Origin of the sequence: Pseudomonas sp. TWP3-1, from assembly GCF_049896625.1 — a bacterium.
Lineage (GTDB): Bacteria > Pseudomonadota > Gammaproteobacteria > Pseudomonadales > Pseudomonadaceae > Aquipseudomonas.
Genome location: NZ_JAFCUQ010000007.1, coordinates 225611 through 268006, shown reverse-complemented (window position 1 = coordinate 268006; position 42396 = coordinate 225611). Strand labels below are relative to the sequence as shown.

General features: G+C 58.9%; 42 protein-coding genes and 1 pseudogene (1 of these 43 running past the window's edge). 21 read left to right on the top strand and 22 right to left on the bottom strand.

What is annotated here, in order from left to right; genetic code table 11:
• From ACP7BN_RS12740 to ACP7BN_RS12725, 4 genes are all read left to right on the top strand, one after another.
• Positions 1-954, top strand: a 954-nt coding sequence (locus tag ACP7BN_RS12740; RefSeq protein WP_426204509.1) for a bacteriophage T4 gp5 trimerisation domain-containing protein, incomplete at its 5' end; no start/stop codon positions are given.
• A 17-nt stretch (positions 955-971) separates the two neighbouring features.
• Positions 972-3158 carry a phospholipase D-like domain-containing protein gene (locus tag ACP7BN_RS12735; RefSeq protein ID WP_426204507.1) on the top strand — a complete coding sequence of 729 codons (2187 nt, stop codon included), beginning with the start codon at positions 972-974 and terminating at the stop codon, positions 3156-3158.
• A 55-nt stretch (positions 3159-3213) separates the two neighbouring features.
• Positions 3214-4050, top strand: coding sequence for a tetratricopeptide repeat protein (locus ACP7BN_RS12730; protein ID WP_426204506.1), 837 nt, complete (start codon positions 3214-3216; stop codon positions 4048-4050).
• 124 nt (positions 4051-4174) lie between these two features.
• Positions 4175-4399, top strand: a complete 225-nt coding sequence (locus ACP7BN_RS12725) for a hypothetical protein (RefSeq protein ID WP_426204504.1) — start codon at positions 4175-4177, stop codon at positions 4397-4399.
• A gap of 157 nt (positions 4400-4556) precedes the next feature.
• On the opposite strand, the gene paoC is transcribed toward ACP7BN_RS12725, so the two are convergent.
• Genes paoC through paoA form a run of 3 tightly spaced genes read right to left on the bottom strand, consistent with a single transcriptional unit; the run spans position 4557 to position 8346 of the window.
• Entirely contained in the window at positions 4557-6755 is a 2199-nt protein-coding gene (paoC, locus tag ACP7BN_RS12720; RefSeq protein ID WP_426204502.1) for an aldehyde oxidoreductase molybdenum-binding subunit PaoC, read from the bottom strand.
• Positions 6752-7708: an FAD binding domain-containing protein gene (locus ACP7BN_RS12715; RefSeq protein WP_426204501.1), complete on the bottom strand. Its 957-nt coding sequence runs from the start codon at positions 7706-7708 to the stop codon at positions 6752-6754. The genes paoC and ACP7BN_RS12715 overlap by 4 nt, the downstream gene beginning before the upstream one ends.
• Positions 7705-8346 carry an aldehyde dehydrogenase iron-sulfur subunit PaoA gene (paoA, locus tag ACP7BN_RS12710; RefSeq protein ID WP_426204499.1) on the bottom strand — a complete coding sequence of 214 codons (642 nt, stop codon included), beginning with the start codon at positions 8344-8346 and terminating at the stop codon, positions 7705-7707. The genes ACP7BN_RS12715 and paoA overlap by 4 nt, the downstream gene beginning before the upstream one ends.
• 375 nt (positions 8347-8721) lie before the next feature.
• Between paoA and ACP7BN_RS12705 the strand changes: the two genes are divergently transcribed.
• Complete coding sequence (locus tag ACP7BN_RS12705; protein WP_426204497.1) at positions 8722-8937, top strand: hypothetical protein; 216 nt, start codon at positions 8722-8724, stop codon at positions 8935-8937.
• A gap of 43 nt (positions 8938-8980) precedes the next feature.
• Here ACP7BN_RS12705 and ACP7BN_RS12700 read toward each other — a convergent pair whose 3' ends face one another.
• Positions 8981-9253: a hypothetical protein gene (locus ACP7BN_RS12700; RefSeq protein WP_426204495.1), complete on the bottom strand. Its 273-nt coding sequence runs from the start codon at positions 9251-9253 to the stop codon at positions 8981-8983.
• 330 nt (positions 9254-9583) lie between these two features.
• On the opposite strand from ACP7BN_RS12700, the gene ACP7BN_RS12695 reads away from it, so the two are divergent.
• On the top strand, positions 9584-10648 hold the full coding sequence (locus ACP7BN_RS12695) for a hypothetical protein (RefSeq protein WP_426204493.1): 1065 nt from the start codon (positions 9584-9586) through the stop codon (positions 10646-10648).
• A gap of 67 nt (positions 10649-10715) precedes the next feature.
• On the opposite strand, the gene ACP7BN_RS12690 is transcribed toward ACP7BN_RS12695, so the two are convergent.
• Complete coding sequence (locus tag ACP7BN_RS12690; protein ID WP_426204492.1) at positions 10716-10910, bottom strand: hypothetical protein; 195 nt, start codon at positions 10908-10910, stop codon at positions 10716-10718.
• A gap of 109 nt (positions 10911-11019) precedes the next feature.
• On the opposite strand from ACP7BN_RS12690, the gene thpR reads away from it, so the two are divergent.
• Complete coding sequence (gene thpR / locus ACP7BN_RS12685) at positions 11020-11544, top strand: RNA 2',3'-cyclic phosphodiesterase (protein ID WP_426204490.1); 525 nt, start codon at positions 11020-11022, stop codon at positions 11542-11544.
• A gap of 284 nt (positions 11545-11828) precedes the next feature.
• Here thpR and ACP7BN_RS12680 read toward each other — a convergent pair whose 3' ends face one another.
• From ACP7BN_RS12680 to ACP7BN_RS12660, 5 genes are all read right to left on the bottom strand, one after another.
• Positions 11829-12926 carry a polyamine ABC transporter substrate-binding protein gene (locus tag ACP7BN_RS12680; RefSeq protein WP_426204488.1) on the bottom strand — a complete coding sequence of 366 codons (1098 nt, stop codon included), beginning with the start codon at positions 12924-12926 and terminating at the stop codon, positions 11829-11831.
• Positions 12927-13108: 182 nt separating this feature from the next.
• A complete protein-coding gene (locus ACP7BN_RS12675; RefSeq protein WP_426204486.1) occupies positions 13109-13984 on the bottom strand; it encodes an ABC transporter permease subunit in 876 nt (291 codons plus the stop codon).
• The gene (locus ACP7BN_RS12670; RefSeq protein WP_426204485.1) at positions 13981-14895 is read right to left on the bottom strand and encodes an ABC transporter permease subunit; all 915 of its coding nucleotides are present in this window, start codon (positions 14893-14895) and stop codon (positions 13981-13983) included. Before ACP7BN_RS12670 ends, ACP7BN_RS12675 begins: the two co-directional genes overlap by 4 nt.
• The gene (gene potA, locus ACP7BN_RS12665; protein WP_426204483.1) at positions 14892-16034 is read right to left on the bottom strand and encodes a polyamine ABC transporter ATP-binding protein; all 1143 of its coding nucleotides are present in this window, start codon (positions 16032-16034) and stop codon (positions 14892-14894) included. The genes ACP7BN_RS12670 and potA overlap by 4 nt, the downstream gene beginning before the upstream one ends.
• Positions 16035-16401: 367 nt before the next feature.
• Entirely contained in the window at positions 16402-17163 is a 762-nt protein-coding gene (locus tag ACP7BN_RS12660; RefSeq protein ID WP_426204482.1) for a gamma-glutamyl-gamma-aminobutyrate hydrolase family protein, read from the bottom strand.
• Between the two features lie 282 nt (positions 17164-17445).
• Here ACP7BN_RS12660 and ACP7BN_RS12655 point away from each other — a divergent pair, with 282 nt between their 5' ends.
• From ACP7BN_RS12655 to ACP7BN_RS12635, 5 genes are all read left to right on the top strand, one after another.
• On the top strand, positions 17446-18822 hold the full coding sequence (locus ACP7BN_RS12655) for a glutamine synthetase family protein (protein WP_420649450.1): 1377 nt from the start codon (positions 17446-17448) through the stop codon (positions 18820-18822).
• 283 nt (positions 18823-19105) lie between these two features.
• Positions 19106-20596, top strand: a complete 1491-nt coding sequence (locus tag ACP7BN_RS12650) for an aldehyde dehydrogenase (RefSeq protein ID WP_426204480.1) — start codon at positions 19106-19108, stop codon at positions 20594-20596.
• Positions 20597-20646: 50 nt separating this feature from the next.
• Positions 20647-21930 (top strand): NAD(P)/FAD-dependent oxidoreductase, encoded by a 1284-nt coding sequence (locus ACP7BN_RS12645; RefSeq protein WP_426204478.1) that lies wholly within the window; start codon positions 20647-20649, stop codon positions 21928-21930.
• A 360-nt stretch (positions 21931-22290) separates the two neighbouring features.
• Entirely contained in the window at positions 22291-22839 is a 549-nt protein-coding gene (locus ACP7BN_RS12640) for a cupin domain-containing protein (protein WP_042558757.1), read from the top strand.
• Between the two features lie 306 nt (positions 22840-23145).
• A complete protein-coding gene (locus ACP7BN_RS12635; protein ID WP_426204476.1) occupies positions 23146-24072 on the top strand; it encodes a hypothetical protein in 927 nt (308 codons plus the stop codon).
• 77 nt (positions 24073-24149) lie between these two features.
• Here the strand turns inward: ACP7BN_RS12635 and ACP7BN_RS12630 are convergent, their stop codons facing one another.
• Positions 24150-24437: a fructose-bisphosphate aldolase gene (locus tag ACP7BN_RS12630; RefSeq protein WP_426204475.1), complete on the bottom strand. Its 288-nt coding sequence runs from the start codon at positions 24435-24437 to the stop codon at positions 24150-24152.
• A 477-nt stretch (positions 24438-24914) separates the two neighbouring features.
• Entirely contained in the window at positions 24915-25346 is a 432-nt protein-coding gene (locus ACP7BN_RS12625; RefSeq protein ID WP_426204473.1) for a hypothetical protein, read from the bottom strand.
• A 163-nt stretch (positions 25347-25509) separates the two neighbouring features.
• Here ACP7BN_RS12625 and ACP7BN_RS12620 point away from each other — a divergent pair, with 163 nt between their 5' ends.
• Positions 25510-25899, top strand: a complete 390-nt coding sequence (locus ACP7BN_RS12620; protein WP_426204525.1) for a hypothetical protein — start codon at positions 25510-25512, stop codon at positions 25897-25899.
• Positions 25900-25913: 14 nt separating this feature from the next.
• Positions 25914-26336: an HD domain-containing protein gene (locus tag ACP7BN_RS12615; RefSeq protein ID WP_426204471.1), complete on the top strand. Its 423-nt coding sequence runs from the start codon at positions 25914-25916 to the stop codon at positions 26334-26336.
• Positions 26337-26359: 23 nt separating this feature from the next.
• On the opposite strand, the gene ACP7BN_RS12610 is transcribed toward ACP7BN_RS12615, so the two are convergent.
• Positions 26360-26959, bottom strand: coding sequence for a hypothetical protein (locus tag ACP7BN_RS12610; protein ID WP_426204470.1), 600 nt, complete (start codon positions 26957-26959; stop codon positions 26360-26362).
• A gap of 160 nt (positions 26960-27119) precedes the next feature.
• Between ACP7BN_RS12610 and ACP7BN_RS12605 the strand changes: the two genes are divergently transcribed.
• Positions 27120-27569, top strand: coding sequence for a hypothetical protein (locus ACP7BN_RS12605; protein WP_426204468.1), 450 nt, complete (start codon positions 27120-27122; stop codon positions 27567-27569).
• Here the strand turns inward: ACP7BN_RS12605 and ACP7BN_RS12600 are convergent.
• The 3 genes from ACP7BN_RS12600 to ACP7BN_RS12590 are packed head-to-tail and all read right to left on the bottom strand — an operon-like array spanning position 27554 to position 31219.
• Positions 27554-28579 (bottom strand): DUF2955 domain-containing protein, encoded by a 1026-nt coding sequence (locus tag ACP7BN_RS12600; RefSeq protein WP_426204466.1) that lies wholly within the window; start codon positions 28577-28579, stop codon positions 27554-27556. The two genes, ACP7BN_RS12605 and ACP7BN_RS12600, sit on opposite strands and share 16 nt — an antisense overlap.
• Positions 28569-29672, bottom strand: a complete 1104-nt coding sequence (locus ACP7BN_RS12595) for an HlyD family secretion protein (RefSeq protein ID WP_426204464.1) — start codon at positions 29670-29672, stop codon at positions 28569-28571. The genes ACP7BN_RS12600 and ACP7BN_RS12595 overlap by 11 nt, the downstream gene beginning before the upstream one ends.
• Positions 29669-31219 (bottom strand): TolC family protein, encoded by a 1551-nt coding sequence (locus tag ACP7BN_RS12590; protein WP_426204462.1) that lies wholly within the window; start codon positions 31217-31219, stop codon positions 29669-29671. The genes ACP7BN_RS12595 and ACP7BN_RS12590 overlap by 4 nt, the downstream gene beginning before the upstream one ends.
• A 132-nt stretch (positions 31220-31351) precedes the next feature.
• Between ACP7BN_RS12590 and ACP7BN_RS12585 the strand changes: the two genes are divergently transcribed.
• On the top strand, positions 31352-31867 hold the full coding sequence (locus ACP7BN_RS12585; RefSeq protein ID WP_420649437.1) for a transporter suffix domain-containing protein: 516 nt from the start codon (positions 31352-31354) through the stop codon (positions 31865-31867).
• Between the two features lie 7 nt (positions 31868-31874).
• Positions 31875-32102 (top strand): hypothetical protein, encoded by a 228-nt coding sequence (locus ACP7BN_RS12580; RefSeq protein ID WP_426204460.1) that lies wholly within the window; start codon positions 31875-31877, stop codon positions 32100-32102.
• 142 nt (positions 32103-32244) lie between these two features.
• On the opposite strand, the gene ACP7BN_RS12575 is transcribed toward ACP7BN_RS12580, so the two are convergent.
• From ACP7BN_RS12575 to ACP7BN_RS12565, 3 genes and pseudogenes are all read right to left on the bottom strand, one after another.
• The gene (locus ACP7BN_RS12575) at positions 32245-33528 is read right to left on the bottom strand and encodes an NAD(P)/FAD-dependent oxidoreductase (RefSeq protein ID WP_426204459.1); all 1284 of its coding nucleotides are present in this window, start codon (positions 33526-33528) and stop codon (positions 32245-32247) included.
• A 145-nt stretch (positions 33529-33673) separates the two neighbouring features.
• Positions 33674-35038, bottom strand: coding sequence for a glutamine synthetase family protein (locus ACP7BN_RS12570; RefSeq protein WP_426204457.1), 1365 nt, complete (start codon positions 35036-35038; stop codon positions 33674-33676).
• 374 nt (positions 35039-35412) lie between these two features.
• Positions 35413-36227 (bottom strand): annotated as a pseudogene (locus ACP7BN_RS12565) (MipA/OmpV family protein).
• Between the two features lie 252 nt (positions 36228-36479).
• On the opposite strand from ACP7BN_RS12565, the gene ACP7BN_RS12560 reads away from it, so the two are divergent.
• Complete coding sequence (locus ACP7BN_RS12560) at positions 36480-37865, top strand: hypothetical protein (RefSeq protein ID WP_426204455.1); 1386 nt, start codon at positions 36480-36482, stop codon at positions 37863-37865.
• A 60-nt stretch (positions 37866-37925) separates the two neighbouring features.
• Here ACP7BN_RS12560 and ACP7BN_RS12555 read toward each other — a convergent pair whose 3' ends face one another.
• Complete coding sequence (locus ACP7BN_RS12555) at positions 37926-38543, bottom strand: DNA-3-methyladenine glycosylase family protein (RefSeq protein ID WP_426204453.1); 618 nt, start codon at positions 38541-38543, stop codon at positions 37926-37928.
• Entirely contained in the window at positions 38543-39625 is a 1083-nt protein-coding gene (locus ACP7BN_RS12550; protein WP_426204451.1) for a bifunctional transcriptional activator/DNA repair enzyme AdaA, read from the bottom strand. Before ACP7BN_RS12550 ends, ACP7BN_RS12555 begins: the two co-directional genes overlap by 1 nt.
• A gap of 106 nt (positions 39626-39731) precedes the next feature.
• On the opposite strand from ACP7BN_RS12550, the gene ACP7BN_RS12545 reads away from it, so the two are divergent.
• Complete coding sequence (locus ACP7BN_RS12545; RefSeq protein WP_426204449.1) at positions 39732-40145, top strand: VOC family protein; 414 nt, start codon at positions 39732-39734, stop codon at positions 40143-40145.
• Here the strand turns inward: ACP7BN_RS12545 and ACP7BN_RS12540 are convergent.
• Positions 40142-40762 (bottom strand): LysE family translocator, encoded by a 621-nt coding sequence (locus ACP7BN_RS12540; protein WP_426204448.1) that lies wholly within the window; start codon positions 40760-40762, stop codon positions 40142-40144. The two genes, ACP7BN_RS12545 and ACP7BN_RS12540, sit on opposite strands and share 4 nt — an antisense overlap.
• Positions 40763-41017: 255 nt before the next feature.
• On the opposite strand from ACP7BN_RS12540, the gene ACP7BN_RS12535 reads away from it, so the two are divergent.
• Together ACP7BN_RS12535 and ACP7BN_RS12530 are read left to right on the top strand one after the other, a co-directional pair.
• A complete protein-coding gene (locus ACP7BN_RS12535) occupies positions 41018-41632 on the top strand; it encodes a biliverdin-producing heme oxygenase (RefSeq protein WP_420649427.1) in 615 nt (204 codons plus the stop codon).
• Positions 41629-42396 carry the beginning of an ATP-binding protein gene (locus tag ACP7BN_RS12530; protein WP_426204445.1) on the top strand. 1470 nt of this gene lie beyond the right edge of the window, so the window shows 768 of its 2238 coding nt (coding positions 1-768); it begins with the start codon at positions 41629-41631; its stop codon lies off the right edge, out of view. Before ACP7BN_RS12535 ends, ACP7BN_RS12530 begins: the two co-directional genes overlap by 4 nt.

The following is a 42396-nucleotide window of genomic DNA, read 5'->3' as shown; positions in this document are numbered from 1 at the left end:
CCAGCGAACAAAACCCGCAGCGTCTTCAAAACCCTCAGCTCACCGGGTGGCGGCGGCTACAACGAACTGCGCATCGAAGACAAAAAAGGCGCCGAACAAATCTACATCCACGCCCAGCGCGACTGGGACGAAAACATTGAACACGATCAGAAAATCCGCGTCGGTAACGAACGCCACGACACGGTGATCAAGAACACTTACACCGAACTCAAAGCTGAAGAACACCGCACCACGATTTCCGACCGCAAGATCGAAGCACGCTCGGATGACCACCTCACGGTTGGGCAGAACCAGCATGTGAAGCTTGGGACGGCGCAACTGACCAGCGCTGGCAAAGAGATACATCTCAAGGCCGGACAGAATATGGTTATCGAAGCAGGTACGGAACTTACCGTGAAAGCCGGCGATAGGTTCATCAAGCTTGATGCGGGTGGCATCACTGTCGTGGGGCCGGTCATCAAGTTGAATGCCGGAGGTGCGGCGGGTGTCGGGACCGGGAATGCCGCGCTCCTGCCGCTGGTGCCGCTGCCCGCTGCTTCAGACAAGGCCGGTGAGGTACCGGAGCGTGGCGAGTCGCAACCGGCGCCGGAAGTTATCCATAAACTCAGCGCAACCATCAGTGCTGTACCCGGTCATCCCGGTTACGAAGATGAGCCCTATACGCTTTTCGCCGATGGCGCCGTGATTCAGCAAGGTCTTACGGGCGACGACGGTAAAATCAGATTTGATCACGTCCCCGGCACCCAGGTTTATGCAGTTGAACTGGTGAATGGCCATCGCTTCGAGATTGAACCCAAAGAGGAAAGCAGCCAATCAGCGGCACAGAACCAACAACTGGCACGTCAGGGTTACCGCGACTATCACGCGCACGTCGATCAGCTCGAAGCGATGAGCTCGACGGATGACTACCGTGCCGTTAAGTTGAACCCCGCCAGCAAGCCGAAGAGCCATTGAGTGCAGGAAGCAATCGAATGACGACGGATTACAGCAAAGAAGTTATCCAATTGACGCCTAAAGAACACAAGTCCACTTCCTTGACCATGGACTGGTTCGCGAGGAAAGCGCTCTACCCACCACGTGCCGGCATACATGTCACCCCTCTGATCAATGGTGATAAGGCGTTTGGCGCTGTATACGACGCCATTCAGGCCGCGACCAGGAGTGTCGAAATCATCAGTTGGGGATTCGACCCGGCGATGCGTTTCAAACCCGACAGCGATCGCATCGGTGAGTTGCTCGATGTGCGAGGTCGCCATGGGGTCAAGACTCGTGTACTGATCTGGAAAAACCCGCTGGCCAATTTTGTTGAGAACACCATCATTGGCGATGGTCTGGCTGGCTCGGGCGGAACTGCTGCGGGGTCTGGCATGGCTAAAGGGAGCGCAACTTCTGATAGCGCCGTGCAGGCTCGCCAACAACTGGAGTATCGCCGCACCGTTAACCAGCATGAACTGGCCAAACTGCGCGCTGGTCAACTGCCTGCTTACGGTACGGGTTATCGCTATCAGCAACGCGAACGTGAGTTGCAGAGCGCGCTTGCCGACATCGAATCACAACTGAACGGGCAAGGGGGCTACAACAAACTCAAAGGCTCGGGCGCGCCCAAATATTCCCCGCAGGATGAGGAATATACGCGGGAGTGGTTCAGCCGCGTCCACGATGGGCAGATGCAGAACGTCGAGTTTCGCACCCGAGACTTTTCCACTGAAATACCCCTGAATGCCGCCATCCGCGGGCCGCAGATGCGTAATGAAAAAGGACGTTTGGCGACCCTTTATCGATTGATGGAAGGGGAGGCACCCGATACCAATTTTGCGCATATGTTGCTCTTGACCCTGTTTGGCAGCCACCACCAGAAAATGGTGTTGGTGGACTATGAAGACACTGCGAACGCGGTGGGTTTCGTCATGGGTCACAATATGCATCGCAACTACTGGGATACCAGCGCGCATCTGTATGACGACAAAGCCGCACGGCGCAGTCCGGGCTTCGGTCCATGGCAGGATTTGTCGATGAAAGTCCAAGGTCCTGCACTGCATGATCTGAACCACAACTTCAGCACCGCGTGGGATAGGGAAACCTTTTGGGTCAAAAAGTGGTTTGTCGATGGCCTGCGCGATCAGCGCCAAGCCATCAAACCGGACAATTTCAGGGCCGCCGGTTCAACCATGGCGCAAATCTGTCGTACGCAACCGCAAGAAGGTGCCGAGACCTCCATTCTGGAGCTGTACCACAAAGCTTTAGGCAACGTGCGTAACTACGCTTATTTTGAAAATCAGTATTTCCGCTACCCGCCATTCGCCAAGCAGTTGCGTGAATTGGCGGCTGCTTATATCGCAAAGGGCAGAGACAAGGACTTGTACCTGTTTGTGGTCACCAACAACCCGAACGACAAGGGTTTTTCCAGTACCACCTATGCCACTTTGCAGGAACTGGGTCAGGAGCAACTGATGCCACAGGCCCAGCGCAGCCTGGTGGAAGATATGTTGCGAAAACGCAGCCAGCTGGCGTATCTGGAAACAAACCCGCACAACGATCCCTACGTACAGCGGGGTCAGCTAAATCGAGCCGAAGTACTTAAACGCGAGATTACCGAGCTGGAAAAGAAGGGTGTCACGCCTGAGGTTGAACAGCGTATGGGCGGTCTCAAACCAACAGATATTCCTGAGCTCGGAAAACCGAAACAGGCAGAGGAAGACGATCAAAAACCCTACACCTTGAAAGACATACCCGGCCTCAAGGTCGTCATCGCGACTCTGACTGCTTGTACTCCAGAACCCGGAGGCACGTTAGCCGAGGGAGAGCAGGCTTTTTTCAGGGACATCTACGTGCACTCAAAATTGCTGGTGGTGGACGATGTATTCAGTTTGCTCAGCTCTGCGAATATCAACACGCGCAGCCTGCATACCGACTCTGAGTTGGGCCTGGCTGCACCGGATGCCGAGTTGGCCAAGCATTGGCGGGAGGAGTTGTGGAAGTTGCATGTCGGTGAGTCGATTAACGATGACAAGGGGCGCTGTAATGCGTCAGCTAATTTCAAAAATTGGAACGAAGTGATGGATGAAAACTGGAAAAGAAAGAGCCAAAACAAGCCTTTGATCGAGCACTTAACTCGTTTTTGGGATGTGGAGACGCCTTATGCCAAGGCCATTGATTAAAGCCATCTCACTTTGTGCCCTCATTTTTTCACTTTTGTTGAGCGGAGCTCCGGCCATGGCTTATCCAACCTTTACCTGTGCCTACGAAAAAGACCACAACCCGCCGCTGGATACGGAAGCCGAGCGTTGGTTTCAACAGGCCCGCGCGTTGGAGAAGGTGCGAGGCGTCAAAGACTGGATAACCATCGTCGGACTCTACGAAAAAGCTATTGCCAAAGATCATTGGAAGGCGATGCACAACCTGGCGGCGCTCTACCGCACGGGTTGGCCTGGACAACCTGGTGTTGAGCAAGACACCAGCAAGATGCTGGATCTTTATGAACGCATGGTTAAACTCAAAGTTCCGCTAGGTTATTACAACTGGGCCGTGGTTGCCGAAAACGGACGAGGAGTTTTGAAGTCGGACCGGATGGCCAGCTCTTATCTGTTCCAGGCAGCGCAATTGGGCAATCCGTTGGCTCAGGTGCGCATCGGAAATTACTTTGCATTCCAATTACCTAAAGACAAACAAGATGAACTAATGGCTGAGCCCTATTTTCGATGTGCCGGTGCTCAGGATTCACCAGAGGCTATTATAGAGACGGCAGCATTCTATAAGATTTCTAAAGAAAACATGCCTCTCGCATTATTCTATTATCAACGCGCCGCATCGCTAGGTAGTTCTTCAGGATTAAATAATCTAAAAGGGGCCTTTGAACCTACCCCCCGACCAATTTATAACTTTGGATATCAGCCAGATCCTAAGCTACACGAACTGTATTCCGGTCTATGGGAGCAGCTAGAGGCTAACCCGGCGTTGCGTTTCCCTAACCTGATGAAAGATCATCCGCTCCCCGCTCATCCCAAACAAGGCTTTGACGCTGAGCATCCGGATCGCAGACCGGAAATATGAGTGAGGGATCAGTGCCGACCGTGGTGATTTGATTAGGTGCACTACAGATTGAATGACCTCGTTTGAGTACGCAGTACACGATTTAAGCAATGCGTAACTACTAAATTAATTCAGGATGAGCACGATGCGTAAATTTTTGGGAATATTATCGGCTGTGGTTTTCGCCGTTTCGATATTCAGTGCCTTGCTGTGGATGGGCGGAATTGCAGGCGCTGTAACCGGAGGAGGGAGGAATACCGTTGATGTTGACTTTCTGCTTGGGGCAGCACAAGTGTTGTTTGTCTTGAGTCTGATGCTCGCAGTGGTGGCTTTTTGCTGGCCGAAAGTAGCACAGTTAAATAATGAATAACTTTAAGTCCAAAAGACCAGTTTATAACTTTGGATAACAGCCAGATCCTAAGCATCATGACCTATCTTCCGGTCTATGGAAAAAAAACGTCGGCGCAGGTCCGACGTTTCGGGAGGGTTAGGCTTAAAGGCTTTTGACCTTTTACGCGAATGCCAGATCAGATCATCTCCGGCAACGCCGCCAACACCTTATCCAGCGTAATCGGATACTCCCGCACCCGTGCCCCGGTCGCGTTGTAAATCGCATTCGCCACCGCCGCACTCACTCCGCAAATCCCCAACTCTCCAACGCCTTTAGCCTTCATCGGCGAAGAAATCGGATCTGTCTCATCGAGGAAAATCACCTCCTGATGCGGAATGTCGGCATGCACCGGCACTTCATATCCGGCCAAGTCATGGTTGACGAAAAACCCCAGCCGCTTGTCCACCGCCAGCTCTTCCATGAGTGCCGCGCCAACGCCCATGGTCATTGCGCCGATCACCTGGCTGCGTGCCGCTTTCGGGTTGAGAATCCGCCCGGCCGCGCACACTGCCAACATGCGTCGCACGCGGACTTCACCTGTGGCGGCGTCGACGGCGACTTCGACGAAGTGCGCGCCGAAGGTCGATTGCTGATATTTGTCGGCAAGCTCGCTGAATTCGATGCTGTCCTCAACGGTTATCGCGCCGCTTTCGGCCGCGTTGCGCAGCGGTAAAGCCTTGCCCCCGGCACGCACTTGGCTATTGGCAAAAACCACTTCGCCGTCGGTCATCCCCAACTTGCTGGCCACCGCTTCGCGCAGTTTCACGCACGCCGCGTAGACCCCGGCGGTCGAGCAATTGGCGCCGAACTGACCGCCCGATCCTGCCGATACAGGGAAGTTCGAATCCCCCAGACGCACCACCACATCGTCGATGCCCACACCCATCATTTCGGCGGCAGTCTGGGCGATGATTGTGTAGCTGCCGGTGCCGATATCGGTCATGTCGGTTTCAACGGTGATCTTGCCATCGCGCTCCAATCGCACCCGTGCGCCGGATTTGACCAGCAGGTTATTGCGTATCGCCGCCGCCACGCCCATGCCGATCAGCCAGCGACCCTCGCGGCGGGTGCCAGGTTGTGCGTTACGCTTGTCCCAGCCGAAATGCTCGGCGCCGGTTTGCAGGCATTTGATCAGTTGCCGCTGCGAGAACGGCCGCTCGGTTTTCACCGGATCGACCTGCGTGTCGTTGAGGATGCGGAACTCGACCGGATCGAGTTTGAGCTTCTCGGCCATCTCGTCCATGGCGATTTCCAGCACCATCAAGCCAGGTGTTTCGCCGGGTGCGCGCATTGCATTGCCCTCGGGCAAATCCAGTGGCGCAAGGCGCATGGTGACCAGTCGATTTTGCGCTGCATAGAGCAACTGGCTCGGCTGCGCGGCGACCTCGACTTTGCCCTCGGCGAGATTGCCCGACCAGCCTTCGTGGGCGATGGCGGTGAGTTTGCCGTCCGCCGTCGCGCCCATGCGAATCCGCTGAATCGTGGCGGGGCGGTGGGTGGTGTTGTTGGCGATCTGCGGACGGGCGAGGGCGACTTTGACCGGACGCCCGGCCAGCCGTGCGCCGAGGGCCGCGAGAATCGAGTCGGCACGGATAAACAGTTTGCCGCCGAAGCCGCCACCGATGTACGGCGAAATCAGCCGCACCTTTTCCTTGGGCAGGCCCAGCGTTTCGGCGACGTCATCGACGCTCCAGCCGATCATCTGGTTTGAAGTCCACAGCGTCAGTTGATCGCCTTCCCACGCGGCCAATGTTGCGTGCGGCTCCATCATCGCGTGGGACTGATCCGGCGTGGTGTAAGTCTGATCGAATTGCACCGGCGCGGCAGCGAAAGCACCGGCAAAATCGCCATGGCTGACATCGGGTAAGTCTTCTTTCGGCTCGACGCCCTGATCGCGCACGCTGGCCAGATCAAACTCGCCTTTGGCAGTCTGGTAATCGACTTTCACCAATTGCGCGGCGGCTCGCGCCTGTTCGAAAGTCTCGGCGACTACAAGCGCCACGGCCTGGTGATAGTGCTGCACTTCAGGCCCGGCCAGCAGGTGCGCCGCATTGTATTTGCCCTTGCCGAGTTTGCCGGCATTCGCGGCGGTGACGATGGCCAGTACTCCTGGCGCAGCCTTGGCGTCGTCGAGATTGATATGGGTAATGCGCCCCTTCGCGATGGCTGAACCGACCATGAAACCGTAGGCCTGATTGGCCACCGCGTCGTGTTGTTCATAGGCGTAAGGCGCCTGACCGCACGTCTTCAGCTTGCCTTCGATGCGGTCGGTGGGCTTGCCGATGACTCTCAACTGGTCAATCGGATTGGTGGTGGCGGGCGTGTCGAATTTCATGCTTCGTCCCTCGCTTGGGCCAGCACCGAGGCGAGCGTGCGTTCGACCAGGGTCACTTTGAATTGGTTGTCGTCAGTCGGCGTGGCGCCTTCGAGCAGCTTCGCGCTGACCGCTTTGGCGCCTTGCGGCACCAGTGCCTCGGCGGCTTCCACACGCCAAGGTTTGGGGGCGATGCCACCGACGGCGATACGCGCGCTGCCATCCTTCTGCAAGATCACGCCGACCGACACCAGTGCAAAAGCGTACGACGCCCGGTCCCGCACCTTGTGATAGACGTGGGTGCCGCCCAGTGGCGCGGGCAGGGTGACTGCGGTGATCATCTCGCCCGGCGTCAGGCTGGTTTCGATGTTCGGCGTATTGCCCGGCAACAGATGAAAATCAGCGATGGCGATGCTGCGTGTGCTGCCATCCGCTTTGACCGTTTCAATCTGAGCATCCAGCGCGCGCATGGCAATCGCCATATCGCTCGGGTGCGTGGCGATGCACGCGTCGCTGACACCGATGATCCCCAACTGCCGAGTGACGCCGCCAATCGCCGAGCAGCCGCTGCCGGGATTGCGTTTGTTGCAAGCCTGGTTCGTGTCGTAGAAATACGGGCAGCGCGTGCGTTGCAGCAGGTTGCCGGCGGTGGTCGCCATGTTGCGTAACTGACCGGAAGCGCCGGCGAGCAGGGCGCGGGACAGCAGTGCGTAGTCTTTTCTGACGCGCGCATCGGCCGCCAGATCGGTATTGCGCACCAGCGCGCCGATGCGTAAGCCGCCCTCGGGCGTGGCTTCGATTTGATCGAGTCCCAGGTGATTAACGTCGATCAGATGCAGCGGCGTTTCGATGTCGAGCTTCATCAGGTCCAGCAGATTGGTGCCGCCGGCAATGAACTTTGCGCCCTCAAATTGCGCGGCTTGCGCAGCAGCGGCAGCAGGGGAGTCGGCGCGGCTGTAATTGAACGGTCTCATGCCGGCACCTCCGCGACTTCGCTGATCGCTTCGATGATGTTCGAGTACGCACCGCAACGGCAGATATTGCCGCTCATGCGTTCCTGAAATTCACTGGCGATCAATTGCGGCGAGTCGGTCAGACTCGGGCTGACGTGGCTCGGTATGCCGTCACGAATTTCCTGCAATACGGCCACCGCCGAGCAGATCTGCCCCGGCGTGCAATAGCCGCACTGGTAACCGTCGTGCTTGATGAACGCGGCCTGCATCGGATGCAATTTGTCAGGCATGCCGAGGCCTTCGATGGTGGTGATCTCCGAGCCTTGGTGCATCACCGCCAGGCTCAGGCAGGAATTGATCCGTCGGCCATCGGCGATCACCGTGCACGCACCGCACTGGCCGTGGTCGCAGCCTTTCTTGGTGCCGGTCAGGTGCAGGTGTTCGCGCAGTGCGTCGAGCAGGGTGGTGCGATTATCGACCTCCAGCGCCTGCGCCTTGCCGTTGACTTGCAGGCTGACTTTGCTCATGGACGGTTGCTCCAGATTGGCGGCGTAGGCTTTGAGGCTGATGAACGGCGGCATGGCGAACGCCGTCGCGGTGACGGCGCCGATAATCAGAAATTGTCGTCGGGATAGGGTTAACGGCTCACGGTTGTCCATTGCTGCAATTCCTCTCAATCAGGGCGGCAGGGTTCACAGGACCCGCTCAGGCGTGCCGGCATGCATGCCAGTCTCGTTCTAGGAGTGACCGCCGGAGAGAGGAAAAGGTTTTTGCGGATTTGAGCTATAGAGTTATGCGGTTTGTTCATGAATCAGTTTGAGATGTGGCCTCTGCGGCAATTGGCGCGACGGCCATTTGCGTAACGGCGAGTATTCGTTTGCACAATCGATTGGAAGTGACGAACGGCTATCGGCGGTCAGTGAATCATCGGTCTTTTACCCGGTCGTATCTGCGGCTGTGCGCACTCCGTCTCCAGGGCGGGGGCAGCGCTGGCCGTTTCCGTCGTCAAGACTTTGGTTTTAGGGATGTTCTGAATGAAGCGCGCAACCACTTTGCTGCTGACCGTTTCCGCTGCCGTGCTGCTGGGCGGCTGTGTAGCCGACTTTGATGATGACCATCGCCATGGTCGCCACTACGACCGAGATCATGGCCGCTATCAGGATCAGGATCGCCGCGACAGTCGCTGGGATGACCGCGATGACGACCGCCGCGACGGGCGTCGTTATCGCCGTGACCGCGATGATGACTGATTGAACGAGGAGGGCGTTGCCGCAATGGCAACGCCCTCAGGCTTTAAAAGTGAGCGCTCGCCCGGACGCGGGAACGCGCAGGCTTCGCAGCCTCTAGATCCAGCAAATGGGTGGCGAGAATGTCGCTCAGAAAGCGGAACTGATCGTTGATGCCGACCACTTCGTTACTGAAGTGATTGCTCGCGGCGGGCATCAGCAGGTCTTCGAAATCTTCGTTGAACAGCAATGCTGCGGTTTTGCGCGACACGACTTGCTGGTCGTAGTAGTTGCTGCCAAATACCGGAAAGCTCACGGCGAGGGTGACGGTAGTGATCATGATGTGAAGGCCTCGTTGTGTGTCTCGGATGAGCTGCATCCTGCGCCAGCGGGTTTGAGCGCGGAAGGCAATCGTCGCGATGGTGAATATCGACGCCAGTGATGGTCGGGATTTGTGTTGGATTCGCGGGCCTCATCGCTGGCAAGTCGAATCGTCGCACCGCAGCTCCCACAGGGATTTGTGTTGAACCCATAATTTGGCAACACCACTGAACCCTGTGGGAGCTGGCTTGCCAGCGATGAGGCCGGCACATCCGGCATCACTCTGAACTGACCCACCTATACTCAAATCATCACCTCCAAACCCGAGCCACCAAAGGAAACCGCCACCGTGAACCTGCGTGCGCTGATCGTCGCCGCAATGTTTTTGCTGGCTGGCTGCGCGACCACCGCGCGGGCCCCAGTAACCGCGCCAGCAGTGTTCGTTTCGCCCGCCACCTGGCAGCAGATCGACCGTGAAATCGTCAGCGCCTCCCAGCAAGCCACCGAGCAGGTCAAGCTGTTCGCCCGGGGTTCGATGGAACATTGGCGCACTCGGGTCTATCAGCAAACTGAAGAAAATTTCATCCCGTGGTTCAGCAGCTACTGGACCCAGGAATGGTTGTCGGTGAAAGTCAGCTGGTACACCATCAGCGCCAGCGGCGAGCAAGATGCCTCGGAGAAGCGACTGGCCGCCTATCTGCTTGAGAAGTATCAGGAAAAGGTCTTGGCGCCAGTGGCGGTGGAAATCGATCCGGATGCGATCCTCAGCCAGGCGACGGGGTATTACGCGCAGTTGATGGCGCAGCAGATGCCGCTCATCGCCCAGCGTCACCGTGTGCCGGTCGCGCAACTCAATGGACGCTTACAGAAAGTCCCGGCCATCGCGCTGGGGCCGCCTGCTGCGCGCAATGCCTCGCTGTATCAGATTGTCAGCACTGAACCGCTGAATACCTTGCCGGCCTACGCCGCGCTGATCGACAAGATTCACACCGATGGCGGTTCCAAAGGCGTTGGCTCGACTGAGTCTGCGATGGCCCCGGTGGCCAAACGCGCAAGCAAGCGCATCGAGGCCGAGATGGCCCCGCGCGGTGCCGCCAGTGCGGTGGCGGCAGCAGCGGGGAAACTCGCCGGTGCGTTGATCTCGGTGGGCGTGATCGGCATTCGCGCGATCATCCAGGCCAGCGATCGCCCGGACAGCGAAGCGCTGATCCGCAGCAGCCTGGGCAATACCTTCGACAAGGCCTGGTTGAAACTGGTGCAGAACCCGACCACCGGTGTCATGGCCGGCACGCTGCACATCGCCGGGCAGGTGGAAGGCAATCTTGGCGGGAGGGATGAGCCGTCGGTCGGGCTGGGCAGCAATCGTGTCGAATGGCGGCCGCCGGAGACGACTACCCAGCAGGTCGATCCCTAAACCCGCAACATCTTCATCGACTGACCCACCGCCATCGCCAGCAGGCTGGCTCCTACAGGTTTTGTGGTCACTCTGCCGACGGGGTGATCCGGCAGCTTTTACGCTGGCGGATTTCTTCGTCCGTCGGCCGCTCCTGCACGAATTCGAAACGCGGCTCGCCCTCGCTGTAGTGCACCAGCCAGCCCCATTCCAGCTCCTGTTCATCCTGCCCGGGATGCGGCGGTCGCGCCCACCACGGTTCTTTGCTGAGGATCTCGCGCATCACGGCCTCCGGTTGCTTGGCAATCCATCAACTATAACCCTCGTGTCACGGGTCGCCAGAAATGGCCGTGTAGAATTCGCCAGACATGACGAGTGAAGGAGAGAGCGCCATGACCGATGACACAGGGAAAAGGCTGTTTTTTGCATTGGACTGTCCGCCAGCGCAGCGCAAAGCCATTGCGCAGTGGCGTAGCGAGTTGGGCCTGCGCACCGGCAAACCAGTGCCAGCGGATAACTTTCATCTGACGTTGCTGTTTCTCGGTGACGTGCCATTGGCGCAGGTTGCCGGCGTTTGCGACGCTGCATCCAAGGTGAGTACGCCGGGCGAAGCGCTGAAGATTTCGCTGGATCGCTTGCAGGTCTGGCACCGCGCGGGCGTGTTGGCGCTGGCGCCCGAACAGGCACCGCCGGGGTTGCTGCGTTTGGTGTATGCGCTGGAGCAGGCGATGTTGCCGTTTGGTTTTGAAGAGGCGAATCGCGAGTATCGCCCGCATCTGACGCTGGCTCGCGACTTTCGCGCGCAAGAGCCGGAATCTGCCACGCCGCCGGAGTTTTTTCTGCACGCTGAACGCTTTGCCCTGTTCGAATCGCACAAGGGCCGCTATCGCACACTGGCGGATTGGCCGCTGATCTGAAGCCACAAAAAAAGGCGCCCGAGGGCGCCTGAATTCACCTGAGCCGAGGGAGCCAGGTGAGGCCGTTCATATGCAGGGTGCAGCGGTGGTAAGGCGCTGCGTGAACGGGAAAACTAGAAAATTTTGAATTACCTAAAACCCTGTGGGAGCGGCGGTTCGACGATTCGACTTGCCCGCGATGAGGTCATCACCTTCAACATAGTTGGTGACTGACTCACCGCCATCGCTGGCAAGCCAGCTCCCACAGGTTTATCGGTGTCGTCACAATGTTCAATCAGCCGGGGTTACTTACCGAGTTTTACGCGGGTCCAGCCACGCGTCATGATCCGCTGCGTGGCAATCGGCTGGTCAGGCACCGCATACAACGTCGCCATCACCGCTTGCGACGGGTACGAACCCGGGTCGTTGCGAATCGCTTCATCGACCAATGGCGTAGCCGCCGAATTGGCGTTGCTGTAGCCGTTGCTGTTGGTGATTTCGGCAATGATGTCCGGGCGCATCAGGAAGTCCATGAACAGGTAAGCGTTGTCGACGTTGGCCGCATCGCGCGGGATGGCGACCATGTCGTAGAAACTGCCGGCGCCTTCTTTGGGAATGCTGTAATCGATCTTCACGTTATTCCCCGATTCGACTGCGCGCGCCTTGGCTTGCAATACGTCACCGGAGTAACCGACCGCCACACAGATGTTGCCGTTGGCCAGATCGGAGATGTACTTCGAGGAATGGAAATACGCCACGTTCGGGCGGATCTTCATGAACAGCGCTTCGGCTTCCTTGATGTGCGCGGTGTCCTTGTCGTTCACCGGGTAACCCAGATAGTGCAGGGCGGCCGGGATCATTTCGGTCGGCGAATCGAGGAAGCTGATGCCACAGGCTTTAAGCTTCTCGGCGTTTTCCGGTTTGAACAGCAGGTCCCAGGAGTTGGTCGGGGCATTGGCGCCAAGCACTTCCTTGACCTTGGCCGGGTTGAAGCCGATGCCGATCGAACCCCACATGTACGGGAACGCATGGGCGTTATCCGGATCGCTGGCAGCGGCGTTTTTCAGCAGCACCGGGTTGAGGTTTTTCCAGTTTGGCAGTTTGGATTTGTCCAGCGTCTGATAGACCCCGGCCTTGATCTGCTTGGCCAGAAAACTGTTGGACGGCACCACCAGGTCATAGCCGGATTTGCCCGCCAGCAGGCGTGCTTCCAGGGTTTCGTTGCTGTCGAACACGTCGTAGGTCACGCGAATCCCGGTCTCGTCTTCGAACTTCTTGACGGTGTCCGGGGCGATGTAGTCCGACCAGTTGTAAACGCGCAGCACCTTGTCGTTGGCCTGGACGCCCGTGGCGATTGCGCCCACTAAGGACAGTGTGAGCAGAGTCCTGCCAAACATTTTCATCGGTACAACTCCATTCTTTTTATTCAAAAACACAAGCTGGTATGCATAGAACCTGTGGCGAGGGGGCTTCTGTGGCGAGGGAGCTTGCTCCCGCTTGAGTGCGCAGCGCTCACAAGCTTTTTGGGGCCGCTGCGCAGCCCAGCGGGAGCAAGCTCCCTCGCCACAGTTCCAGTCGCCATTACTTAAGCAGCGGCGGCACGTTGCGGCTGTTGCCACGACTCGTTCGCCGTCTGGTCCATCGCTTCCTGAATCGCCCGTTTACGGTTGGCTTCTGCCCTGCGGCCGAAGTACCAGACCAGGAACGTCACCAGCGACACCGCCAGCAGAATCAGACTGGCCACCGCGTTGATCTCAGGCTTCACGCCCAGACGCACCGCCGAGAACACTTCCATCGGCAAGGTCGTCGAACCCGGTCCGGACACGAAGCTCGCCAACACCAGATCATCCAGCGACAAGGCAAACGACATCATCCCGCCCGCTGCCAGCGACGGCGCGATCATCGGAATGGTGATCAGGAAAAACACCTTGAACGGCTTCGCCCCGAGATCCATCGCGGCTTCTTCGATCGACAGATCCAGTTCACGCAAACGGGCGGAGACGACCACCGCCACATAAGCCGCGCAGAATGTGGTGTGGGCGATCCAGATCGTGACGATGCCACGCTCCTGCGGCCAGCCGATCAACTGCGCCATCGCCACAAACAGCAGCAGCAGCGACAGACCGGTAATCACCTCAGGCATCACCAGCGGCGCGGTGACCAGGCCACCAAACAGCGTGCGACCCTTGAAGCGCGTGACGCGGGTCAGCACGAACGCGGCGAGGGTGCCCAACGCCACAGCGGCAATCGCGGTGTAGCAGGCGATTTCCAGCGAGCGCACCACCGAGCCCATCAGTTGCGTGTTGTCGAGCAGGCCGACGTACCACTTCAGCGACCAGCCGCCCCACACCGTCACCAGTTTGGATGCGTTGAACGAGTAGATCACCAGAATCAGCATCGGCAGATAAATAAACATCAAACCGAAGATCAACATGAACTTGGAAAATCCGAAGCGTTTCATCCCCGTGCCTCCATCTCTTTGGCCTGGCTGCGGTTGAACAGCAGAATCGGCACAATCAGGATCAACAGCATCACCACCGCCAGCGCGGACGCCACCGGCCAGTCGCGGTTATTGAAGAACTCTTGCCACAGCACACGCCCGATCATCAGCGTCTCCGGGCCACCCAGCAGTTCCGGAATCACGAACTCACCGACCACCGGAATGAACACCAGCATGCAACCGGCGATGATGCCGTTCTTGGCCAGCGGCACGGTAATTTTCCAGAAGTTGTTGAAGTTGCTCGAACCCAGATCCTGCGCTGCTTCCAGCAGGCTGCCATCGTGTTTCACCAGGTTGGCATACAGCGGCAATACCATGAACGGCAGATAGGCATACACGACACCTATATAGACGGCCGTGTTGGTGTTGAGGATCTCGATCGGGTGATCGGTCAGCCCGGTCCACATCAAAAAGCCGTTGAGCAAACCGTTGTTGCTGAGGATGCCCATCCACGCATAAACGCGGATCAGGATCGCAGTCCAGGTCGGCATCATGATCAACAGCAGCAGGACGTTTTGCGTTTCCTTGTTGGCCTTGGTGATCGCGTAGGCCATCGGGAAACCGAGTACCAGACACATCAGGGTGCTCAGCGCCGCGACCTTCAACGAACCTATATACGCCGAGAGGTACAGCTCATCTTCGCCAAGCATCGTGTAGTTGCCGATGTTCAGCAGCAGCTGGAATTTCTGCTCGGCGAAGGTGTAGATCTCCGAGTAGGGCGGGATCGACAGCGCGGCTTCCGAGAAGCTGATCTTCATCACCAGAAAGAACGGCAGCATGAAGAACAGGAACAGCCAGATGAACGGAATGCCGATCACCAGTTTTCGCCCGCTGGGCACCAGGCGCAGGAATTGCTGATTGAAGGTTCTCATGAGCGCAGTACCACGCCGCTGTCATCTTCCCACCAGACGTAAACCTGATCGTCCCAGGTCGGCCGCGCGCCACGGCGTTCGGCGTTGGCCATGAACGACTGGACGATCTTGCCGCTCGGCAATTGCACGTAAAACACCGAGTGGCCGCCGAGGTAGGCGATGTCATGCACTTTGCCTTCGGACCAGTTGTAGCGGGTCTCGGGTTTGACGGTGCTGACGAGCATTTTTTCCGGGCGGATCGCGTAGGTGATCGACTTGTCCTGCACCGAAGTGCTGACGCCATGACCGACGTAGATTTTCTGCTGCAAATCCGGGCAGTGAATGATCGCGTGGCCTTCAAGGTCCTCGACCACGGTGCCGTCGAAGGCATTCACGTTGCCGATGAATTCGCAGACCATGCGGCTGACCGGTGCTTCATAGATGTCGACCGGGCTGCCGATCTGCGCGATCCAACCGAGGTGCATGATCGCGATGCGCTCGGCCATGGTCATGGCCTCTTCCTGGTCGTGGGTCACCATCACGCAAGTCACGCCCACGCGTTCGATGATTTCCACCAGTTCCAGTTGCATCTGCGAGCGGAGTTTTTTATCCAGCGCGCCCATGGGTTCGTCGAGCAGCAACAGCTTGGGGCGCTTGGCCAGTGAGCGGGCGAGGGCGACGCGCTGACGCTGACCGCCGGACAGTTGATGCGGGCGGCGCTTGGCGTATTGGGTCATGTGCACCAGACGCAGCATCTCTTCAACGCGCGCGTCGATTTCACTGGCGGGCAAACGGTCCTGCTTGAGGCCGAAGGCAATGTTCTGCGCCACGGTCATGTGCGGGAACAAGGCGTAGGACTGGAACATCATGTTGATCGGCCGCTCGTACGGCGGCATGTCGGTGATGTCCACACCGTCGAGGAAGATGCGTCCGTCAGTCGGGCGCTCGAAACCGGCGAGCATGCGCAGGAGGGTCGATTTGCCCGAACCGGAGCCGCCGAGCAAGGCGAAGATTTCGCCTTGCTTGATCTCCAGGGACACGTCGTCCACTGCGATGGTTTCGTCGAATTTCTTGGTGACTCGATCGACTTTCAACAGCACCTTTTTCGGTTGCTGCTGACCTTCAAGAGCCTTCCTGTATGTGCTGGAGGCGTTTGCCATGTGAAACTCCCAACAGGTTTCAGTCGCCGGGCCAACGTGGCCTGGCTTAAGAGTGGATTGCAGAGCGGCAGGACATTTGTGTCGGATCGCATACCCCTGTGGGAGCTGGCTTGCCAGCGATGGCGGTCGAGTAGTCACCCTTTATGTTGAAGGTGACGGCCTCATCGCTGGCAAGCCAGCTCCCACAGGGTTTTGCATTGATTCGACTGACAACATTCCTGCCGATCCGGCTTGGTCGGCGCCGCCGTCCTGGCTGCCTGGGTCGTACTTGTTGTTATTACGGGTGTTGTTTTTCACGGATGCCGGATGCGCAAAGGCACACCCGTCATGCGTGGGGCAGTAAATCGTCAGGTGATTCTTGGGATGGTCAGCGCTGGTTACGCTGCACCGCGCGTTGCCGGCAGGCCGCACCGAATGCCTGGAAAATCTTCAGGTAGTTCGGGTTGTCCAGCACTTGCCATTCCGGGTGCCATTGCACACCGACGGCGAAGGTCGCGCTGTGTTCGACCGAGATCGCCTCGATCAAGCCATCCGGCGCGACGGCCTCGGCGCGCAGGCCGGGGGCGAGGCGGTCGATGCCCTGGCTATGAATCGAATTGACCTGAAATTCTCCGGGCAACTCCAGCGCTTGGAATACGCCACCGCCGAGCACGGTCACGGCATGCGCCGGGGCGTACTGCACGGCGACATCCGGGCTATCGGCCTCGCGGTGATCGAGCATGCCCGGCAACTCATGCACCTTCTGATGAAGGCTGCCGCCGAACGCCACATTCATTTCCTGGAAGCCGCGGCAAATACCCAGCACCGGAACGCCCGCCGCAATCGCTGCACGTAATAAAGGAAGGGTCGTGGCATCCCGCGCCGGATCGTGATCCGTGCCGGGAGCGCTGGCCGGGCCTTGATAGTGGAAAGGTTCCACATTGGACGGTGAGCCGGTCAGCAGCAGACCGTCGAGCTGACCGAGCAGGTCATCGATTTCAGTCTGAGTGCCAAGAGAAGGAATGACCACTGGCAACCCCAAAGCCGCGACGCTGACAGCACGCAAGTACTTGTCGCCGCTGACGTGGTAGGGGTGCAGGCCAATCTGTTTGACGCACGCAGTAACGCCGATCAATGGCTTGAATGCCATTTTTATTCACCTCGAAGTTTGACACTTGAACGAGCTTTTCCGGAGCTTAGCCTCGTTGATTTTAATTAACAACTGCCATGTAAAAAATTCTAAACGCCATTCATCAAATCTTCATGATTCTCGGGCCTTTGGCGTCTGGTCTGGCACGCAAGTGCCCTGAAAGCCCCTGAAAATAAACGCTGAGCGGCCAGGTGTTCGCTATTGACTTCACTTTGCCTTTCGGATTGACTGGCTCGGCGAAACAGCAGTGAACATAATAATTAACAGCTAAATAGGTGCATCATGTCGGTCCCTCTGCGTACCGTTCAACTCAACGAAGCAAACGCATTCCTTAAGAAATATCCTGAGGTTTTGTACGTCGACCTTCTGATTGCGGATATGAACGGTGTGGTGCGCGGCAAGCGCATCGAACGCACCAGTCTTCATAAGGTTTACGAGAAAGGCATCAACCTGCCGGCCTCGCTCTTCGCCCTCGACATCAATGGCTCCACGGTGGAAAGCACCGGTCTGGGTCTGGACATCGGCGACGCCGACCGGATCTGCTACCCGATTCCCGGCACCCTCAGCATCGAGCCGTGGCAGAAACGCCCGACCGCCCAATTGCTGATGACCATGCACGAAATCGAAGGCCAGCCATTCTTCGCTGACCCGCGTGAAGTGTTGGCCAATGTGGTGCGCAAGTTCGACGACCTCGGTCTGACCATTTGTGCGGCGTTCGAACTGGAGTTCTACCTGATCGACCAGGACAACGTGAACGGCCGCCCGCAGTCGCCACGTTCGCCGGTTTCCGGCAAGCGTCCGGTATCGACGCAGGTGTATCTGATCGACGACCTCGACGAATACGTCGACTGCCTGCAAGACATCCTCGAGGGCGCGAAAGAGCAGGGCATCCCCGCCGACGCCATCGTCAAGGAAAGCGCCCCGGCGCAGTTCGAAGTCAACCTGCACCACGTCTCCGATCCTATAAAAGCCTGCGATTACGCGGTGCTGCTCAAGCGTCTGGTGAAGAACATCGCCTACGACCACGAGATGGACACCACCTTCATGGCCAAGCCGTATCCGGGTCAGGCGGGTAACGGTCTGCACGTGCACATTTCGATTCTGGATAAAGAAGGCAACAACATCTTCGCCAGTGAGGAGCCCGAGCAGAACGCCGCACTGCGTCACGCGATCGGCGGTGTGCTCGAGACCCTTCCTGCGCAGATGGCTTTCCTGTGCCCGAACGTCAACTCGTACCGCCGCTTCGGCGCGCAGTTTTACGTGCCGAACTCGCCGTGCTGGGGCATCGACAACCGCACTGTGGCGATCCGTGTGCCGACCGGTTCTGCCGACGCCGTGCGCATCGAGCACCGCGTTGCCGGCGCGGATGCCAACCCGTATCTGCTGATGGCTTCGGTGCTGGCCGGTATTCACCACGGTCTGACCAACCAGATCGAACCGGGCGCTCCGGTTGAAGGCAACAGCTACGAGCAGAACGAACAGAGCCTGCCGAACAACCTGCGCGACGCATTGCGCGAACTGGACGACAGCGAAGTCATGGCCCGCTACATCGACCCGCTGTACATCGACGTGTTTGTCGCGTGCAAAGAGAGCGAGTTGGCCGAGTTCGAGAACTCGATTTCTGACCTTGAGTACAACTGGTATCTGCATACGGTGTGATGGGTTTGGGCCCTCAAAAGCCCAAGAGCCCCTCACCCTAACCCTCCCGAAACGTCGGACCGCCCGGAGGGAGAGGGGACTGAACGAGTTGTCTTGAGAAATTCAGCGACCTGAGCGATCCAGTCGATTATGGATTCGGCAAAAATTTTTCAGGTCACCGTAGCTCTTCAGCATCCCCCGATCGGTCCCCTCTACCCCTGGGAGAGGGCTAGGGTGAGGGCAACAATCTCAAGCCGAATACATAACCCAGACACCCCCAAATCCCCCTTGTCGAGCCACAACAATGACAACTACCCGCACCGACTGGGAACAACGCTTCCAGTCTCTCAGCATCGAAGCCCGCGCGTTCATCAACGGTGAATACCGCCCGGCCATCAGCGGCGACACCTTCGAATGCACAAGCCCGGTGGACGGCCGTTTTCTCGCCGCCGTCGCCAGCACCGATGAAGCCGACGCCAATCTCGCCGTCGAAGCTGCACGCCAATCGTTCGAGTCCGGTATCTGGGCGAACAAAGCCCCGGCCGAGCGCAAGCGCATCCTGATTCGCTTCGCCGATCTGATCCTGCAGAACCAGGAAGAGCTGGCGCTGCTCGAAACCCTCGACATGGGCAAACCGATCAGCGATTCGATGAGCATCGACATCCCGGCGACCGCCAACGCGATCCGTTGGAGCGCCGAAGCCATCGACAAGATCTACGATGAAGTCGCCGCTACGCCGCATGATCAACTCGGCCTGATCACTCGTGAACCTTCGGGCGTGGTCGCGGCCATCGTGCCGTGGAACTTCCCGCTGATCATGGCCAGCTGGAAATTCGCCCCGGCTCTGGCGGCGGGCAACTCGTTCATTCTCAAGCCTTCGGAAAAATCCCCGCTGACCGCGATTCGTATCGCGCAGTTGGCGCTGGACGCCGGCATCCCGAAAGGCGTGTTCAACGTGCTGCCAGGCTTCGGTCACACCGTCGGCAAGGCGCTGGCGTTGCACATGGACGTCGACGTGCTGGCCTTCACCGGTTCGACGGCGATTGCGAAGCAACTGATGATTTATGCAGGCCAGAGCAACATGAAACGCGTCTGGCTCGAAGCCGGCGGCAAGAGCCCGAACGTGGTGTTCGCCGACGCTCCGGATTTGCGCGCAGCCGCTCAAGCGGCAGCCAGCGCTATCGCTTTCAACCAGGGGGAAGTGTGCACCGCTGGTTCGCGTCTGCTGGTCGAGCGTTCGATCCGCGAGCAATTCATTCCGCTGCTGGTGGAAGCGCTGCAAGCGTGGAAACCCGGTCACGCGCTGGACCCGGCGACCACCGTCGGTGCCGTCGTGGATCAGCGGCAACTGGACAATGTGCTGCGTTACATCAGCATCGGTCGCGAGCAGGGCGCTGAACTGATCGCTGGCGGCAAACGCACCCTCGAAGACACCGGTGGCCTGTACGTCGAGCCGGCGCTGTTCGACGGCGTGACCAACGCCATGACCATCGCCCAGGAAGAAATCTTCGGCCCGGTGCTGGCGCTGATCACCTTCGACACCGTTGAAGAAGCACTGCAGATCGCCAACGACAGCATCTTCGGCCTCGCCGCCGGCGTGTGGACCAGCAACCTGAGCAAGGCGCACACCTTCGCCCGTGGCTTGCGCGCCGGCAGCGTGTGGGTCAACCAGTACGACGGCGGTGACATGACCGCGCCGTTCGGTGGCTTCAAACAGTCGGGCAACGGTCGCGACAAATCGCTGCACGCGTTCGACAAGTACACCGAGCTGAAAGCGACCTGGATCAAGCTCTAACTCTTTTACAGCGGCGGCCGCCATCAACCGGCGGCCCTCGGAGAATAAAAATGAAACAACAACACGTAAACAGCTACTACGCCGCCACCCGCAATGAAGTCATCGATTTTCCGACGCTGGAAGAAGCGGTGGATTGCGATGTGTGCATCATTGGCGCCGGCTACACCGGTCTGTCCTCGGCACTGTTCCTCACCGAGGCTGGCTACAAAGTCACCGTGCTGGAAGCGGCGAAAGTCGGCTACGGCGCCAGCGGTCGCAATGGCGGGCAACTGGTCAACTCCTACAGCCGCGACGTCGATGTGATCGAAGCGCGCTACGGCGACAAGACTGCCGAGATTCTCGGCAGCATGATCTTCGAAGGCGCCGACATCATCCGTTCGCGCATCAAGGACTACGACATCAAATGCGACTACCGCCCGGGCGGCATTTTCGCAGCGATGAACAAGAAACAACTCAACGGTCTGGCCGAGCAGAAACGCGGCTGGGAACGCTACGGCAACCATAATCTGAAGATGCTCGACGCCGCGCAGATTCGCCGCGAAGTTGGCTCCGACGCTTACGTCGGCGGTCTGCTGGACATGCAGGGCGGCCATGTTCACCCGCTGAACCTGGCGCTCGGTGAAGCCGCTGCCATCGTGCGTCTCGGTGGCAAGATCTACGAGCAATCGGCTGCGGTGGAAATCAGCTACGGCGAACCGATCACCGTGCGCACGGCCAAAGGTCTGGTGCGCGCCAAGTACCTGCTGATCGCCGGCAATGCCTATCTGCCGCAAGGCCTCGACAACCGCGTGACCGCCAAGAGCATGCCGTGCGGTTCGCAAATCGTCGTCACCGAACCGCTGACCGAAAAGCAGGCACGCAGCCTGATCACCAACAACTACTGCGTCGAAGACTGCAACTATCTGTTGGATTACTACCGTCTGACCGCGGACAACCGTTTGCTCTACGGCGGCGGTGTGGTTTATGGCGCGCGTGAGCCGGACGACATCGAACAGCTGATCCGTCCGAAGATCCTCAAGACCTTCCCGCAGCTCAAAGACGTGAAGATCGACTACCGCTGGACCGGCAACTTCCTGCTGACCATGTCCCGCATGCCGCAATTCGGCCGCATCGAGAAAAACGCCTACTACATGCAAGGCTACAGCGGCCACGGCGTCACCTGCTCGCACCTGGCCGGCAAACTGATCTCGGAAATGATCCGCGGCGACGCCGAACGCTTCGACGCCTTCGCATCGTTGCCGCACATGCCAATGCTCGGCGGCCGCACCTTCTCCGCGCCCCTCACCGCCCTCGGCGCCGTGTACTACTCGCTGCGCGACCGCTTCGGCATCTAGTTACCTCCCCGGCGGCCGCCCCAAAAGGCGCCGCCGGTTTTTCCACCCCACCAGCAACACCACAAAACCCTGTGGGAGCTGGCTTGCCAGCGATGGCGATTTATCAGCCAAAAGTGATGTTGAATGTGCAACCCAATCGCTGGCAAGCCAGCTCCCACAGGTATTGTGTGCAACCCAGAATTACCACCGCCACACAGATTTCACCCACCACCCATCGAACCTGCTGAGCAACACTAACAAACGTGATTTAATAGCCGCCTTTCACGGTTCCGGGACACGGGAGCAACGTGATACGCGGCCTCCGCGTCCACCCGCCACCCACCCCCATTACCCTTAAGTCGTTCTCACATAAGGCAGTCAATGGATACGGGTTCTCGACTCAAACTAGTACGCGAAAGCTACAAACTCTCCCAGCGCGAGCTGGCCCGACGTAGCGGCGTGACCAATGCCACCATCTCCCTGATCGAACAGAATCGCGTCAGCCCCTCCGTCAGCTCGCTGAAAAAGCTGCTCGAAGGCATCCCCATGTCCCTGGCCGACTTCTTCACCTTCGACCAACCCCCACGCGAACACCAATACGTATTCCGCGCCAACGAACAGCCCGACCTCGGCCGCCACGGCTTGCGCCTGCTGCTGATCGGCGCCTCAGTCCCAAGCCGCCAGATGCGCCTGCTGCGCGAGCAATACGCACCGGGCGCGAGTTCCGGGGAAGAGCCGATCGTGCATTCGGAAGGTGAGGAGTGTGGGCTCGTCACCCGTGGCACCGTTGAGTTGACGGTGGATGGCTCGGTCAGCGTGTTGAATGCGGGGGATGGGTATTATTTTCCGACAACGCTGCCGCATAAGTTCCGGAATATCGGGGCGGATGAGGCAGAGATTATTAGTGCGAATACGCCGGCGAATTTTTGATAGGAACCTCAATTGCATGTTTGAAAGCTGCTTATGTCAGTTTGATGGCTGTGCGGCTCAAATGGTAAAATCCCGGGCCAGTTTTTCAAGGATGGTTCGGGAGTTTTCCGATATTGCGGAAAACGAGGGCGTCACCACCATGTACCGCAAAATCGTTTAAGAGGCCTATATTGAACCGCGGCAGAAAACTGAAGAGTTGCAAAGGATTGTTATCACCGATCTCCAGAATAAATACTTCTCTGTCTGTCTGGCCGTAGCGCCACAATAGTTTTTCATTATTTACTATCTCTTATGGTGGTGCAGTAGATGTTTGCTTGTGAGCAGTATTCAACGTTGATGGAAGTTAAGTCGGATTTTTTAGTGGTGGGCGGATTAGTAGCGGCGGCGTACGTGATCTACATTTGCACCATGATAATCCTGAAGTTGCTAGGGCGAGATCTAAATGGTCTTGTCAGTAATAAGCTTTTTGTGTGTTTTGTTGGTTTGGCAGCTCGTCGATGCATTTGGGTCGTGCTTTGTGTTTCTATCATGATGGCTATTTGTGGTTGGATGAATTTGGCATTAGATTACATTTTGTCATTGAGATTTGGCCCCTTTGAAGAATGCACAACAATTTACTTTATGTATGGATGGAAAATGTGCGTCGTCGGAGTGGTGTCCGGATTGTTGCTTTATTTTGCGACCAGAGCGCAGCGTTTCCACATTCCACTTGGTAAATTCACATCGCTGACCACCGCGGCTCCTCGAAAGTATTTTCTCCATCTTAATGGCAATATTGAACCGTGGGGAATGGCATATGTATACGCGCGAAATTCTATTAAAAACCTTTTAAACAAGCACGCTGGTTTTGTGTTGGTCGTGGAGTCTTGGCTGTTAGCCCAAGACGCTGTGCCGCCAATAGGTATAGAGGCACTCAAAGGAGTTTATTCTACTGTTGTGTCGTGGCGTAGTCCGGATTCGGGAAGGTTTGTTCGAGGCTGTTTGATGGTGTTTAGATTTATTGCAATGTTTGTTTTGGTTCCGGTGATATATAAAAAATATCGTGATCTTCAGCTTGTTTCGATGACTCCTTCGAGGGGTATACAACTAATTGTCACGCAGTGTGCTTCCCGTAATGTGAGCTGGAGTTATAAAAAAACACCATTTTTTCAGCTTTTGGTTTTAACTGCTATTTATCCGGAAAGAATGGAGGCGGCAACAGGATGTAGCGGGGTGGTTGTTATAGAGATTTAAGTTTGGATTGTTCTTTGTAATGTGTATGACCAAAAAAGGTGACGGAGTTACTTAATAATCCGTCACCTTAAAACGTTCTAGCCAAGAACATCAAATCCTCGTTGCTCTATAACTCGAAACACATCACTCACATCCTGCACCATGATCCTGGCGATAGTGGTGACGGTGGTTATGTCTTGCTCGGCGTGGTCGGGGAGGCAGATGCAAGCCATCAGATCGAGGTATTTGAGGACGGCATTCAGGCGTTCGCCGAGGCAGGCGTGGAGATCGCTCAGTGGGGCATTGGCGTCGATGTGGAGCACTGGTGCGTCGGAGGCGGGGTGGGACATTTGGGCGTAGCTGCACAGCGGGATTTTGATGCTCATAAGGTTTCACTCTTCAAGTCAAGAAGTGCCACCTTTCTGCTGCGAAACAAATGGGTGGCAGCTGTATGCGGGTTCGCAGACCGGAGAAGAGCCAAACCGGCAGACCCGAAGGTCTCCCACACACAGCCGCCATAAAACGAAACGGCGGCGAATTTTGCCACAGTTGTCATTGAGTGGTATGTGTCACTTCTGAGGGCTGCGAAACCCTATCGCCGAATTCGATCAGCGACAGACCCACTCTAGGCACCAAGATCAGCAGCCGCAACCCACCTGTAGGACGTGAAAAACGTACCTGTGGCGAGGGAGCTTGCTCCCGCCCGGCGGCGCAGCCGCCGCAATCAGGGCGCTGCGCCGTATCAGGACGAAAGGGATTGCTGAGTAGAGGACTGCTTCGCAGCCCAGCGGGAGCAAGCTCCCTCGCCACAGGTCGTGTTTTCCTACGAGATTTGATCTCTCGAGATTCATGGCGCAAAACCGCTACTTCGCCTTCCAATGCCCACCACCACTCTCACAATCAATCTTCGCCTGCCCCAAATGCTCCACGTCGTAGTAGTACGTGGTCACCTGTGCATTCTCCGGGATGTTCAACGCCTTGGCGTTTTTGTCTTTGCTGGTGGAGTGCGGGTTGGCCAGGGATTCCTGAGTGAGTGTGGCTATACACGTGGCCTGGTAGTGGTCGTCGCACTGTTGGACCTTTTTCTTGGTGCTGCTGAGCATCTCCTTGCTTTCGTTGCTGCACGACCAGTCGATGGCATCTACGGGCACGCCTTCGTACTCGTAGCAGCTGTGAGTTTCAACGGCGGGGACGGCGGCGCTTTGGGAGCGGGTTTCGACGTCGCAGCCTTGGGCCATGACGAGGGTTGGGGTGAGGCTGAAGCTGGCGATCAGGAGCAGACAGCGCATGTTCATCGGGATCTCCTCCGCAATGGCGCCGGGTCTGATCGTTGATTTGGCGCTTATTGGTTTCGAGGCAGTACGCTGGCGGGAGGTTCCATCAGGTTTTTGATTTGCGTGGTTCGCGTAGACTGCGAAACAATCAGCCGTATCGCGCCCAAGGATTGGAAATTTGCTCATGATCGAAATCGGCAGCCGCAACAACGCCCCCACGCCGCAACACCAGATCCACGACGTCTACATCTTCAACATCGATCTGTCCCGACCGGCCACGCCGTTCTGCTTCGAGCAATCAATTGGCGGCGGGCATGCCGAGCAGGGTGGTGCGCGGTGGTTGGCGCTGGACGAGCTGGATGCGTGGCCGGGTGAGTGGCGCGAGCATTTGCGCAAGGCCGACTGCGCCTGGGTTGCCGAGTTGATGGACGCGCATCCGGGGGCGGATCAGGCCATGTTGGTTTCGTTGATTCTCCAGCGACATGCCGGGCCAGCAAAACCAGCAAGCCGTTTGCAGAAAATAGGCCGATGGTTCAAGCGCAATTTTTACGTCGGCGGCCGATACGGCGTCTAACCCGAGGAAACCCCATGACTCAAACACTCGAACGCGCAATAGCCATCGCCGCTACCGCCCACGCTGGTCAAGTGGACAAGGGCGGGGCGCCGTATATTTTGCATCCGCTGAAGGTCATGTTGCGCATGAGCAGCCTGGAAGAACGCATCGTCGCGGTTCTGCACGATGTGGTCGAGGATTGCGGTATCAGCCTGGATGATTTGCGCAAGGAAGGCTTCAGCGAGGAGGTGCTTGAGGCCATTGCTTCGGTGACCAAAGTGCCGGGTGAGTCCTACGAGGACTTCGTCGAGCGCGCGGCACAGAACCCGATTGGACGGGTGGTGAAACTGGCGGATCTGGAGGAGAACAGCGATCTGTCGCGGATCGCTTCGCCGAGCTGGGAAGATCTGGAGCGGGTCGAGAAGTACCGGCGGGCGATTGGGCGGTTGCGCGTATAAGCGATTTTGGCCCCGATAACGATTCAATCTTCGTCGTCGTACATCAAAGTCAGCTGCGCTATCCACTCATCGCTGGCGTCAAATTTTGCGAAATAAGCTCGTTTCTCCGCTTCACTTAATCTAGTGAAGAACGGATAGAAGTACTGGTCGTTGTAGTAGCCTTGCGCGCCCTGCATATTGCCGCCCCACCATGCTGGGTTGTATTCCTCAAAGGCGATCCATGGCGGTGGTACGCAAACTCTCTTGGCGGCGAGTCGGTCAAGGAATTCGTCGCTGTTCGTCACCAGGCGAATGGTCAGAGCCTTGAATTCTTCAGTCGATGTGGAAAACAGTAATCGCTGATTGTTCGCCGGGTCTTCGTATTCGAAAACTTGTGTGGCATCGAAAACACGTTCATCAATCTTCTGAAAACTCGACTCGACCAACCCGCGGAAACCACTGAACTCGTCGACCGTGGTCAGCAGTGCAACGTACCCGGCAAAAACACCGGAGTATTCCAGGGACGCAGCGGTTGGCTGCGCGGGCAGGCGAGTGCTCGACAGCGGCTTCGGAAATCGCGTCTGGAGTTCTCGAAGGGTGTAACCGGCAAATGACTGTTGGCTCGCGGGTTTCACAAGCGCCATGATTCGGTTCAGTAGAGTCATTGGAATAGGCAACGCAAAGGAATTGGCGTGGCGAAATGTTACTTAACAACCTTGGCATGAGCCAGTCACCTCGAATCATCTACTACACTCTCAGATTACCCCGCATCACAGGCAACCCCACGCCGCGCCGGAGGTAATCATGATTCGCTTATCGTCCATTTCCCTGTTTTTCGCTGCAACGCTGTGCGCCACACAAGCCACGGCCCAATCGGTGGTGCCGCTCAAAGGCCAGACCTCCCAGCAGACCCAGATCGACATCAACGACTGTCATTCCATCGCCTCGACCTCAACGACATCCACACCGCAAAGCGGCGGCCGTCTCAAGGGCGCGGCAGTCGGAGCCGCGGCCGGTGCTGCTGGCGCGCAGATACGCGGGCGGCAGCATGATGAGTTCTACGACGCGGTCGACGATGATCGAAAACAGGATTACCGGCAAAACCGCGCCAGAGAGACTGCTGCGGCCGGTGCGGTGGTCGGTGGTTCACGCCAGCGCCAGGAGCGGCGGGCGCAGGGCAAGACTGATGCGGCGGCCAGTTCCAGCGCCTACGCCGGGTGTTTGCAGGGCCGCGGTTATCAGGTCACGCCTTGACGACGTTCCCGGTGCGCTTCGAGCAAGTGCACCATCGCGCCGCTGTAGAGCGTCACCAGAATGAACAGACTCATGCGCACGGCGAACGCGGTGTACACGTCTTTGCCGGCGATGCTGTCCTGCACCGATTGGCCGAGCAGAATGATCATCGTCACCAGGGTGTTGAGCCAGAAGCTCGCACCGAAGCGTGAGCGGCTCAGGCCGTAGAGTTTGCGCGCCACAAACAGGCCGAACAGCAGCATCCACAAAAAGAACATCCACAGATGTACGAACAGGCTGAGCGCGCACCAGAACAACACCGCCAGCAGCCCGCCGAGCAGGGTCGAACCGAGCAATTCACGCCCGGCATGCTGGGCGCGGGTGGTGGAGCTTTGCTGGCCGAGGCTGACGGCTTTGAGGATGATCGGCAGGTAGCTGGCTGGGTCGATCAGGGCGAGTAAAAACGTCGGCAGTACGATCAACGTCGCCCTTAGCGCCACACGCGCTACATCTTCGGCGGGGAGGGCGGGCGCACTCGGCGGCGCGGGACTGTTGGCCGGCTCCGGGAACAGCGCATGACTGATGCCGACCACCGCGACCGCCAGCAACAAGCCTTTGACCAGTGCGCCAACCACCGCCATCGCCAGATCGAACTCGGCGAACCCGGCGGCGGAGATCATGGTCATGCCGATCACCAGAAAAATCACGATCAGATTGTTGCCGCCACGCAAGCCAAAGCGAAATACCAGAAATAGTCCGAGGCCGACCAACAGCACGCCACTCACCGGGTAATAGCGCAGCAACGGCACCAGCAACAAGCCGATGCTCGTGGTGAGCGCTGCGACCAAACCCAATACCAGCGCGCCTCTCAGCGGCAGTGGTCGAGGCAGGCTGGCCAGCAGCAACACCGCCAGTACCGGTGAAATAAACGCCAATGGCAAGCCAAGCGCATAACTGGCAGCGGTGCACAGCGCGGTGCCAAACGCCAGACGCAAGGCTCGCTGTGCCGGAACGCTGCGTTCAGTAGGCATACGACAACCAGCTCATCAGACCGAAAAACACCCGCCCGAGCGGATTGAGCAGATTGCCTTCGCTGGGGAATGCCATCACCTCCGCCTGACCACCGGCACGGATCGCGCGGCTCTCGAACAGGCGTTTTTTCGCCTCCTCGCTGAACTCGATGATCACCGGAAAGCGTTGGGCCGGACGCAGCCAGTCGCGGCTGTTCTGGATGGTCGGCAGGGTACCCGGCGCGGGTGTCTGGCCGACGCTGACGCCATAGCCAACGCTGCGCACGCGGCCGTGGAGCACTTCACCGGGCAGCGCGTCGAGGATGATCGACACCGGTGTTCCGGGTCTGATTCGGCCAAGGTTGTTCTCGGTCAAATCAGCGCTGATCCACAAATCCTGGATGGTGATCAACGTCATCACCGGACTGCCGGCGGCGGCGAACTGGCCGACTTCGGTGCGCAGGTCGGTGATCAATCCGGCCGAGCGCGCGCCGATCCGGGTATTGGCCAGGTCCAGTTCGGCTTTGGCCAGCGTGGTCGCGGCGCTGCGCAATTGGGCGTTGGTTTCGGCGCTGCCGCCTTCTTGTTCCTGCGCCCGTTGCACCTCGGCACGTGCGGCCGCGACCTGGCTGATCGCTTGCTCGCGATTGGCCCGCGACACTTCCAGCAGTCGCACGGAGATCGTGCCGGGATCCTGTTTGTACAAACCTTCAAGACGTTGATTGTCCTGGCGTGCCTTGAGTTCGTTGGCCTGAGCAGCGCGCAACGAAGCTTGGGCCGAGGCGATGCCAGCGGTGCTCGCGCCGACTTGGCGGCGGGTCGATTCGAGATCGGCTTTCGCTCGGTCGACGGCTATTTGCAGCGGCTGTGGATCAAGTTCGAACAGGATGTCGCCAGCCTGCACATCCTGATTGTTGCGCACGTTGACCCTTATCACTCGGCCTGCGACTTCCGCCGCCACCGGGATCACAAACGCGCCGACTCGCGCTTGTTGGGTGTAGGGCGTGATGCGGTCGGCCAGCAGATACCAGACCAGACTCAGCAGAATCAGCAGCAATACCCAGCGGATGCCTTTTTTTGCCGGATCGGGTGCAGCAGGCGCTGTTTCACTCATTGCGATTTACCTGCAGGGGGAAGGGGATATGCGGGTTGCGCGGGCGGTTCGGTCAGCAATCCGCCCCAGTCAGTGCGTTGCTGCATTTGCTGGCGGGTCGGCGCGTCGATCTGCGGCGCGCTGCTTTGCCAACCGCCGCCGACGGCTTTGTACAAGGCAATCAAATTGCTCACGGCGTTGCTGCGGCTGACCAGATAGTTGTCCTGCAACTCCAGCAGCGCGCGCTGCGCATCGAGCACGCGCTGAAAGTCCGAATAGCCTTCGCGGTATTGCGCGTTGGCCAGCACCAGTGAACGTCGCGCGGCGCCTTCGGCCTCGCCGAGAATTCGCTCGACCTCCAGCGCTTTGGTCAGGCCGCTGGCGGCATCATCCGCCTCGCGCGCGGCTTGGCGAACCTTGTCGCGATAGGCTTCGATCAACTGCTGCAACCGCGCGTCTTGCACGCGAATGTTGTTGCGGATACGCCCGTAGTCGAACAGGTTCCAGCGCAGGCTCGGGCCGCCGATCAGGTCGAGACTGCGTGGTGTTGCGCTTAGGGAATCGCTGGACCAGACGATGCTGCCGAGCAGGGTCAGCGACGGATACAGATCGGTTTCAGCGACACCGATCAGCGCCGATTGCGCGGCGACATTCAGTTCCGCCGCGCGCACATCGGGACGGCGCAGCAGCAGGTTGGCCGGGACGTCTTGCAGCACGACGCGATCGACCAAGGGAATCAAGCCCGATTGCTCCGCCAGCAAGGCCGCGCCGCCGGGCGGTTGGCCGACCAACACCGCCAGCGCATTGCGGGTGCGCAGCAATTGGTCTTCAAACGCCGGAATCGTGCTCAAGGTGCCGAGGTATTGGGTTTTCGCCTGTTGCAGGTCAAGTTCAGCACTTTGCCCGCTGGTGAAGAGTTTTTCAGTGATCTCGAAATTACGCTTCTGCTGAGTGGCGTTTTCCCGCGCAACCCGCAGGCGTGCTTCGGTGGTGCGCAGGGAAAAGTAAGTATCGGCGACCTGAGCGCGCAGTAATACGAGGGCGTCTTCGTAGTTGGCTTGGGCGGCGAAGTAGCCGGCGTCGGCGGACTCGATGGCGCGGCTGAAGCGGCCCCAGAAATCCAGTTCCCAGCCGACATCGAACGCAGCGCTGTGCTGCCAGAAATGCAGATCCTGCGGGTTGCTGCCACCCGACTGACGGCGGTCGATGTACAGGCTGTCGGCGCTGGCCTGTTGCAGTTGCGGATAGCGGCCACTTTCGGCAATGCCCAATTGCGCGCGGGCCTCAAGCACGCGCAGGCCGGCGATTTTCAGGCTGCTGTTGTGGGCTTCGGCTGCGCTGATCAATTGATCGAGGATCGGATCAGCAAAAACTTGCCACCATTGGCGCAAATCCGGATACGCCCCGCGTTCACTGGCCTGTTCCAGCGCCGGGCTGTTCCACTGCTTGCTCCAGGCCTCGGCCGGCGCCTGGAAATCCGGCCCCAGACGCATGCAGCCGCCAAGTCCGAGGACACCAAGCAACAGCAGGTGACCGGGCCGCATCGGCAGGGCTGTGGTTGGAGGCATGCAGGTGTCCGCAAACGGAAATGTCACTGGAGCATAGACGTCAGTTTGCGCCTTGCGCGGTCGAATCAACTGCTACGCTTTGGCGGGCAAGGTTCGATGATCTGCGCCCCTGACGAAAAGGTGGGAACCCCCATGGATACTGCTCAAGACCCGATTGCACCGACCAATGCGACCTGGCGTTTCAAGGTCGGTGTGGCGATCATCTGCCTGATGCTTGGTTCGTGGGCGATGGTGCCGATCGCGGCCGCGCTTGACGTGCCCGGCTCGAAAGTCGCCGCGCTGACTGGCGTGCTGTTCATCAGCAATAAAGTGCTGTTGCTGTTGGTGATCGCCGTGATGGGCAAGGCCGGGTTTGCCGAACTCAAACGCAAGATCGGCAAATACGTTTCCGGGATGATCCCGACGCCGGTCGCCGAAGTCGGGCCGATTCGTCACCGGATCGGCGTGGTGATGTTTTGCCTGCCGCTGCTCTGCTCGTTTCTCGAACCCTACTTTGATAACTTCTGGCCAGGGTTGCGGCCCAATTTGTGGCAGCTGCAATTGCTCGGCGACCTGATGTTTATCGGCAGCTTCTTCGTGCTCGGCGGCAACTTCTGGGAGAAGGCCCACGCCCTGTTCGTACGCAAGGCGCGGGTGGTGAGCGAATGAATCAGGCGTGGCCGAGGGCCACGGCAAACGACACAACGATCATGCAGGCGAAGGCGAAATTGAGGTTCATGGCGGGCGACCCTTGTCGTTTGGAATGGGGGCCATTCTGAACAGGCAGGGGCGCGATGAAAAATTCGGCGTGTTGATTCCAATGATCGAAGCCATTGATACCCGGCGTTTGATCGGCTGTGTACGCTCATCATCGAAATGTATGTGCGAGCGCTTGCAGGGCTGAGATTTGCAGCGAATTCGATGTCCTCATCGCGGGCAAGCCCGCTCCCACAGTGTCCGAGGTGTACTCAAAACTCAGGTACACCCCAAACCCTGTGGGAGCTGCGGTGCGACGATTCGACTTGCCCGCGATGAGGCCTGTTCGGTCAGCGCAGTTTTTCGAGCATCTGGTAGTACCACATGCCCGCCGCCAGCATCGGATTGCCCAGCAGGTCACCCATCGGCACGCGGATGTGCTGACACTGCGCAAACGTGTCGAACTGCTGCATCTGCCCGGTGATTGCCCGGCCCATGATTTCGCCCATGATGTGCGTGGTGGCGATCCCGTGACCGGAGTAGCCCTGGCAATACCAGACGTTGTCCGAGAGCTTGCCCAGTTGCGGGATGCGGTTGATCACGATGCCCATCGCGCAGCTCCACTGGTAGTCGATCTTCACGCCTTTGAGCGCGGGGAAGGTCTGTTCGATGCACGGGCGCAGTTCACCGGCGATGTCGCGTGAATCCTTGCCGCTGTAGTTGGCGCCGCCGCCGAACAGCAGGCGACCGTCGGCAGTGAGGCGGTAGTAATCGAGGACGAAACGGCAGTCGTAAACGGCGAGGTCTTCGGGGTTGATCTGCTTCGCCAGCGCGCCGAGCGGTTCAGTGGTGACGATGCCGCCCATGGCCGGGAAAATCTTGCCCTTGAGCTGGCCCGGTTCGAGTTTGTGATAGACATCACCGGCCAGCAGCACCTGGTTGGCATCGATCTGGCCGTGGGCGGTTCTCACCCCGGGCGTAGCGCCGTGAATGATCTCCAGCACTTCGCTGTTCTCGAAGATCAGCGCACCAAGGCTTTCAGCCGCTCGCGCCTCGCCGATGCACAGGTTGAGCGGGTGCAAATGCATGTTGCGGGTGTTCTTGATCGCGCCGTGGTACAGCTCGCTTTGCAGCAAGTCACGCACTTGGCTGCGATCAAGCAGGCTGACTTCGTCGGCCATGCCACGGCGTACGGCTTCTTCGTAGTCTTTGCGCAGATCGGGCATGTGGCTCGGTTTGTACGCGGCATGCAAATGGCCGTGTTTGAGGTCGCAGTCGATGGCGTATTTCTCGACGCGGTTTTTGATGATTTCGTGCCCGCGCCAGCGCAGGTGCCAGATGAAATCGTCGACCTCGTCGCCGAGCTTGCGGCGCATCTGTTTGCGCATCGCACCCTCACCGGACAGGCTGCCAGTGACTTGCCCGCCATTGCGCCCGGTGGCGCCCCAGCCGATCTTGTGGCTTTCGACGATGGCGACTTTCAAGCCTTTTTCGGCGAGTTCGACGGCGGTCGCGACGCCGGTGAAACCGCCGCCGATGATCACCACGTCAACCTTGTGTCGGCCTTGCAGGGTCGGGTAATCGGTGTCGCGGTTGAGGGTGGCGGTGTAGTAGGAATTCGTGCGTTCGGTCATGTTGGTGTCCACAAAATTCGGGAGCTGAAGGAGATCCCTGTGGGAGCTGGCTTGCCAGCGATAGCGGAGGGTCATTCAGCAGAGATGCTGAATGTGCCGACCCCATCGCTGGCAAGCCAGCTCCCACAGGTTGGGTGTCGGATGTTTAAGCTTCGGTCAGATACCAGCGCCAATCCTGCTCACCCACTTCGGCCATGAACTGGCGGTACTCCGCGCGTTTGACGGCCAGATACACCCCGAGAAATTCCTGGCCCAAGGCATCGCGCGCCCACACTGAGTTTTCCAGCGCCGTCAGCGAGGTCAGCCAGTCGGTCGGCAGCAATTCTTTGGCCTGCGCGTAGCCGTTGCCCTGCACCGGTTCGCCCGGATCGAGGTTTTCCGTAATGCCACGATGAATGCCGGCAAGGATCGCTGCAGCCGCCAGATACGGGTTGGCATCGGCGCCGCAGATGCGGTGTTCGATGTGCCGGGTATTGGCCGGCCCGCCCGGCACGCGCAGGCTCACGGTACGGTTGTCGACGCCCCAGGTCGGCGCCAATGGTGCGTAGCTGTTGGCCTGAAAGCGCCGGTACGAATTGGCGTTCGGGCAGAACAGCAGCAGCGAATCGAGTAACGACGCGAGCATGCCGCCGATCGCGGTACGCAGCAGCGGCGTGCCGGCCGGATCCTCCGAAGCGAACAGATTGCGTCCTTCACCATCGGCCAGGCTGACGTGCATGTGCATCCCCGTGCCGGCCAGATGATCGAACGGTTTGGCCATGAATGTGGCCTGCATGCCGTGCTTGTGCGCGATGGCTTTGACCAGTCGTTTGTAGCGCACCGCCTGATCCATCGCCTCCAGCGCATCGCCGTGTTCGAGGGTGATTTCGACCTGGCCGGGCGCGTACTCGGAGATTGCGGTGCGCGCCGGAATACCGTGCAGTTTGCAGGCGCTATATAGGTCGGCGAGGAACGGTTCGATCTGTTCCAGTTCACGTAAACCGTAGACTTGCGTGTGTCGCGGTCGCCCACCGTCGACATCCAGCGCCGGTTGCGGACGACCGTGGTGATCGCGCTTGGCGTCGAGCAGATAGAACTCCAGCTCGCAGGCCATGACCGGGTAATAACCCTCGGCTTTTAACCGGTCGATTACCCTGATCAGTAAATGACGCGGATCCGCAATGCTCGCCGGCATGCCTTGCTCCGGGTGCATGCTGACCTGCACCGCAGCGGTCGGAATCTGCCGCCACGGCAGGCGCACCAGACTGCCTTCGAGCGGATAGGCGCGGCAGTCGATATCGCCGACGTCCCACACTAAACCGGAGTTTTCTACATCGTCACCCTGTACGGTCAGACCGAGAATAGTGCTCGGCAACGGCCGGCCGCTTTCATACACGGCGAGCAGTTCTTCGCGGTGCAACAGCTTGCCGCGCGGCACGCCGTTGGCGTCGAGAATGAACAGCTCGATCATGTCGATATCGGGGTTCTGATCGAGGAAGGTACGGGCGTCTTCAAGGGCTGCAAATTTCATGGATGTCACTCACGCGAGCGCCGCACAGGCGCGCAGATTCGGGCCGGACGCAGCAACGGGCAAAAGCTCGGGCAGTCTGGCTTGGATATCAAAAAAAGAGGGGGACTAGCGGATATCCGGCGGGCGTGCGGAGTGACGGAGTTTGGAGCGCAGCAAAGCCATGGGGAGATTGACGATACGGTTCATACGCCGCCCCTGTGGGAGAGGGCGCGCAGCGTAGACACGTTCAACGATTCTAATTGTTGTAGGGACGTGCTCATGACGCGTGTTTCCGTTGGCGGAAAACGTCGGCGGCGGGAGTGTCCCGCCGTGCCGGTGTGGCTGGATAGTAAGGGCAAAGTCGCGGACAAGTAAACGACCGATTAGCGCCGCGATCAGAAGTTGTAGACCACCTGGCCGGCCAATGAAGTCTGCAACCGGCGCTCGACTATCGGGCTGTCCGCCGCATCGTTGCTCAGATACTGCGCCGCCAGTACTGCCGACAGGCTCCATTGTTCATCCAGCGGCAACGACCACGTAAGATCCGCGCCACGACTGATCAAACCACCACGCGCCTTGTAGGCTTTGAACTGACTGCGCGAGGCCTGAGCGGCGCTGACGCCGTACCAGGTGCGCAGGTAATCGCTGTCACCAAATTGACTGTTCAGGCTACCGGTCAACTTGCCCAGCGAGCCTTCATACAGCGGCGCACTGATGCTCAGCTTCAGGCGATTCCAGCCTGAGCCGGTGTCGTGATCATCCTTATCCTTTTCCAGCGCATGCTCGAAACTCGCGCCGAGAATGATCGGCCCCATGTGATAGCTGCCGTCCACCCCCAGCACCGGGCGCGACTTGATCGACCCCATGCCGTTGAGCTCATCCGAGCCCTTGAACCCAGTCTTGCGATCCTTGCGCACATCACTCGCGCCGACGTACACGCTCAAACCGAAATCGTCTTCGTCAAAGCCCCAGCCGAGACCGCGTGATGTATCGAAGAAAATCCCGTACGGACTGCTGATTGCCACAGCCGCCATCGGCGCCACCACCCGCTCGGCGCCACCACCCGCTCGGCGCTGCCGCTGTAACGCGGCGCACTGATGGCTCCGGCACTGAGTCTGGCATGCCAGTCTTCGGCGCGCAGGGAATCGGCCGGCAGTAGCAGGCAAATGGAAGTCAGGGACAACGAGAATGTGCGAAACGAAACTTGCATGGGGCACCCGTGGGGAATGTGGATGCGCCCATGCTAGGCGGGTGGCGGCGGGCAATCTTTGGCAGCTTTGTCGGGAAACTGTCAAAGACTGTGAAGCCGGTTTCAGCTCAGTCCCGGTGGGCGCCGGGTGAATCATCTTGAAGTGCTTTGGCAATGGGAATGGCGGGGCAGGGTCTGGTAGGTTTCGGCCATGATTTTGCACCGGCAATGACGCCGAGCGCTGATGCAGCAACCATTCAAGGATGAAACAACATGCCACTGAAACCGCCGATCAAGGGCACAAGCCCGGTCGATGTTCATATCAGACCTTCCACCGACGGCCCGACACTGGGGCCGGTGATTCGGCCGAGTGTCAATCTCACTCCGACGCCATCTCAGCACCTCCCCGGTGCGCTGAAGACACCGCAGACCAGCGCTGGAGATGTCGTTGCTTCCGTGTCAACGCTGACTGTTCGCGATGTTGCGGGCGTGCCAGAAGTTTCGCCGAATGCCGGGCAACGACCGCTGGAGGATTACCGCGTCAACGCCGCAGCCCGGCTTACGGAAGTCGACGCCGAGGGGCTCAGATCCTTCAAGGGACGTCAGTTCGCTGAAGTGCCGGGGCAGGGCGTTGTTCAGGTCGGAACTGATCAACAGACCGGCTTGTACCGAGCCAAACTGGCCAGCGAACTCAACCCGTCCGGCCCGGCTCTGGAGCGCGACAGCGATGGCACTGTCTGGCATCCGCTGGAAGAGTTCGCCACAGACGCCTCGCGTACGCCCGATCCGCGCAAAGGCGGGTCGACGCTGGAGGCCCTGGTGCATCCGAGGGAGGCCGAGGACGGCAACCAGCGGGATTCCTCTGATGATCCATTCGAGCTGGCATCGGAATCGATGCCGATCAAGCCCTACACCGAGCAGGAACTCGCCTTTATGCGCGAGGAGACCCGCTACACCTTCCGCGACAATCAACTCGGCTCATATAACCGTGCCAACAACGGCAAATATCCGCTGCGCGATACGTTCGGCAGGCCGGTGCGGATTCGCAAGCTTGAAACCATAGTCACGCTGACCACGGGAGAGAAATACACCTCCGGGCCGATCAAGCCTTACATCAAATTTGAAGGCTTCGAAGACGTTGCGCGGCTCTACGAAGAAAAACTCGAGCTGCGCACGTTCACAGAGGCCGACGTGAAAGTGCCGGGTGAACGCGGCCTGATCGGGCAATCGATGGTGGTGGCCAACAGGCGAATCAATAAAGGTGAAGCCTTGGGCCTGTATGGCGGAACGCTCAGCCCGGTGCGGCTGGTCAGGCGTCAGGAACAGACCTTCACCATGCTGGCCGGGTCTTACGTGCATTACGGGCCGGGAAACTTGATTGAAGAACCGGTGGTTATTATCGGCGATAACATCATTTCCCGGCTTAATTCGAACTTTGAGTATGACGCCAGCGGCAAGCCGATTCGGCAATCGCCGGACGGCTATAACGTGCAGACCGTCGGATTCAAAGTCGAAGCGGACATGTTGATTGGCGATCGGCTAGTCAACCGGCCGTACATGTTGAATGCGCTGTTTGCCACCGAGGATATTCCGGCGGGGACGGAGTTGCGCTGGAATTACAATTATTCGGATAAAGAGATGAAGATGATTTTCGGCTGAAGGAAGTATTGATTGTGCTGACGCCATCGCTGGCCTGCCAGCGATGAACGATAACGCGGCCTACGGTTTGGCCACCCGCCACAAATACCAGGCCGCCACGGTCCGAAACGGACTCCAGCCCAACCCGATCTCAATCATCTGCTTGCGCGCAGGCTGCACCTGCAACCCCTTCAATCGCCGATACCCCTCGCGCACGCCAAAATCATCCGCCGGTAATACATCCATCCGCTCCAGGCTGTAGATCAACAACATCTCCACCGTCCAGCGCCCAACCCCGCGCAGGCTGACCAAACGTTCAATCAACGCCTCATCATCCATGGCCAGAGCGGTAGCGTAATCCGGCACCACGCCATCCAGCGTCGCCTGAGCAATCCCCTGAATCGTCGCAATCTTGCCGGCCGAAAACCCGCAGCCGCGCAGGCTGGCGAAATCTGTTGCCAGAATCTGCTCCGGACGCGGAAACGTCTGATCAGGAAACAATCCCACCAGCCGTCCGACAATCGCATCGCCCGCCTTGGCATGCAGTTGCTGATAAGCGATCGCGCGCACCAGCGATTCATAAGGATCCCGCGCCGGATGCGGCTGATGCAGACACGGGCCGATGGCCGCGATATGCCGCTGCCAGTCGGCATCCAGCCCGGCGAGAAATGTACTTGCCGTTTGATATGTATCGGTCATCAGAAAGCCAATGGTTGCCTGAGCTGCAGCGCTGCATTCTCGAGCCTGAGCAGAAACGCCTTGCGCGGCTGCCCACCACCATAGCCGGTCAGCGAGCCATCTGCACCGATCACCCGATGGCACGGCACCACAATCGACAGGCGATTGTGCCCGTTGGCAAGGCCCACCGCCCGGCTCGCACCGGGTTTGCCCAGACGCGCAGCGATGGCGCCATAGGTGCTGGTGTGGCCATAGGGGATTTGCAGCAGTTCGGCCCAGACCTGACGCGAAAACTCGCTGCCGGGCAGGTGCAGCGGCGTGGTGAATTGAGTGAGCTTGCCGGCGAAATACTGCGCCAGTTCCGATTCGATCTGCTGCAAATGCGCGTTGTGCCCCGGAGCGACCACATAGCCATGCCGGCTCTGCAGTTCTTCGACTTCGCGAGTCAGCGCCGGGCGGTCGAGAAACTCCAGCAGCACCAGTCCCCGGCGCTCGGCCATGGCGATCATCGGCCCCAGTGGCGTGGTCAGGCGAGTGAACAGCAGCGGTTCACTCGAACCGACGCGCCCCGGCGTAATGTGAAAAGACTTTTGAAACGCATCGCGAAAACCGCTCAGCGATTCATAGCCGGAATCGAACGCGGCGTGATCAATCGAGGTGCCTTGGCGAATCCCGCCTAGCGCCATTCCCAGCCGACGGGTGCGCAGCCAGGCGTGAAAGGTCATGCCGAAATGCTGTTTGAACCAGCGCCGCAGCTTCAGCGGTTCGATGCCCTCGGCGAGCAATTGCGCATCGCTCCAGCGCACCTCCGGATCGGCATCCACGGCTTGCAACAGCCGTTGCACCCAGTCCGGCGCGATGGCGGCGGCGTCCAGCGGTTTGCAGCGCAGGCAAGCGCGATAACCGGCAGACATGCACTCGTCGGCATGCGCAAAGAACTCGACATTCTCCGGTTTCGGCTTGCGCGCGGTGCAGCTTGGGCGACAAAAAATCCCGGTGGTTTTCACCGCCGTGAAGAACACGCCTTCATAGGCAGTGTCGCGTTCGAGCATGGCGCGAACCATTTCGGCGTGGGGTGGCAGCATGGCGGTTTGTATGTTCATGGGCTGAGCATAAATCCAGGTTTTCGATGGCTCCACCGAAAAATCGACAATGAATTTTGATGGCCTTGTTCTACAGTCAAAGCCTGTGCATCAATGGAATCACGTCATGCATCCATTCATCATCCAACACATCGATCACATCGTCCTGCGTGTCGAAAACATGCAACGCAGCATCGAGTTCTACCAGCTGGTATTCGGGGCTGAGGTGGTCAAGCGTCAGGAAAAGCTCGGCCTGGTGCATTTGCGCGCAGGCACTTCGATGATCGACCTGGTCGACATCGCAGGCGAAATCGGCCGCAAGGGCGGTGCCGCTGCCGGTATCGAGCGGCGTAATGTCGATCACTTCTGCCTGCGCGTCGAGCCATTCGATGAGGAGGCGCTGATCGCTCATCTACAGTCGTTCGGCCTGACAGTCGAGAAAGCCGCACTGCGTTTCGGCGCTGAAGGCAGCGGCTTGTCGCTGTATTGCTTCGACCCGGACGGCAATCAAGTCGAGCTTAAAGGCCCGTCCGCGACCTAGGCACGCTTGGCCAGCAGCAGTACGGAAGCCGCCGCTGACAGCAGCCCTGCGCAGCAGCGGTTGAAGATCCGCTTGCCGCGCGGTTCGGCGAACCAGCGGCGCATGTGCAGGCCCATGTAGGCGTAGGCGCTGATGGCGATCCATTCCAGCAACAGAAACAACGTCCCGAGCACCGCGAATTGCCCGGCAATCGGTCGAGTCGGGTCAACGAACTGCGGTAGAAACGCGGTGAAAAGCAGAATCGCTTTCGGATTGCCGGCCGCTACAAAAAACTCCTGTCGGGCCAGCGCGACCATCCCAGCCGAGGCGCCGGTCACGATGTCCTGTGCATGCGGATCGGCGCGCCATAGCTGCCACGCCAGATACAGCAAATACCCTGCGCCAATGATCTTGATCGCCGAGAACAGCCATTCCGACGTTTGCAGCACCACAGACAAACCGGCGGCGGCGAGCGCAATCATTCCGGCAAACGCGAACAACCGCCCGATTCCCGCCACGCAAGCGCGACGGTAGCCATAGCGGGTGGCGTTGCTTACCGACAGCAGGTTGTTCGGGCCGGGGGCCATATTCAGTGCGAAGCAGGCCGGGAGAAAAATGGCGAGGGTGGCGAGATCCATGACGCGCGCTCCATTGGCTGAGCGCTATTTTTATCACGGGCAGATGCGAGCCTGACCCGTACAGCCATGGTGAAGTGTCGCGGTACAGGTCGATCGAACTTTATGGCACTTTGCTAACTCTGAGCCATCACGGAGGGCGGTAGTTGGTCAGAAAAAACCGTCCGCCCGGTCAGAAAGAGCGCTCGGCCGTGTAAGATCCGCGCCACGCTTTTACATACCTTCATGGCCCCAGGCGGCCCTTTACGAGCGATATACATGCAAGCAAAGGCCCGTGAGGTTTATGTGCCCCCGGTGTTGCAAGATTTGCGCGCCGGCACTGCCGAACTGCACATCGCACTGGAAAAACGCCTTCCTTTCTTCTCCGATGCCCTCGATTTGAACGCTTTTATGCGGCTGATGCAGGCCTATTACGGTTTCTATCGACCGCTGGAAAGTGCCTTGCAGGACAGTCAGTCGATTCCTGCTGATTTTGATCTGGCGCCGCGCTTGAAAGCTTTGACGCTGCTCAAAGACCTGCAAGCCCTGGGCATGCAGACTCAAGCGTTGCAAGACTTGCCGATCTGCCGCAACTTGCCCGTTATTGATTCCAGCGCTGCATGCCTCGGCGTGTTGTACGTACTGGAAGGCGCGACGCTGGGCGGACAGATCCTGCGCCGCGAGATCGCCGCAAAGCTGAGTCTCGAAGCCGACAACGGCGCGGCGTTCCTCGACATCTATGGTGCTGCCACCGGCCGCCGCTGGCGCGAATTCATCGAGTATCTGGGCACGCGCCCGCTGGACGCCGACGAGCGCAAATGTGTTGTCGCCGCTGCGCAATCCACATTCAGCTGTTTCGAACACTGGCTCGAAAGCCAGGAGGTTCTGGTATGACCCCGCAAGACCAACAAGCCTTTGAAGAGTTGCTGGCCAACTGCGCCGACGAGCCGATCCGTTTTCCCGGTGCGATCCAGCCGCACGGCCTGCTGCTGACCCTGAGCGAACCTGCGCTGAATGTGGTTCAGGTCAGCGCCAACGTTGAAACCCTGCTCGGGCGAGCGCCGCAAGAGGTGATCGGTCAACCGCTGGACAGCCTGATCGGCGAGGCCTACGCCGGCCAAGTGCGCGATGCTTTGCAGCAGCCGAGCCTGTCCGACCCGTCGCCGCTGCTGTTGCGCCTCAACGGCACTGCGTTCGACGCGTTGCTGCACCGCCAGCAGGGCGTGCTGATTCTGGAGCTGGAAATCCACGTCGAGAACTTCCAGCCGCGCAACGTCGCCGGTAAGCACACCCACCTCGGCCGGATGTTGCAACGCCTGCAAGGGGCCAAGAGCCTGCAGGCGCTGTACGACATCAGCGTCAAGGAAATTCAGGCGATGACCGGTTATGACCGGGTGCTGATCTATCGTTTCGAGGAGGAGGGCCACGGTCAGGTCATCGCCGAAGCGTCCGACCCATCGATGGAAGTTTTCAACGGTCTGTTTTTCCCGGCGTCCGACATCCCCGCGCAGGCGCGTGAGCTGTACCGCACCAATTGGCTGCGGATCATTCCGGATGCGGCGTATCAACCGGTGCCGTTGCTGCCCAAATTGCGCCCGGACAACCAGACCCCGCTCGACTTGAGCTTCGCTACCCTGCGCAGCGTGTCGCCGATCCAC

Coding starts and splice junctions, on each gene's coding strand:
- ACP7BN_RS12735 (WP_426204507.1), top strand. CDS start 972: ATGACGACGGATTACAGCAAAGAAGTTATCCAATTGACGCCTAAAGAA.
- ACP7BN_RS12730 (WP_426204506.1), top strand. CDS start 3,214: ATGGCTTATCCAACCTTTACCTGTGCCTACGAAAAAGACCACAACCCG.
- ACP7BN_RS12725 (WP_426204504.1), top strand. CDS start 4,175: ATGCGTAAATTTTTGGGAATATTATCGGCTGTGGTTTTCGCCGTTTCG.
- paoC (WP_426204502.1), bottom strand. CDS start 6,755: ATGAAATTCGACACGCCCGCCACCACCAATCCGATTGACCAGTTGAGA.
- ACP7BN_RS12715 (WP_426204501.1), bottom strand. CDS start 7,708: ATGAGACCGTTCAATTACAGCCGCGCCGACTCCCCTGCTGCCGCTGCT.
- paoA (WP_426204499.1), bottom strand. CDS start 8,346: ATGGACAACCGTGAGCCGTTAACCCTATCCCGACGACAATTTCTGATT.
- ACP7BN_RS12705 (WP_426204497.1), top strand. CDS start 8,722: ATGAAGCGCGCAACCACTTTGCTGCTGACCGTTTCCGCTGCCGTGCTG.
- ACP7BN_RS12700 (WP_426204495.1), bottom strand. CDS start 9,253: ATGATCACTACCGTCACCCTCGCCGTGAGCTTTCCGGTATTTGGCAGC.
- ACP7BN_RS12690 (WP_426204492.1), bottom strand. CDS start 10,910: ATGCGCGAGATCCTCAGCAAAGAACCGTGGTGGGCGCGACCGCCGCAT.
- thpR (WP_426204490.1), top strand. CDS start 11,020: ATGACCGATGACACAGGGAAAAGGCTGTTTTTTGCATTGGACTGTCCG.
- ACP7BN_RS12680 (WP_426204488.1), bottom strand. CDS start 12,926: ATGAAAATGTTTGGCAGGACTCTGCTCACACTGTCCTTAGTGGGCGCA.
- ACP7BN_RS12675 (WP_426204486.1), bottom strand. CDS start 13,984: ATGAAACGCTTCGGATTTTCCAAGTTCATGTTGATCTTCGGTTTGATG.
- ACP7BN_RS12670 (WP_426204485.1), bottom strand. CDS start 14,895: ATGAGAACCTTCAATCAGCAATTCCTGCGCCTGGTGCCCAGCGGGCGA.
- potA (WP_426204483.1), bottom strand. CDS start 16,034: ATGGCAAACGCCTCCAGCACATACAGGAAGGCTCTTGAAGGTCAGCAG.
- ACP7BN_RS12660 (WP_426204482.1), bottom strand. CDS start 17,163: ATGGCATTCAAGCCATTGATCGGCGTTACTGCGTGCGTCAAACAGATT.
- ACP7BN_RS12655 (WP_420649450.1), top strand. CDS start 17,446: ATGTCGGTCCCTCTGCGTACCGTTCAACTCAACGAAGCAAACGCATTC.
- ACP7BN_RS12650 (WP_426204480.1), top strand. CDS start 19,106: ATGACAACTACCCGCACCGACTGGGAACAACGCTTCCAGTCTCTCAGC.
- ACP7BN_RS12645 (WP_426204478.1), top strand. CDS start 20,647: ATGAAACAACAACACGTAAACAGCTACTACGCCGCCACCCGCAATGAA.
- ACP7BN_RS12640 (WP_042558757.1), top strand. CDS start 22,291: ATGGATACGGGTTCTCGACTCAAACTAGTACGCGAAAGCTACAAACTC.
- ACP7BN_RS12635 (WP_426204476.1), top strand. CDS start 23,146: ATGTTTGCTTGTGAGCAGTATTCAACGTTGATGGAAGTTAAGTCGGAT.
- ACP7BN_RS12630 (WP_426204475.1), bottom strand. CDS start 24,437: ATGAGCATCAAAATCCCGCTGTGCAGCTACGCCCAAATGTCCCACCCC.
- ACP7BN_RS12625 (WP_426204473.1), bottom strand. CDS start 25,346: ATGAACATGCGCTGTCTGCTCCTGATCGCCAGCTTCAGCCTCACCCCA.
- ACP7BN_RS12620 (WP_426204525.1), top strand. CDS start 25,510: ATGATCGAAATCGGCAGCCGCAACAACGCCCCCACGCCGCAACACCAG.
- ACP7BN_RS12615 (WP_426204471.1), top strand. CDS start 25,914: ATGACTCAAACACTCGAACGCGCAATAGCCATCGCCGCTACCGCCCAC.
- ACP7BN_RS12610 (WP_426204470.1), bottom strand. CDS start 26,959: ATGGCGCTTGTGAAACCCGCGAGCCAACAGTCATTTGCCGGTTACACC.
- ACP7BN_RS12605 (WP_426204468.1), top strand. CDS start 27,120: ATGATTCGCTTATCGTCCATTTCCCTGTTTTTCGCTGCAACGCTGTGC.
- ACP7BN_RS12600 (WP_426204466.1), bottom strand. CDS start 28,579: ATGCCTACTGAACGCAGCGTTCCGGCACAGCGAGCCTTGCGTCTGGCG.
- ACP7BN_RS12595 (WP_426204464.1), bottom strand. CDS start 29,672: ATGAGTGAAACAGCGCCTGCTGCACCCGATCCGGCAAAAAAAGGCATC.
- ACP7BN_RS12590 (WP_426204462.1), bottom strand. CDS start 31,219: ATGCCTCCAACCACAGCCCTGCCGATGCGGCCCGGTCACCTGCTGTTG.
- ACP7BN_RS12585 (WP_420649437.1), top strand. CDS start 31,352: ATGGATACTGCTCAAGACCCGATTGCACCGACCAATGCGACCTGGCGT.
- ACP7BN_RS12575 (WP_426204459.1), bottom strand. CDS start 33,528: ATGACCGAACGCACGAATTCCTACTACACCGCCACCCTCAACCGCGAC.
- ACP7BN_RS12570 (WP_426204457.1), bottom strand. CDS start 35,038: ATGAAATTTGCAGCCCTTGAAGACGCCCGTACCTTCCTCGATCAGAAC.
- ACP7BN_RS12560 (WP_426204455.1), top strand. CDS start 36,480: ATGCCACTGAAACCGCCGATCAAGGGCACAAGCCCGGTCGATGTTCAT.
- ACP7BN_RS12555 (WP_426204453.1), bottom strand. CDS start 38,543: ATGACCGATACATATCAAACGGCAAGTACATTTCTCGCCGGGCTGGAT.
- ACP7BN_RS12550 (WP_426204451.1), bottom strand. CDS start 39,625: ATGAACATACAAACCGCCATGCTGCCACCCCACGCCGAAATGGTTCGC.
- ACP7BN_RS12545 (WP_426204449.1), top strand. CDS start 39,732: ATGCATCCATTCATCATCCAACACATCGATCACATCGTCCTGCGTGTC.
- ACP7BN_RS12540 (WP_426204448.1), bottom strand. CDS start 40,762: ATGGATCTCGCCACCCTCGCCATTTTTCTCCCGGCCTGCTTCGCACTG.
- ACP7BN_RS12535 (WP_420649427.1), top strand. CDS start 41,018: ATGCAAGCAAAGGCCCGTGAGGTTTATGTGCCCCCGGTGTTGCAAGAT.